Consider the following 54,920-nt stretch of genomic DNA (forward strand, 5'->3'; position numbering starts at 1 on the left):
TGCCGAAGCCGTGGTACGTATGCACACTTTGGCGCACGAGGAGTGCTACGGGCGCCAGTTATCACCGGAATTCTTCCAGGCCCGCAGGGCGAGTATTCCCGAACGGGTTGAACAGCGCCGACAATTCCTGGCAGGCACTGACCCGCGGCTCATTGCCCTGGACGACAGCAATGAAGTGGTGGGACTGGCCGACGCGGGCCCTGGCCTCGATGCGGACGGGCCCGAACAGTTGGAGGTGTATGCGATCTACATCCTCCGACGCACGTACGGCAGCGGCCTTGGCGCCGCGCTGCTGCACGCCGCCGTCGGCGATTCACCGGCGTACCTCTGGGTGCTCGAGGACAATCCCCGGGCGCGGGCCTTCTACCTCAAGCACGGCTTTCGGCCCGACGGTGAACGCAAACTGCTTCCGCCGGAATGGGAGGAACTGCCCGTGATCCGGATGGTCCGGCCGGTCAGGACGTAGGTTAGTCCGCAGCGTCATGCGGCTCCGAGCGCAGCAGGTCGCCGGGCTGGCACGCCAGCACCGGGCCACAAGCCCAACGGCCGTGGTAGCCTGCCGACGATGGCTTTGGACCCTGCCCTGCTCGACTGGCTGCTTGACTCCGACCCGGCTCTGCGCTGGCAGGTGGAGCGCGACCTTGCGGGCGCCCCGCTTGAGGAGTGGGGCGCGACCCGGGCGCGGCTTGCGACGGAAGGGTTCGCGGCGCGGCTGCTCGCGCTGCAGGATCCCGACGGGCAGTGGGCGGGCGGAGCGTTCTTCCCTGGCGACTTCGACTTCCATGGCCCCGAGGCAGCCGATGACGCGGGGCAGCCGTGGACCGCAACGACATGGACCCTCAACACTCTCCGCGACTGGGGCCTCGATGCGTCCGCGCTCGCCGGCACGGCCGAGCTCCTCGCTGCCAACAGCCGCTGGGAGTACGACAACCTGCCCTATTGGGGTGGCGAGGTGGACTGCTGCATCAACGCTTACACGCTCGCCAGCGGGGCGTGGCTCGGCGCGGATGTCACCGGGATTGCCCAATGGTTCCTGGACCATCAAATGGCCGACGGCGGCTGGAACTGCGAGTGGGTGGAAGGCTCCGCCCGTTCGTCGTTCCATTCCACGCTCAACTCCCTGAAGGGGCTGCTGTACTACGAGGCCGCGACCGGCGGAAGTGACGCGCTGCGCGCCGCACGCCGGGCCGGTGAGGAATACCTGTTGCAACGCCGGCTGCTCCGCACCCTGTCCACCGGCGAACTCGTCGGTCCGTGGGTGACGCATTTTGCTTACCCCTTCCGCTCCTTCTACAGCGCGCTCAACGCGGCGGACTACTTCCGGGCGGCCGCCCTGCACGACGGCTCCCGGCCCAACCCAGCCCTTCCGGCGGCGGCCCTGCACGACGGCGTCCGGCCCGACCCGCGGCTGGCTGACGCGATCGAGGTGATACGGGCCGCCCGCCGTCCTGACGGCACCTGGCTGCAGGAGCGACGCCACCCGGGACGGGTGTGGTTCGAGATCGACGTGGGCCCCGGCGAGCCGTCTAAGTGGCTGACCTTCATTGGCATCCGGGTGCTCCAGTGGTGGGACGGGACGGCCGGGGTCCCGTAGCTGCGGGCCTCAAGTGTCCGTTCGCGCCCCTCCCGGACGCCGGCGGACCCGGATGCAGGACCACCGGCCTATATCGCCCGGGAGTCCTGATGGGTACCGTGGCCTCATGCAGAAGATTTCGATCGAAGCCCTTGCCCGGCAGCAGCTCGCCGCGGCGCTTGCAGCGAACAACGGGCGTGCTGCCGACACCGTTTACGGCGGCCACGAAAAGGTGCTCCGCCAGACCGTCATGGCGCTCAAGGCCGGCACGCAGTTGAGCGAGCACCAGAACCCGGGCGACGCCACGGTGTTTGTGCTCCAGGGCAGCCTCCGCCTGCGCGCCGGCGACAACTCGTGGGACGGCAGGCCGGGTGACCTGCTGATCGTCCCGGACGGCCTGCACAGCCTGGAAGCGGAGGAAGACTCCACGTTCCTGTTTACCGTGGCGAAGGGCGCGAAGCAGGGCTGAGGCCTCCGCCGGCTCCGCGCGAGGGGGCCCGGCCGCGGCACGCCGTCGTAACCAAGTTCGGACACCCGCGCCGATGTAGGCAAGACTGTTTCCGTGAGCAACAAAACCCGGACAGCCCTCGCCGTTGCCGGCCTCAGCCTAGGCACGTCGTTGAACCCGCTGAACTCATCCATGATCGCCGTCGCCCTCGTGGTGCTGCGCGCGGATTTCGGGCTCGACGTCGCCACCGTCACCTGGGTGATCACCTCCTTCTACCTCACCTCTGCGGCGGGCCAGCCGCTGATGGGCCGGCTGGCGGACCGCTTCGGGCCGCGGCGCCTGTTCAGCTTCGGAATGGTCCTCGTCGCGGTTACCTGCGCGCTGGCTCCGTTCGCTCCCAACTTCGCCCTGCTCTGCGTTGCCAGGGCACTCATGGCCCTGGGCACGGCCACCGCGTACCCGAGCGCCGTCGTCATTGTCGGCGCACTGGACCGGACAACGAAGGTGAAGTCCACCCGGCCGCTCGGCCGGATCCAGATGGCCAACACCTCCGCGGCGGCGGTGGGCCCGGTGGTGGGCGGCCTGCTGGTGAGCCTGGTTGGCTGGCAGGCGCTGTTCCTGATCAACGTCCCGTTGTCCCTCGCGGCACTCATCGTTGTCCGGAAGTTCGCGCCGGTGGACGAGGACCGGGAACGCGGCAGCGCCTCGGAGCTGCTGCGCGACTCCGACATTCCCGGCATCCTGGGCTTCGTCGGATCGCTGACCTTGGTCATGATGGCGCTGCTGAACGTCCTGCCGGATGCACGCTGGTGGCTGCTGGCCGGCGGTACAGCGCTGGCCGCCCTTTTCGTCTGGCGTGAATTGAAGTTCAGCCCGCCGTTCCTGGACCTGCGGCTTCTCGGACGGAACCGGCCGCTGCTCCTGGTCTACCTGGGTTTTGCGGTGTTCAACGGCATCTACTATTTCGCCTTCTTTGGCCTGCCCCAACTGCTGCAGGAAGCGGGCGGTTACGATCCCGGCGTCGTGGGTCTCCTCATGCTGCCGCTGGCAGCGATGTCCGTGATCGCGACGCCGTTCGCGGTCCGCGCGATCGACCGCTTCCGGGTGCGGCGGGTCCTGATTGCCGGGGTGCTGTTCCTGGTGGTCGCCGCGGCAGCCATGTGGCTGCTGACCGCCTCCTTCGCCATCCCGCTGGTGCTGGGGCTGACGGCACTGATGGGCATTCCGTGGAGCGTGGTGAGCATCGCGTCCAGCCAGGGCATGTACATCTCCACCCAGCCGCAGGAGCGCGGCGTGGCGGCCGGCATCTTCCAGACCTGCCGGTACCTGGGGGCAATCACGGCAACGGTGATGATCGGCATCTTCTACGGCAGCGGCGTGAACCAGGCCAACTGGGGCCTCATGGTGCTCACCATGCTGGTGCTCGGCGCGGTGGCCTTCGGCGTGACACTGCTGTGGCGCGAACGGAAATGAGCCGTCGGGCGCAGCCCGAAATCACCTGAACAAGCGGCCCCATCAGGCGCGTGAAGGCTCCCAGCTGCACCCCGCTTCCTTGTTTCCACGGCTTATTGACACCCAAAATTGCCGGGAATAACCTCTGGCTTAAGAACGTCTCCTGCCCCGTTGTCGAGTAATCGGGGTCAGCTTGCGGGCCGCTTCTGCACACCCTGCGGGCACACGTTGCGGGCGGCCATGGACCGGGGGATTTCTAACTGGTCTCATTCAAACAAAGGAGCCGAAAATGGCTGAGGGAACTGGACTCCTCAGGCGGTTTTACGAAGAAGTGCTGGTGGGCGGAAATCTCGCCCTGATTGATGAATTTGTGCTGGACGACATTCAGGACCACGTGGAGCCGATGCCCGGGCAGCCGCAGGGAAAGGACGGCGTGAAGTTCTACACCAACGTCATCCGCACGGCGTTCCCCGACCTCAGCGTCACACTGGAGCCGGCGTTCGCAGACGGCAACCTGGAGGCCTCCCACGTGGTGATGTCCGGAACGCACAAGGGGGAGTTCCTGGGTATTCCGGCAAGCGGCAAGAGCGTGGCGTTCAGTAACACGGACATCATCCGGATTGAAGACGGAAAAGTGGCTGAACACTGGGGATCCTCCGACACGCTGAGCCTCATGCAGCAGATCGGGGCAGCGCCCGCCTGACCGGCGCCGCCCCGACGTTACGGCCCCGCCGTGGGTTAATGGCCGACGGCGGGAGTCACCACGTGCGTCGCCGTCCCGTGGCGGTGCCGCACCCTTACGCGCGCGTGGCTACGTCCGCTGCAGGCGCGTCTGAAGCCTTCGCTTCAGCTGCAACAGGCGCAACGTAGCCGGCCTCTTTCGGGCCGGGCGGGTAGGCGTGCCTGCGTCCGGTCACCATAATCACCAGCGCGGCGACGACAGGCACCGCAGCAGCCACCGGCACCATCAGCGGCCCCGCCGTGGTGAGGGCGGCTGCGCCATACAGCGCGCCGATGGTTATTCCCAGCTGGATGGTCAGCACGGTGAGGCCGTTGGCGGCTTCCCGGTACTCCTTACCGGCACGGAGGATGGCGGACTGGTTGTAGATGCCGATCGCGCCGAAGGCTGCTCCCCACACCGCCATGAGCACCAGGGCTCCGGGGACTGTCCTCCCACCCAGGGGAAGGAGGAGGAACGCGGCGGCGATGACCGCCGTCGTCATCAGCAGTGAACGGCGCGGCCGCATGTCCACCGTGATGCCGGCGATCCAGATGCCCACCAGTCCGGAGAACCCCAGGACGGTGAGGGAGAGGGTGATGCTGTAGTCGGGCAGGCCTGCCTCGCGGAGGAACGGCGCGATGAAGGTGAACAGCGCGAAGTGCGCCATGAGCATCAGCGGCCAGGCGATGGCCACCGATTTCACGCCGGGCTGGCCAATAGCCTTCCGCAGTGACGGCCGCGGCGCGTCCGGGAGCCGCCGCACGGCGGGCAGCAGCCACATGGCCAGGCCCGCGAGGATGACGCCGGTTCCCGCCAGCAGGAGGAAGGACGCGCGCCAGCCGATCAGCGCACCGAGCGCGGTTCCCAGCGGGGCGCCGATGGCCAGGCCCAGGCTGTTGCCGCTGAAGACGATGGCCATCGCCTTGCCCACCTTGTGGGCCGGGACAATGCGCGCCACGAAGGGCGCCATGGCGGTCCAGAGCAAGCCGTGGGCAATGCCGCCCACCAGCCTGGCGGCGAGGGCTGCGCCGAAGTCGGACACCAGGCCCACCAAGGCGTTGCTGACGGCGAACGTCAGCACAAGTGCCACCAGCAGTGTGTGCCGGGGGATGCGGGCCAGGAGCATGGCGACCGGGATCACCGTGGCCACGATGATGGCGGCGTACCCGGCGGTGAGATAGCCGGCCACGGGTTCGGACACGTTGAGGCCGGCGCTGATCTGGGGGAGCAGGCCGGAGGGCAACAGTTCGGTGGTGATGGCGGTGAAACCGATCATCGACAACACCAGCAGCGCCCCGAAAGGCATGCGGTCGCGTGCAGAAACGGAGGTCGCGGGAGGCACGGGTGAAGAGTCCTTTTCAGGGAGTGGGGAAGGAACACGGCGCCGGTTGCCGGTGTCCTCCACTCAAATTACCTGACTTATTGGACGTGAGGCAGGGTCTGTCAGAACCACCTTCGCGGGAACGCGCGGACTCCCTTGAAGGCGGCGTGTTCTCTGCGGGTCAGCCGATCCGCTCGGCCTGGTCCTGGAGGACTGACCGCCGGTAGGAGCTGGGCGTGAAACCCAGTGTCCTTTGGAAGTCGTTCGTCAGATGGGCATGATTGGTATAGCCGAGTTCGGCAGCGATCGCCGCGAGGTCTGCCGCCGGGTCCGTCCCGGACCGGTCAGCGGCCTCCTGCAGGCGGCGCCTCCGGATCAGCGCGGACGGGCTCAGGCCGATGTACTTCTTGGCCACCCGTTGCAGGGTTCGCGGCGATACAAACAGCCGCGCCGCAACGTCCTCAAGGCGGGTCACGTCGGTAGAGGTGCCGATAAGGTCCATCATCGCGTTGGCAAGAAGGCCCTCCTCGGAGACCTCCGGACCCTCCGCCACCAGCCAGCCGGTGAACGCCTCAACCGCGCGCTGCCGGCGTTCGTGTGGATCGGTTCCGCCCATCGTCTCCGACACGGAGGCATGAAGGTCCGCGAGCGGCAGCGGCAGTTGGGCATCCCGCAGCCTCCCCGGATCATCCGTGAAACGCGGCACGAGCGCGGGACGCAGGAGGGCCCCCACCGCCCAGCCCCGGCCCGTGAGATCGCGGTGTGACCGGCGGGTCGTTGGTCCGGCGAACTCCACAAGATCCTTCTGGACCACAAGGTTGGACGTCGGGAACGCAATCACGTGCTGGCGTGACGTGCGCCCCGGCTCAATGTCCCATTCGGGGATCCAAAACCACTGCACCAGGTCCGTGATGGACTCAGGTGCGGGCAGCCGGTGAAACGTGGGGAGCCGGGCCGGGTACAGGATTCCCTTGAACGAATCCACCATGGGCGGGCACTCCTATCCGGGCTGTCGCAATTCTCCAAGCCGCCGGGGCGGACCCGCGCGTACCGTGAGAGTCATGACTGATACTACAAGCCCCGAACTGACCGTGGCCGCGGACGGCAAGCACACAACTTCCGGCATCCCGCACGGCTTCACGAGCCTCACGCCGTTCCTTGCGATCACCTCGGCCAAGGAGGCGATCACCTTCTACCAGGACGTTTTCGGTGCGCGCACCGTCAATGTCACCGAGATGGGCGGCATTGTGGTCCACGCCGAACTCGACTTCGGCCAGGGGCGGCTCCAGATTGGTGAGCCCAACCCCGACTATCACCTCGTGTCCGCGCCGGACGGCGAGGACGACTGCTACTCCATCGGCTTCTACTGCGCCGATGCCGGCGCCCTCGTGGCGCGCGCCGAACGGTCCGGGGCCACCGTTCGGGAGCCCCTGTCCACCTTTGTGTCAGGGGACCGGTTCGCCAGCATCCGGGACCCGTACGGTGTGCGATGGTCCATCATGACCCGCGTCGAGGACCTCTCCGAAGAGGAGAGCACGCAGCGCGTCGCCGACTGGGCGGCCAAGCAAGGCTGAACCCACTCAGCCCTGGTTCCGCAGCGGTGAACACTCCGTTTTCCCACAATCCCCGCCAGCAACGGACTTTCCGGCAGCTGTTGTGGGTGCACGGCGGAGAGCCTACGCTGTGCGCACGGCCCCACTCCGGGGACCGCTTCCAGACAGGAAAGACCATGACCAAGTATCTTTTTGAAGCGAATTACGTGGGCGAGGGAATCAAGGGGCTCATGCGCGAAGGCGGTACCAAGCGGCGTGAGGCGCTGGTCCAGGCCCTCGATTCTGTTGGCGGATCGCTCGAGAGTTTCTACTACGCCTTCGGGGACACCGACGTCCTGGGCGTCTTTGATGTTCCGGACCAGGCCGGGGCAGCAGCCCTTTCGCTGATGATCAATTCCACGGGCACCGTCAACGTGCGCCTGAAGCCGCTCATGACGCCGGAAGACATCGACGAAGCAGCCAAGAAGACACCGGCGTACCGGGCGCCCGGGCAGTAACGCGGGACTAGACCGGGAAGCACGACGGCGGCATCCGCTTTGGTGCCGCCGCGCACTTCAGGTGTTCGTCACCTCAGGTGTACATCAGCGAGCCGGGTGTGGTGAGGAGTTCGCCGGTTTCCAGCCAGGTCTTCAGGCCGGAGAGGATCATCGGCCAGCCGCCGAAGAGCTGGTCGTTGGCGCCTTCGCGGAGCTGGTCGTGGGTGACCGTCAGGCGGCAGGAATCGCCCACGGGCTCGATCTCCCAGGTCACTCGGGAGGTGCCTTCGGCCTTGACGTCCTCGCCCCAAAGGGCGCGCATGCTTTGGACGAGCCGGCGCGGCGGGTCCACCTCCAGGTTCTCGCCCTCGCCCAGGAGGTCCCCGGATTTGGGGTTGCCCATCTCGAACCGGGACCCCGGCGTCCAGTCCGAGGTGATGACGGATCCGAACTGATACTTGCTGCGGATCCCGCCGTCCGTGATGGCCTCCCAGAGCTGTTCCGGAGTGGTCTTGATATAGATTTCGAAGATCTTTTCCATGGGACTTTCCAATCTGGTTTTGAGGTCGCTGAGGCCAGCGGCCCATGGTTCGGCATATTTGCTCACCCAGCGGTCGTGGACCAGCCGGATGGGCACCGGATTCAGGAAGTGGAGTTTCTCGCGCCCCCGGCGGCGGGTCACCACCAGGCCGGCGTCCTCCAAGATCCTGAGGTGCTTCATCACGCCGTAGCGCGTCATCTCGAAGCGGGCCTCGAGGGCGTGGAGGGTCTGCCCGTCGTTCCGGAAGAGTTCGTCCAGGAGGTCGCGGCGGGTGGCGTCGGCCAAGGCCTTGAATACGGCGTCCACAACGCCAGAATAGGTGACTGATTGGTCACATGTCTAGGGGAGGCGGGTTAAGGACAAAGACATAAGGGACGGCTACTGACCGCCCTTAAGCTTCCGAGCGCTTCGATGTAGTGGTCCACGCGCGGGTCCCTGGTGTAGTCCATGGCTGTGTTCGTGTCCTCAGCCGGCGGTGACCTGCTCGCGCAAGATCTGCTCGCGCAGGATGTCCGCGTGCCCGCAGTGCTGGGCGAGCTCCCGGAGCATATGCAGGTACACCCAGCGCAGCGGGAGCGGGCCGCGGCGGTTGCCGCGGAGCACGTCGTCGAGCTCCAGGACCGAGGTGGCGCGGAGGGAGGCTTCGCAAGCTTCGCGGTGGGCCTGCTGAACAGTTGCGATGGTGTCCCGGTCATCCAGGATGAATGACTCATCCGGGGTGGCCGGGATGCCGATCTCGGCGCGCGACCGGCAGGTGATGGCCTCGTCGAACCAGACCTTCTCCACGAAGGTGGCATGCTTCACCAGGCCCAGCAGCGTGGTCCGCGACGGCACCAGGGACCGCCGCGCCTGCTCCTCGGTCAGGCCGTCCAGACAGGCGTTAAGCATGCGGCGGTGTTCATTGAGGAAAGCCTCGAACTGGACGCGGGCCGGCTGGTTGATGACGTCTTCGGCGAAGGTGGCGGGGAGGGCAGGCATGTGTGAAGTATTGCAAGGCCGTCAAGGCGGGGCAACGGCACGGCTGCTCTCCCGGCCACTGGGCAGCCCGGCCACCGGGCAGCCCCGCGACGGGGGAGCCCGTCTATTGGACAGTGCGGCTACTGGGCCGAGCGCCGATGGCGCGCCAGGCGCACCAGCTGGCTGAAGGCGAAGACGAAAACGGCCTCGATCAGCACCATCAGTCCGAGCAGCAGCCACTGCCCCTGGGTGATGAACACGACGGCGCCGGTGAGGACCAGCACGGTTCCGAGGAACAGCGCATATACGGCGAACCCGAAGGCCACCTTGGCGCTCCGCACACCGGTGCGGAAGCCAAAGCCCATTGGCTGTCCGCCAGGGAGCCCCTCAACGCGGTCGGGGCCAGCGGGTTGGAGCTTGTCGAACTCTTCCCAGGGGTCCCGGTCCTGATCCTGATCGGTCATAACTCCATTATCCCGCGCATCCTGCCGCCCTATCCGCCAGCGCCGCTTCCATGCAAGCATGGGCCTCACCGAAACAGTGAGGGGACCTGATGAAATCCAATGAACTGCTGCTGGACGCCTTCGGCCGGATCCGCGAGACCGTGGAAGCAACCCTTGACGGGACGGACGACGCCGGCCTGGCCCGCCGTCCGGCGGGCACCGGAAACTCGATCGCCTGGCTGATCTGGCACCTTGGCCGGGTGGAAGACGCGCAGGTGGCCTCCGCGGCGGGCCTGGAACAGGTCTGGACCTCGCAGGGGTTTATGGGCCGCTTCAATCTGCCGCTTCGCGAGCATGACACCGCGTACGGCCATTCCAGCAAGCAGGTCGATTCGGTGAAGGCGCCGGCGGAGTTGCTGCTCGAATACTACGACGCCGTCCACCGGCAGACAGCGGATTTCCTGCAGACCCTCGGCGACGAGGACTTCGACCGCGTGGTGGACACCCGCTGGGACCCGCCGGTCACGCTCGGGGTGAGGCTGGTCAGCACCATCGCCGACTGCCTCCAGCACGTAGGTCAGGCAGCCTACGCGAAGGGCCTGAAACACTGACGGCTAGTGCTGAGGCCCAGGCCTTCCACCACTAGCCAGCCTCAAGAGAAAGAACCTGCCATGTGCCGACTATTCGGGCTGCACGCTGGTTCCCGGCCGGTCCGAGCCACGTTCTGGCTCCTGGACGCCCCGGACAGCCTCGCTGACCAGAGCCGGCGCGAGCCCGACGGCGCCGGCATAGGGACGTTCGACGCCGACGGCATGCCCCGCGTGGCCAAACAGCCGCTTGCCGCGTGGGAGGACCACGCTTTCGCCCGTGAGGCGCGGGACCTGCAGAGCACCACGTTCCTGGCCCACGTGCGGTATGCCAGCACGGGCGCACATACGCTGGCCAACACCCACCCGTTCGAGCAGGACGGGCGGCTGTTTGCCCATAACGGGGCCTTCGGTGATCTCGCTATGCTCGATCAGCGCTTGGGCGAGCTTGGCGTCGCGGACCTCGTGCTGGGCCAGACGGACAGCGAACGCCTGTTCGCGCTCATCACGGCCGAGAGCCGCAGGGCCGGAGGCGACGTCGGAGAAGGCATCACCGCTGCGATCAAGTGGGTCGCTGCGGAACTGCCGGTCTTCAGCCTGAACCTCATCGTGAGCACGGCTACGGACCTGTGGGCGCTCAGGTACCCGGCGGCGCACGAGTTGTACATTCTTCAGCGGGACCCTGCCGCTGCTCCGGCTCCGGCGGCCCCTCTGGACGCGCGGAGTAACCGGATCCGCTCCCGCAGCACGGAACTTGCCTATAACCCGCATGTCCTCTTCGCTACCGAACCGATGGACCATAACCCGGCCTGGCGTCCCATGGCATCCGGCGAACTGGTGCACGTCGATCCGTTCCTGGCGGTGACTGCCACTTTCCCCTTCCCGGACGCCCCCGCGCATCCGCTCACTCTCGCGGATCTCGAACCTCACGCGGCGGCGTCCCAGAAACCTTGACCACTGATCCGCCGAACCGCGCCTGGTCCGGGACTAACCCCGGCCGCCCGCCAACGCCTGCAGTTTCTCGAACGAATCAGTCCAGCCGCCGCGGTGCAGTTCCAGCCGTTCCTCCGTGAGGAACGGTCCCTGCGAGAGTGCCAGGCGCGTGCCGTCGTCGGCCGTTTGGAGTGAAAGGTCGACGACGGTGTCCCGGTCATCCGGCGTCGGTTCCTCCCAGCGGAAGGTGTACACGAGGCGAAAGGGAGGATCGATCTCGAGGAACTCTCCGGAGAGGTGGAACGGCTCGCCTTCCGGCGGCGCCATGCGGAACCGGTAGCGGCCGCCCTCAGCGAGGTTCAGTTCGGCTGACGGAATGGTGAAGCCGTGCGGGCCCCACCAGTTCACCAGTTCGGATGGCTCGGTCAGCATCCGGAAGATTTCCTCCGGGGGAGCAGGGAGCGTGCACTCCAGGTTCAGGACCAGTCCGGCGGTTTCCGCGTTCATCGTCCAACTCTGGCATCCCGCGGACACGGAAGAAAGACGCCAGCGAAAGAAGCGGACGCCGGCGGAAGACGCGGGCCTACTGGTTGTGCCTGGCCCACAACTGCAGCCACAGGAGAAGGCGCGTTTCGGGATCATCCAGAGCGATGCCGAAGAGGGCCTCCACCCGGGACAGGCGGTAGCGGACGGTGTTAACGTGCACGTCCAGTGCCTTGGCGGCCTCGATCGCGTTGCCGCCGCAGCCCAGGTAGGCATAGATGGTCTCTTCGAAGGACTTCTTATGGGTTTCGTCGTACTCAGTGATCCTGAGGGCGTGGCTCCCGGGGAGGTGGCCGGACGCCGTCAGGGACGAGGCGATCTGGCGCAGCTGCAGCCGCGAGCCCAGGGACTCGTCGTCCGCCACCACGTCATCCGAGCCGGCAGCTATGCGGCCCTCGACGACGTTGCGGACCAGTTCGGACAGGACCAGTTCCGCGTTAACCCTGGACTCGGTGAGCCGATCGATGGGGGCCGCCGTACCCAGCGCGGCGAGGACCGGGCGTGAAAGCAGCCGCCGCGCGTTCTGGACAATTTTGAGCAGCGCGCCGCGTTGAAAGGGCAGGGACGAGTCAGTGCTCTGCGGCAGGACGATGTACACGATGCCGTCCGCGAGCCCGCAGACTGCTGAGGGCAGCCGGATGGCGCAGGCGGTCCGGATGGTGTCGAACAGCCGAAGGCGTGACTGCAGCGTTTCGGCCGCTATGGCGTCCGCCGGCCAGACGCTGAGCGCGGCCACCCGGATGGAAGCTGCCGAAATGCCCAGCCGGATAGCGGCCAGTTCGGCGCGCTCCGGCTCGAACAGCAGCGGCTGGACCAGGTCCATCTGGCGGGTGAGGTTGGAGACATACGTGGTGCGCTTGTGCAGGATATGGAGCGCGGCAACATTGGCGGCTTCCCGCAGGATCCGGTCCGCGTCCTCGTTGTGGTGTTCGGCGCGTTCCAGGAGCCAGAGCGATCCCAGCACGGCGCCGCCGGCCCTGATGGCGATGGCCGTACGCCGGAGCCGGGGGTCCTCGGTCGCCACATCCAGCGCGTCGCTGGCGGCATGGACGCGCCGGTAGTCCTTGTCGGTCTGCACGGAATGCGGCACGTGCAGGCGAAGGATGGAGCTTCGCCGCGTCTCGTCGATGGGCTGGTCCGGGAGGGTGGAATAGGCCAGGATCGTCTGGTCCGGATCGGCGATCGCAATGGCACCGCCGGCCTGGGCCGCCACGGTGTTGGCCAGGTCGAACAGGTCCCCGGGGCGGATGTCCACCAGGGTGCGGCCTGACTGCCGGTGCGGGACGACGGCGGCGTCCATGATCTCCGCCAGCTGGTTCCACGGCACCGAGTCGGACGCGCGGAAGAGGGCCATCCCCGTTTCCCTGGCGGCTGCCCGGAGGGCGGCATCCGGCTTCCCGTTGGTCTTGTAGACGATGGCCACGTAGCCGGCGTCGCGGAGTTCCTGGACCTTGCCCCGCAGCCGCTTGCCGGACAGCGACAGGCCGATGGCCAGGGCAACAGCGCCGGGGAACCTGGCTGGCGCGGCCGTCGAGTCGTACAGCACCGAGCCCGCGATGACCTGATGGTCATCGGCCGGCATCTCCACGACGCTGACGATTTCCGATCCGGCCGAGAGCGCCACGTCCGCGAGTGTGGGCTGGGATTGGTTCTGCGCTCCGGGGAACACCCCTGCACCGTGACCAGGCATAACGGAGCTACTGACCGTATTGGCGGCGTCGGGGACTATGACGCACGTTGCTGGACACGGGCGGGCCGGAGCACGGTGGCCGTCAGCCAGGTGACGGCGCTGCACACCCCGGCACCCCAGGCGATGTCAGTCACGGCCACCAGGACGGGGAAGTCCTTCAGCACGGCGAGCGCGGTCAGGGCCCAGGTTGCATAGGTGAAGAAGCCGAACAGGGCGGCGCCGGTCACCCGTTGCCGCATGGTGGCGTCGGCGTCGTTGGGCCGGATACCGTAGTGCACGATCCCCACGACATAGATCAGGTAGAATACGACGGCGCCAGCGACGTTCACGCTGGGCGCGAGCAGGTCCCCGATCTGGCTTTCGTACTGCCTGTTCGCCACGGTGATGATCCAGGCAATGTCGATGACGGCGAACACGACGGCGGCCGCCGCGTAGGCGAGCAGCCATCTTTTGACTCGAACGTTCATGCTTGGCTCCTTGGCTGGGCGTAGAGGGTTTCGACGATGTGCCGGGTGCGTTCGGCAAAGGCCGGGCGCTTGAGCTTCATGGTGGGCGTCACTATACCGTTGGCCTCACTGAGGTCGGTGAGAAGCAGCACGAAGCGGCGCACCTGCTCGGACTGCGCGATCTTCGCGTTCGCGGCACTGACAGCGTTGCCGATCGCGGCGAGGAGCCGCGCGTCGTCGACCTGGACCGCGCCGCCGTCGTCCGGGATCCGCAAGCGGGCCAGGTCCGCTATGCCCTTGCGCGCTGCCCAGGCCGCGACGGATTCCGGATCCAGCAGCACGAGTCCGCCGAGGTACGGTTTGCCCTCTCAGCCTCAGGCCCGGCCCGGCCTTGGCCCCCGGGTCGGCGTCGCGGGCTTCGGCGAACCGTCCCCACGCCACCGCGGTGCGCTGCGCCGAAGACCACACCCGTCCCAGATGCTTCTTCGCCGCGGCGCCCGCAGCGGACGCCTGGATCTTCTGCAGAACGCGGGGAACCACCACCAGGAACGTGGGCCGCAGGACGCCCAGGGCGGGAACGACATCCCGGGGATCGGACAGGTGCGCGATGCGCATGCCGTTGGCCAGGCAGATCAGCTGCAGTCCGCGGGCCAGCACATGGGACATCGGCAGGAAGATGATGGTGTTGCCGCCTTCACGGACCACTTCGGTGTAGGCGGCCGCCACGTTGAGCACCTGCCCCACGAAATTGCCGTGGGTGATGAGGGCACCTTTCGGTGCGGCGGTGCTGCCGGAGGTGTAGACGATGGTGGCCACCGAGTCGAGGTCTGCCAGCAGGCGCCGCTCCTCGACGGCGGCATCGGAAATTCCGGCACCCCGGGCCACGAGCTCAGCCAGGTCCGCGCCCGGGCGGGCGTCCATCGTCCAGACACCCAGGCCCGGTCTTTCGGCTTGCTCCAATCCGTGCTCCAGCAGGGCCGTGTGCCCAGCGGTGCCGGCAATCGCGAGGCGCACTCCTGCGTCGCCGAGGATGGCGGTCACCTGGGGAGCTGCCGACGTCTCGTAGATGGGGACGACGACGGCGCCGGCGAACCAGGCTGCCATGTCGGCCAGCGCCCACTCGTACCGGGTGGGGGACATGATGGCCAGCGATTCGCCGGGCTGGAGTCCGACGGCGATGAGGCCCTTGGCGAGGGCCCGCACCTCCTCCACGAACTGCCGGGTGGTCACCCGCCGCCACGGTTCCGTGATCGCGGCTTCGGCGGCGCGTACCTCGAAGGCGACGTGGTCGGGGGAAGTCCGGAACCGCTGCATGAGCAGCCCGGTCGCGTTTCGGTGAACGGACGGCTCAACCAGCAGCGGGGTGGTGAACTCTCTCATTGGCTGTCTCTCTCGGAAAGTGCGCGGAGGTGGTCACGCATCAGGTGCTGGGCGACGTCGAGGAAATCCGCCACGGCGCTCTGCTGTGCGGCCGGCAGGGCCTGAAGGTGCCGGTCCGTGGCAGTCATCAGGGGCCGCATGAGGTCCATGATTCCTGTGGAGTATTCCGGTGTGGTGCTCACTCGGACCTGGCGACGGTCGTCGGCGCCGCGGTGCCGGGCCATGTAGCCCCGGCTCTCCAGCCGGTTCACGATGGCAGTGGTGGTGGCGGGCGTTGTTCCGAGGTCCTCCGCGAGCCTGCCCACGGTCACCGGTCCCGATCGCTCCAATGCCGACAATGCGCGGAAGTCAGTGAGGTTGATGCCCATACCCCGTGCGATCTCGCGCTCAGTTTCGTTGGCGAGGGCGAACAGGGTTTGCAGCGCCACCGCGGCCGGGTGATAGGTCGGTGCACTTGGGCCCTCACCTGCTTGCATTTGCATGTATCCACCCTACTTAATAAAGTTAGATGTTCAAACAGAATTGAATAGTAGGCTGGCTAGCGGATTCAGCCCCGGGTGCTCTTGTCGGATTTCGTGCCGGCGCCTGAAAGGAAGCTTGATGAAGGAATCGGACCGTAAAGCGCTCATTAGTCTCCCGGTGGTTGTGGTCATTGGAGCGTTGGTTGCCGTGGCCGGCAGCCAGGCCGGCGCAACACTTGGCGGTTTCCCCCTGTTCGCCCTCGGAGTCGGGGCTGCGTTCCTCATCCAGTGGGTGGCGTTCATCCCTGCCTTCAAGGGGCAGACAGAGAAGTTCTACGACCTCACCGGCGCCCTGACGTACATCTCCATCACCCTCCTCCTGGTCCTGCTCACCCCGGGCGTGGATGCGCGGGGGCTTCTGCTCGCGGCAATGGTGGTGGCGTGGGCCGCGCGGCTGGGAAGCTTCCTGTTCCGCCGAGTCAGCAGGCACGGCAAGGACGATCGCTTCGATGAGATCAAGCCCTCGTTCCTCCGGTTCCTGAACGCCTGGACCATTCAGGGGCTCTGGGTGGTCCTCACGGCAGCAGCTGCCTGGATTGCCATGACGAGCGCCACCCGTGTGGCACTCGACTGGTGGGCCCTCGCGGGCTTTGTGGTGTGGGCGGCCGGCTTCGGCATCGAGATAGTGGCGGACAACCAGAAGGGCCGGTTCAAGGCGGACCCTGCCAATGAGGGCAAGTTCATCTCCACCGGGTTGTGGTCGAAATCCCGCCACCCCAATTATTTCGGCGAGATCGTGCTCTGGATCGGCGTGCTCCTCATCGCCATACCGGTGCTGGAAGGCTGGCAGTGGGTGGCCTTGCTCTCTCCGGTGTTCGTGGCGCTGCTGCTCATCAAAGCCAGCGGCATACCGCTCCTGGAGAAGAAGGCCGATTCGAAATGGGGCGGCCAGGCCGATTACGAGGCGTACAAGAAGAACACCCCGGTCCTGATCCCCAAGATTTAGAACGAGAAGCGGTAAAAAAGACGGCGCCGCGCATCCGCTTTGGTATCTGCTACCAAACTTAGTACCCATAATTTGTCGTTGTCTCCATAGTGGCACGGACTTCCGCTTCGTACGCTGAACCACAACGTATGCACAAAGGGGAAAGGCCGTCATTGAAAATCAGCGAGGCCAGGCAGCTCGTCCAGGTCAAAGCCCCCGTACTGTCCCGACGACGCCGAGTGCTGGCCAACGCTTTTAATGTGGAGGAGTACCGGAAAGCGGCACGCAGGGTCCTGCCGGCCGGGATTTTCGATTACCTCGACGGCGGTTCCGAGGACGAGGTGACGCTCCGACGGAACCGTGCCGTCTTCGATTCCTGGGCGCTGATGCCCAGCTGGGGCCCGGTCTCGGGACCGGACACCAGCACCACGCTGCTGGGAAAGAGCAGTGCCCTCCCGCTCACCCTGACGCCCACCGGGGCAACCCGCCTGTTTCATCCCGACGGCGAACTGGCCGTCGCCGCTGCCGCAGACCGGGCAGGCATCCCCTACGGGCTGGCCGGGCTGAGCACCGTGTCCATGGAAGCCATTGCGGAGAGCCACCCGTCCCTCGACCGCTGGTTCAACTTCGGGCTCACCTCCGACGCTAAAGCGCTGAAGGACAAACTGGCGCGCTGCGAAGCTGCCGGATTCACCACCCTGATTGTCGGCGTCGACACCCGCGCCCTGGGTGCCAGGGAACGGGACCTCCACAACGGCTTCACCGCGCCGCCGGCGCTGACACTCTCAACCATCGCGGACATCGCCCGGCGGCCGTCCTGGTGGATCAACTTCCTGACGGCGGACGGCATCAGCTTTCCCAACTTGGATCCGCGCAGCGCAGCGGCCACCTCCGTGGTCACCCCGTCCATGTGGCAGCACATCCTGGGCCACTCGGATGCCACCAGCGGGTGGAAGGAACTGGAGGCCCTGCGCCAGGCGTGGCACGGCAAGATCGTGCTCAAGGGCTGCGTCAACCCGGCCGACGTCGACAAGGCAGCCCGGATCGGCCTGGACGCCGTCCAGCTCAGCAACCACGGCGGACGCCAGCTCGACCACATGCTCAGCCCCATGGACGTCCTGCAGGAATCGCGGCAGCGCGTGGGCGATGCGATCGAGATCTATGTGGACTCGGGCATCCGCCGGGGGAGCGACGTCCTCAAGGCGCTCGCGCTGGGCGCGGATGCCTGCTCCATCGGCCGGGCCTACCTGTACGGGCTGGTGGCGGCGGGCTCGCCGGGTGTCGGGCGGATCATCGAGATCTTCTCGGACGAACTCCGGCGTACCATGACGTTAGTAGGCGTTTCCAGCATTTCCGAGGTGAAAGATCGGGGCGGGGAAATTCTCCGGGACATCCGTCATTCCGGGGAAATCCTTGAAACAACAGCGTCAGGCACCAAGCACTAAACGAGTTCCGAACAAGTACACAGTGCACTTCTCCCGCAGCGTAGCGGGAGCCACCACCATCCCTGAACAGCTAAGGAAGCCATGCGCACCCGATACCTGATCCCCGTCCTCACCATCGCCACGGCGCTCACGCTCTCCGGCTGCGTCGACAACAGCGCACCACCCGCCACCGGCGGCGCTTCCGGCAGCGCCGAGGCCATCGACGTGAAAAAGAATGATTCCGTTGCCGCGATGCTGCCGGAGAAGATCAAGAACGCCGGCGTGCTGAACGTGGGCATGGCCAACAACTACCCGCCCAACGAGTTCAAGGATGACAACGGCGCCCCGGCAGGCTGGTCCGTGGACCTCACCAACGCCCTGGGCAAGGTGATGGGCCTGAAGGTCAACTTCGACATCGGCACGTTCGACAACATCCTTCCCGCCGTGCGCGCGGGCAAGGATGACATGGGCATGTCCTCCTTCACGGACACGCTGGAACGCGAAAAGCAGGTGGACTTCGTGAACTACTACTCCGCCGGCATCCAGTGGGCGGCCCCCAAGGGCAAGACCGTGGACCCCAACAACGCCTGCGGGCTGAAGGTGGCCGTGCAGGCAACCACGTATGAGGACACCCACGAGGTGCCCGCCAAGTCGAAGGCCTGCACCGATGCCGGCAAGCCCGCCATCACCATCTTCAAGTACGACGCGCAGGACCAGGCCACCAATGCCCTGGTGGTGGGACAGGTGGACGCCATGAGTGCCGATTCGCCCGTGACCCTCTACGCGATCTCCAAGACCAAGGACAAGCTGCAGACCGCCGGCGACGCCTTCGAAGTGGCGCCGTACGGCATCCCCGTGGCCAAGGGCAGCGAATTTACGCCGGCCCTCCAGAAGGCGCTCCAGACGCTGATCGACGACGGCACCTACACCAAGATCCTGTCCAAGTGGGGAGTGGAAGCCGGCGGAGTCAAGACGGCGGAGCTCAACGTGGCAGCCAAGGGGTGATACAGCATGAGCGAGCCGGAATCCGGCCGGATGATTGAGGCGGACCCCGGCAGGAACGGGGACCCCGGCAGGACGCCGGAACCGGGCATGAAGGACTCCGCCAGGAAGCAGCGGGCCGGCAGGGCAGTGGACGACGACGGCGCGCCGCCGGAAGCGATCGTGGCCATCCCGCTGCGCCACCCCTGGCGGAACGTGGTGGCAGTGCTCCTCATCCTCGGGCTGGCGGTCTTTGTGCTGGATGCCGCCCAGCGCCCGGACTACGGCTGGGCGGACGTGGGCAAATACATCTTCGACCGCCGGATCAGCCAGGCCGCGTGGGTGACGTTGTGGCTGACCATCTACGCGATGATCGGCGCGATCGTGATCGGCCTGCTGCTGGCCATCATGCGGCTTTCGCCCAACCCTGTGCTGAAGAGCATCGCCTGGCTGTACATCTGGATTTTCCGCGGCACCCCGGTGTACGTGCAGCTGGTTTTCTGGGGCATCGTGGCGCTCATCTATCCGGTGTTCACGCTGGGCATCCCGTTCATGGACCCGTGGGTCACCATCCCGAATGAGGTGTTCACCAACCTCTTCATCACCGCGGTGATCGGCCTGGCCCTCAACGAGGCCGCCTACATGTCCGAGATTGTGCGGGCCGGCCTGCTGTCAGTGGACGAGGGGCAGGCGGAGGCGTCGACGGCGCTGGCCATGTCCTGGGGTCAGACGATGCGGTTTGTGGTGGTCCCGCAGGCGATGAAGATCATCATTCCGCCCACCGGCAACGAGGTGATCTCGATGCTCAAGACCACCTCGCTGGTGGCGGCGATTCCATTGAGCGTTGACCTCTACGGCGTGTCCCGGGGTATCTCCGCGGTGACGTTCACGCCGGTGCCGCTGCTGATTGTGGCGTCCCTCTGGTACCTGCTCTTCACCTCGGTGCTGATGGTGGGCCAGCACTTCATTGAAAAGCGGTTCTCGCGCGGAACCGGACGGGCCAAGACGGGCAAGGAAGGCACGACGGCGGAACCGACGGCGGCTCCCGGCGGACCGGGCGGTCCCGGCGCCCCGGGCGTTCCCGGCGGACCGCTGGGCAATGACTTTGGAGGAAAAGGATGACGGACGCGCCGATGGTGCTCGCGGAGAAGGTCTCCAAGAATTTCGGCACCAATAAGGTGCTGCGCGGAATCAACCTCCAGGTCAACCCGGGGGAGGTTCTCTGCATGGTGGGGCCCAGCGGTTCGGGCAAATCCACGTTCCTGCGCTGCATCAACCACCTGGAACGGGTCGACGGCGGCCGGCTGTCGGTGGACGGCCAACTGGTGGGCTACCGCCAGAAGGGGGACAAGCTCTACGAACTGAAACTCAAGGAAGCAGCCTTCCAGCGCCAGGAAATCGGGATGGTGTTCCAGCGGTTCAACCTGTTTCCGCACCTGACCGCGGTGGAGAACATCACCTTGGCCCCCATGCGGGTGAAGGGGATCTCAAAGGCCAAAGCCACCGCCCGGGCCATGGAACTGCTGGAGCGCGTGGGCCTGGGGGACAAGGGGGATGCGTATCCGGCGCACCTGTCCGGCGGGCAGCAGCAGCGCGTGGCCATCGCCCGCGCACTGGCCATGGACCCGAAGCTGATGTTGTTCGACGAGCCCACCAGTGCCCTGGACCCGGAACTCGTGGGCGAGGTGCTGGACGTCATGAAAGAGCTGGCCAAGAGCGGCATGACCATGATCGTGGTGACGCACGAGATGGGCTTTGCCCGCGAGGTGGCGGACACCCTGGTGTTCATGGATGAAGGCGTGGTGGTGGAGGCCGGGCCGCCCCGGCAGGTCCTCAGCGATCCGCAGCACGAGAGGACCAAGGCGTTCCTTTCGAAGGTCCTCTGACGCCTGCCCGCCAGGGACGCCTGCTCAGGCTTCGGTCAGCTGCCCTGCCACCGGCGTCACCCGGATCCGGGCGATGCGGAGCCTGTCCATGGCGAGCACCGTCAGCACGTGGCCCGGCACCTCCACCCGGTCCCCGACGACGGGCAGGCGGCCCAGCCGGGAGATGACGAAACCGGCCACTGTCTCGTAGCGGCCCTCCGGCAGTGAGATGCCGGTGGCAGCCGCAAACTCCTGCAGGATCAGGCCGCCGTCCACGTCGATGGATCCGTTGGCCACGGTGACGCGGTCCTCGTGGTCGGCCCCGGTGTCGTACTCGTCGTAGATTTCGCCCACCAGCTCCTCCACCAGGTCTTCCAGCGTGACGATGCCGTCCGTGCCGCCGTATTCGTCCACTACCAGCGCTATGTGGTGGCCCAGCCGGCGCATCCGGGACAGCGTCGGCAGCACGCGGTTGGTTCCCGGCAGCGGGAGGAGCTCGCGGACGATGTCCTTCACTATTCCCTGGTCCTGCTGTTCGTCCCGGGGCATCAGGTCGCGGATGTGGACGAAGCCCAGGACGTCATCCGGGGTCCTGCCGATCACGGGGAACCGCGAGTACGGGCCGTCCCGCACCATGTTGCGGGCGTCGGCGATGGTCATGGTGCCGTCGATGAATGTCACCTCGGTGCGGGGGCGCATGACCTCCTGCAGGGTGCGGTCGCCTGCGCCGAACACGTCGGTCAGGATGTGCCGGCTGCTTTCTTCCAGCAGGTCGCTCTCCGCCACCATGTCCCAGAGCTCCTCGGAGCTGATGCCCTCCCGTTTGGCGTGCGGGTCACCGCCAAAGAGCCTGACCACGGCGTCGGTGGAAACGGACAGCAGCCAGATGACGGGCCGCATGATTTCGGACAGGACCACCAGCGGCGGGGCCAGGACCTTGGTGAAGCCCACGGCGCTCTGCATGGCCAGTCTTTTGGGCACCAGCTCGCCCAGCACCAGGGACAGGTAGGCCACCAGCAGGGTCATGCCGATAAAGGCCACCGGCTCGGCTGCGGCGCCGAGCCCCGCGCCTTTCAGGATGGGTTCGATATCGGGTGAAATGGTGGACGCGCCGTAGGCGGCCGAGAAGAAGCCGGAGAGCGTCACGCCGATCTGCACGGTGGAGAGGAAGCGGTTGGGGTTGCGGGCCAGCGCGGCGGCGCGGGCCCCGCGTTTGCCCGACTTTTCGATCCGGCGCACCTGGCTTTCCCGGAGGGACACCAGCGCCATTTCGGTGCCGGCAAAGACGCCTCCCAGCAGCACAAAGAAGAGAACCAAGGCGAAGTTGACCAACGTGCCGCTGTCCATGACCTGACACTACCGAATGCGGCCACCAACCGGTCACGTCGCCAGCGTCAGCAGCTTCCCGTCCGTCACGGCCTGGCGGGACAGCGTTTTGTAGCCCGCCTGCTCGAACAGCACCGTGATCGTGTCCTCTTCATGCCGCATCACCAGGCCCGGCCCCCATTCCTTGTGCCGGACGGCGGCCTGGAGCGGGAAAGGGTCACCGCCCGCTGCGGCCGCGGCGGCGTCGTCGTAATCCTCTTCGTAGGCGGAACCGTCGGTGCAGGTATCGCAGTTGCCGCAGGGCTCGGGGAGGTCCTCGCCGAAGTAGCCCAGCAGGAACTGGCGGCGGCAGGCGTCCGTCTCGGCGTAGCCGCGCATCATCTCGATGCGGGAACGGTCCACGCGCTGGCGTGCTTCGGCGTGTTCGACGGCGCGTTCCACCACCTTGGGCAGCTTGGCGCCCGCTTTCAGCCGGATGCCGCGCTTGCCGGTGCGGACGGCGCGGGTTTCCTGGAGCTGGTTCAGCAGTCCGGTGAGCTTGCGCGGCGAGAAACCGGTCTGCTCGGCGAGGGCCTTCTGCTTCACCGGTCCGCCGGCGGCGCGCAGTGCCTGGAGGACGGCCCGGAGCGACTCCTCGTCCGGGGTGTGGGTGCCGAAGAACGTGCGCAGGCCCAGGTCCTCGGAGCGGTAGTGCAGGACGTCGGAGGCTTGCTGGCCGTCGCGCCCGGAGCGGCCGATCTCCTGGTAGTAGCTGTCCAGCGAATCGGGGATGTCCGCGTGGATGACGAAGCGGACGTTGGGTTTGTCGATGCCCATGCCGAAGGCGGTGGTGGCCACAACGACGTCGAGCTCGTCGTCGAGGAACTGCTGGTGGACGCTGTCCCGCTCGCTCTGCTTCCGGCCTGCGTGGTACGCCTCGGCGCGCAGGCCCAGGGCGGTGAGTTCCGCAGCGTAGGCCTCGGTGTCCTTGCGGGTGGCGGCGTACAGAAGGCCGGGGCCCTTCAGCTCGGCCACCTGCCGGGTCACGGCGCGGCGCTTGTCCTTGTCCTTGTGGTGGCGGATGACTTCCAGCCGGATGTTGGGCCGGTCGAAGCCGTGCACCAGGACCAGCGGGTCCACCATGTGCAGGCGCTGCTGGATTTCCTCGCGCACCGGCGGAGAGGCGGTGGCGGTGAGGCCGACGACGGGCGGGTTGCCCAGCTGCGCGCGGACCTCGCCGAGGCGCAGGTAGTCGGGGCGGAAGTCGTGGCCCCAGGAGGAGACGCAGTGGGCTTCGTCCACCACGAACAGCGGGACGTCCAGGGCCGCGAGCCGTTCCACGGTCTCGGTCTTGGCGAGCTGTTCCGGGGCGAGGAAGACAAACACGGCGTCGCCGTTCTCGGCGGCTTCCCAGGCGGCGTTGTTTTCGGCGTCGCTGTGGCCGGAGTTGATGGCGACGCCGGCCTGCCCGCCGAGGGTTTCCAGCAGGCCGTCCAGCTGGTCCTCCTGCAGGGCGATCAGCGGGGAAACTACGACGGCGGGACCGCGGGTTGCGCTGTTTCGGTGCAGCTGGAGCGCGGCCACCTGGTAGATGGCGGACTTGCCGTAGCCGGTGGGCATCACGGCGAGGACGTCCCGGCCGGCGATGAGGGCGCGCATTCCGGCGAGCTGGCCGGCGCGGAGATGAGGGAGTCCGAAGGTGCCGGCCGCGAGCTGGCGGATGCCGGCGTCGGACGCTGGCTCATTCCCTGCGCGGTTACTAAGTGTTTGGTCAACAGTCACGGTGTGCTCCCGGACGACGGTGCAGTGGCCGGGTGTCTTCAGCCGTGCCTCCAGCCTAGCGTTCCGGACGCCGATCCGGCTGGGGTTGCAACACACAATTTCGCCGTCGCTGAATTGTCGCCATAAGGGCCTCAGCTTCGGGGTCCGCTCCGTTGGAGGCACTACTGCGTCGTTGACAATGGCGGCACCCGGTGGAAGCGTGCATGGCATGTCCCCCAAAGAGAATGCCACCGCCCCGGGCCGCCTCACCATCAAGCTGGAAACCGCCTCGTTGGCGGTCAGGCTGCTCGGGTTGGGATCCGGAACGCAGCAGTGGCAGTTCGTCGCCAGGGTCAACGGGCAACCGGTTTTCACCAGTGCCACGTTCGCGGCCCCCTACAGTTGGGGCGGCCTCCCCATGGGCAAGACGATATCGCCGCAGGAGGAGTGGGCCCCCGGGATGACGCAGGCGCTCGATGAACTCAAGCGTGAGATCCAGGACGACGGATGGGTCGAGGTCGCCCGGGGTCAACAGTCGTGGGACGTCGGGTACCAAAAGGCCTGATCGCTGCGGGCGGAGGCTGGGGTCCAGTTCGCTATTGGAGCGTTTAAGGCGCATGCTGCAATAGGATCGGCCGTGATAGTGACGCTGAAAACGTCTCCGTATCCTGGCGGGCCTCAGGTAGCACCGAGGCCACGTGAACGCCGGTCCGGGCTCCTTTGGAGCCGTCAAGCAGCCGGCGGTTTCGATGGGCGGGCCACCACGCTGCAATGTCCCGAAGGACGATGGCAGTGGACGCAGCTCGCTTCCCGGGCCCGCGGCCGGATAGTGACGTGATCCCTGAGGCAAAGACGCCCCGAAGTTCAACGTTCCGGGCGTTGGAAGCGTTTTTTTACGCGAGCCCGGCTGCTATGCGAGCCCGGCTGCGATTTCCCCTTAAGCTGCGATTTCCCCTTAAAAGGGAAAGCCCCTCGGAAGGGGCCTTCGACGAATAGGACAGTTGTGCTTGGTGTTGGTCTGTGTTGATGTACTCCTCCTCCCCAGACGCTGTGTGCGCCTATGCCGGTTTCAGTGTTAACAGACATTAATAGTTTCTCGGCGGCCCGTCCAGCGACACGCCATTTCCGGCCGGAATTGCACCACAGGCCACTTTCCACCGAAGCCGCCTCCACAGGGTCCACAGATTTCCAGGTCGCAGCGATTGACGGCGCGCGGTCCTCCTCGGGCCGGCCCGGGTCGCGGCAAGCGCGTCGGCCAGCCGGCCGGCCCCTCCTGCACGCATGCCGTCCGTGAGGGGCACGGTGCCGGCTTCGCTGGTGCAGTTCAGCAGCGCTGCGGTGACCTCGGCGATCAGGGCCGGGAATCGGCTGGACCGGTAGCCGCCATGGGTGGGGTCTTCTGAGTGCCTCAGCGCGCCGGTGACGAGCACGGCGGCCTGCGTCCTGCGTTCCATACCGAGCTTCATCAGCACGGACGAGACCAGATTCTTCACGGTCTTTTCCGCCAGGGACATCTCCTGGCTGATCTGGCGGTTGCTCAGCCCTCTCCCCAGACCGATGGCGGCATTCATTTCCTGCCTGGACAGACTCAGGAGGCTCCGATCCGGGCGGTCCGGCCTGAGCCAGGGGAAGGGGGACAAAAGCGCTGGCTGGAACCGGCGGCTGTATGCGGTGTGCCCGTCCAGGGCCCGGCGGATCAGCCGGAGCTGCTCCGGGTTGTCATCCTGCTGCGACAAGCACCCCCAGGCGCCGGACAGGATGGAATCAATCAGCACCGTTTCGTCGATCTCCTCAGTCATCAACACGCACCGGATCGACGGATCTGTTGCGGCGACGGCCCGGCACACGCCAGCACCGGAACCGTCGGGAAGATCATCGTCAAGTATGACCAGATCCGGGCGCAGGGCGGGGATCCGCCGTACCGCCTCACACGCGGACCCTGACTCACCAACGACAGTGCACCCATTCGACTCCAACAGGTGGCGCAGGCCCCGCCTCACAACCTCCTGGCCGTTGAGGATGTATATGCTCTGCCTGGCCAAGGTGTACTTCGGCCGGGGTTCCTGGGCAGCCATCATTTCCGGTCCGTTCCTTCGCCTTGGAGACCGAAAAGGCGCTGCTACTATCCCTGACGCCGACCCCACGACTGCGAAGACGAACCCCACCGGATCCCCATCCGGTGCCCGGACGTTCATGCATGCACGCCCGGACCCCCACCCTAGACCTAATAGCCTCCAGCCGACAGTGCCCTAAGCCCCGGATCCGCATACACGCCGTAGGCCGTGCCCCCCCCCCCCCCCCCCCCCCCCCCCCCGCGAAGCATGGACGTGGGGAAGACCGCCTGTCGCCTGCTCAGGGCCGCGGGTTCAGACGGCGGGCTGGCGCCTGCCGCTGAAGGCAATTCTGAGGGCCGCGGGTTCAGGCGGCTCCGCCGGCTGACCACCACGCGGCCTGCCAGCACAGCCCCGGCCAGGGTGCCGACGGCCATGATGGAGCCCAGCAGGCCGAACTCGCCCGGTCCGACGTGGAATTCGGTGCTTGCCGCGGCTTGAGGTGACAGCCGGCACCAGCTCGGAGGTGCGGATCCGGAACGGGGAGAAGAGGACGGCGGCGAAGCTGGCGGCGTTGAGCAGGGCAACGTAGGCGTGCCAGAGCTGGGCGGTGCCGGTGACCACCAGCAGTCCGATGGCCAGGCCGGTGAGGCCCCATGGCCAGCTGGGTCCAGAGCAGAATGACGCGTTTACGGTACCGGTCGGCCAGGACGCCGCCGTAGGGGCCGAACAACAGCATGGGCAGGAACTGCAGGCCGGTGGTGATGCACACTGCGCCCCCTGAGTGGTTGGTGAGGACTGTCAGCACCAGCCAGTCCTGCGCCACCCGCTGCATCCAGGTCCCGATGTTGAAGACCAATGCGCCGCCGGCCCAGATCCGGTAGTTGCGGTTTTCCAGGGCGCGGAACATGGCACTCATTTGCCGCTCATTTCCTGCATGATGTGGGCGGCGCGGCTGAGGATGGTGCGGTCTTCCTCGCTGAGTCCGGCCACGCGCTGGACTCGACGGCGGTATCCTCTGCACCAATGGCAATTATTACGCCGGAAACTTTGAAACGGCCGGGCCAGATCAAGACCAGATCAAGACTGGCCCAGTATTGGCCCAAGATTCGTCAACCTCAACGATTTATCCATTTCAGGGAAATACCCTCATAAAGACGATTTTGCACGGGTAAAACAGATGCCCGGCAACGTTGCGGGCCCGGTTTTCGGGCCTTCATTCAATGGGGAAAAATGTCCGACTTTCAAACGCTTCTGGGTCCCGCGCCTTCCGATCCGGCGGCAAAACCGCCTCGCCAACCACGTGCTTCCACGTTCGTTGTTGGCGGCTCCACCGCACTTTTCATGCTTATGGGGGCGTTGAGCAGCGGACTCGGGGGAGCGCTGATCTTCCTGGCCATCTCGCTTGCCCTGACCGGTCTCTACGTCCTCCTGACGGGCCGCCGCTCCTGGGCGTGGCTTCCAGCCCGGCGGAAGGCAGGGGCAACCGCCCTTGCCGTTTCGTTTGCCCTGTTTATCGGCGGCGGACTGACGGTCCCGCCTCCGGCGTCTGCCGATCTCAAGGCGGCCTCCGCGGACAGCACGGCCAGCGCCGAGTCAGCGATGGCGGGCGCCGCCACGTCGGCCAGCCCGACGCCGTCGTCCACTCCAACCGCCCAGGAGACGGGCGAACCCCTGGATCCTGACAGTCCTTATGTCCTGGCGCAGGGCGTCAGCGCAACGGCTCCGAAGTCCCAGCCCGCCTTTGCCACCAAGGCGATCGACCTGCTGGCCACCCTTCCGATCAAGGGCCGCGCACCGAAGACCGGGTATGACCGCGCCCTGTTCGGGCAGGCGTGGGCGGACGTTGACCGGAACGGCTGCGACACCCGGAACGACATCCTCAAACGCGACCTGACGGGCATCACCTACACGAACAGCGTCCCCTGCAAGGTGCAGTCCGGAACGCTGGCGGATCCCTACACGGGCACCAGCATCAGCTTCCTGCGGGGGAGTGCGACCAGCAGCAAGGTCCAGGTCGACCATGTTGTGGCCCTCAGCGATGCCTGGCAGAAGGGCGCGCAGCAGCTGACCACGGAACAGCGGACGGCCTTCGCCAATGATCCGCTGAACCTGCAGGCCACCGACGGTCCCACCAACATCAAAAAGGGCGACGGCGACGCCGCCACCTGGCTGCCGCCGAACAAGGGCTTCCGGTGCGAATACGTCGCCCGGCAGATTTCCGTGAAGGCAACGTACAGCCTGTGGGTCACCCAGGCGGAGCACGACGCGATGGCACGGATCCTGGCCGACTGCTCGGGCCAGCTGGCGCCGACGAATGAACAGGCGCCCGCCGCTGCGGCGCCTGAGCCGGCTCCGGCACCCGCCGTTGCTGAGCCTGCGCCTTTTGTGGCAGTCCCTGCCCCGGCAGCGCCCGCTCCCGCTGTGGTTGCGCCGGCTCCCGCTCCTGTTGCTCCGGCTCCTGTCGTCCAGGCTCCCGCTCCCGTTGCGCCCGCCCCTGCTGCCGCGTACTACGCCAACTGTGCGGCGGCGAAAGCCGCAGGTGCCGCTCCCATTTACGCGGGGCAGGCAGGCTACCGGGCCGCCCTGGACCGCGATTCTGACGGCGTGGCCTGCGAAAGCTAGCCAAACCCAATCACTCCACAGTTCCAAACTTTCCTAGGGGGAAAAATGAAGAAGATGTTGACACTGGCAGTGCTAACCGGCCTCATGCTGACCGGATGCGGCGGCAAGCAGGCGGCAACCTCTGCGACCGCTGTCGCAGAGGTTGCAGACGCTGTCACGGTTCCCAGCGTGATGGGCCTGACCCTGGATAAAGCCACGGATCAGCTGGAAAACCTCGGACTCAAGGTCAAGGCGGACGACACCGTCGACGGCAAAATGATCATGTCCAAGAAGAACTGGCAGGTGACGTCCCAGGACCCCGCGGAGGGTGCGAAGGTGGCGAAGGACTCCACCGTGCACCTCGGCGTCAAGAACCTTGAGAAGGAGGCGGCGGACAAGGCCGCCGCGGATAAGGCAGCTGCCGAGAAGGCGGCGGCAGCAAAGGCTGCTGCGGACAAGGTTGCGGCTGACAAAGCAGCGGCCGACAAGGCGACAGCTGACAAGGCGACAGCAGACAAGGCTGCAGCCGATGCGGCTGCGGCTGCCGCGAAGTTGGCAGCCGAGCAAGCTGCGGCTCAAAAGGCAGCCCCGCAGGTGCCGGTAGCTCCCGCGGCGCCCGTAGCTCCCGCTGCCCCGGCAGTCCAGGCGCCGGCCGCCGCCTACTACGCCAACTGCACCGCAGTAAAAGCCGCAGGAGCCGCGCCGCTGTATGCGGGGCAGCCGGGCTACAGCACCAGCCTTGACCGCGACCGAGACGGAGTGGCCTGCGAGAAATAGTCGCCGCTTCCCGCAGCAGCCGTTCTGCCGTGGATGCCTTCTTTCGCTGGAAGGTACCCGCGGCAGACGGCTTTAAGGACAGAGGTTCTCTTAATCCCCCGGACCCAGCCCTAGCCTTTACGCTAGCTTGCGTCCGGATTCGCACGCCTCACATGCCGGTGGTGCAACTCGTAGCTGTCGAACACATCGGCGGACGTGGTTCCAACGTGGCCGAATTTGCCGCGCAGGACGTCCGCGAGCCCGTCCAGTGCCGCGTGGAGCATCCGCCCGGCGAACTGGAGTTCAGCGCTTTCGCTCTGCTGGGCCTGGGATGCCAGCTCCTGAGCGTAGGCCACCGTGGCGGGCAGGGAGCCGCGCTGCTCAATTTCACGGAAGTAGTAGGTCTCATGGAACGCGAGCAGGTCGATGCTCACCGACGCCACGTTTCCGGCAATCGACTCCAAGAGCCCGGCAGCGTGGCCGGGGTCCAGCGCCAGGACACCCGCCGGGCCTGCAGCCTCCCTGAACAGGGTCAGCTGGTGGGCAAGCGCGCGGCGGCGGTTCAGGGCCGGGAACGTCTGCAGAATCCAGGTGACCGTTGCTGTCAGCAGCCCGAAGCCGGTGACGGCCTGGAGGGCAACAACCAGCCGGAGCACCGGATGAGCTGCCACGATGTCGCCAAACCCCACGGTGGAAAGCGTGACCAGGGAAATATAGAGGGCTTCGGCAAAGTCGGCCCGTAGCGGAACCCCGGCTCCGTAGATAAATCCGTCCGTCAGATGGGGCAGGTAGAGCAGCGCCCAGCCGATGGCCGCCAGACCCGCCCAGGCGCCTATGACGGCGGCCATCGCCAGGGGCGCTGCAATAAAGGAGCCCCGGCCCCGCAGTTTCCTGGACACCAGCCAGAATCCGCGCATGATCGCCCGGCCCAGGGGACCGGAACCGTGCGGGTACAGGAGGGTACGAAAGACGTCGACCAGCATCAGCAGAACCAGCCCGGCACCCAAAACCGTCCAGAGCGTGTCCTCGAAGTCCATGCCTCATCTTAGAAGCGGTTCGACATAGAGTCGTGTGCATGTTTGAACTTGTTGTCCCGGACGCATCCTTCTACCCGTCGTTTGCCGAGTCCCACTGCGAGTGGGGCGGCGCCCATCAGGACGGTGCCGGGCTGCTGCCGGACGATGACGTCACCACCGCGGAGGGGTTCGCTGCCTGGGTCCGAAGGCTGGCGGGTGCTGAACGGGTCGCCGAATCGGGCGGCATTGTTCCCTGCACCTATCGCTGGATCACGGAGGGCCCGCGGTACGTGGGAGCGATTGCCTTCCGCCACTACCTCACCCCGGCCCTCCTGAACTCAGGCGGCCACATCGGATACGGCGTCCGGCCGTCCGATCGCGGGCGAGGGGCGGCGTCCTGGGCGCTCCGTGAAATGTGTGCCCGTGTGGCAGCGCAGGGCGAGCCTGATCGCGTTCTTCTGACCTGCGATGACACCAATGCAGCGTCGGCCAGGACCATCGAGCGCTGCGGAGGCCTGCTCGAGGATGTGAGGATGGGCGGGAACGGACGGAATTTCCGGCGCTACTGGATCGACGTGGCGCGCATTTAAGCCAGACGGGCGTGGTGCGTTTCCAGCTAAAGCATCCGCGCCAGGGAACGCCCCACGGTCCGGCCGGTGAAGAGGCAGCCGCCCAGGAACGTGCCTTCCAGTGCGTTGTAGCCGTGGGCCCCGCCGCCGAACCCCGCTGCCTCACCCGCAGCGTAGAGGCCGGGGATGCGCGCGCCGTCCTGCGAAAACGCCTGGCCGCTGAGGTCCGTCTGGATGCCGCCCAGGGTCTTGCGGGTAACAACATGGAGCCGCACGGCAATCAACGGGCCGGCCGCCGGGTCCAGGATCCGGTGCGGTTTGACCGTGCGGAACAGGCGGTCGCCCAGGAAGCGGCGGCTGTTGTGGATGCCCAGGATCTGCGTGTCCTTGGAGTAGGGGTTGCGGATCTCGGCGTCCCGTTCCTCGATCTGCCGGCGCAGCCCGGAGTAGTCCAGCAGCGGCTCCGAAGTGAGGCCGTTCATGCCGCGGACCAGATCCGCCAGGTTGTCCGCCACCACAAAGTCAGCGCCGTGCTTCTTGAACGCTTCGATGGGGGCCGCGGCGCCGCTGCCCAGACGGGACCGGAGCAACAGCTTCAGGTCCCGGTTGGTGATGTCCGGGTTCTGCTCGGAGCCGGAGAGGGCGAACTCCTTTTCGATGATCCGCTGGTTCAGGATGAACCAGGAGTGGCTGTACTGCTGGATGTCCGGGGTGGTCCGCAGCAGCCGCAGGGTTCCCAGGGTGTCGTAGCCGGGCAGCCCGGGGGAGGGAAGCCGCCGGCCCAGCGCGTCGAACCACAGCGACGACGGCCCCGGCAGGATCCGGATGGCATGGTCCGGCCAGACGGGGGTCCAGTTCTGGATGCCCTCGGTGTAGTGCCACATGCGGTCACGGTTCACCAGCCTGACGCCTGCTTGGTCGGCGATGTTCAGCATCCGCCCGTCCACGTGCCGGGGCACCCCGGTAATCATCTTCGCGGGCGGCGTCCCCAGCCGTTGGGGCCACCACCGGCGCACCTGCCCGTGATCGGCGCCGATGCCGCCGCTCGCAATCACCACGGCCTGCGCACGCAGCTCAAACTCGCCAATAGCGTCCCGGTTCGAGGCAACGCCGCGCGGCGAAGCGTCCGGTGCCAGCACGGTACCGCGCACCCCGGTGACCGTGCCGCCGTCGAACGTTAACCCGTCCACCCGGTGCCGGAAGTGGAACTTGACGCTGCCCGCGGAAGCGGCCGCCCGGGCCTTGTCTGCGAAAGGTTCGGAGACGCCGGTGCCCGTTCCCCATGGGACGTGGAAGCGGGGGACCGAGTTGCCGTGGCCGCCGGCCCTGCCGTCGCCGCGTTCGGCCCAGCCCACCAGCGGCGTGAACTTGATGCCGTGCTCCTTCAGCCAGGAGCGTTTCTCGCCGGCGGCGAACTCGACGTACGCGCGGCCCCACTGCTGCGCCCACTCGTCCTCCGGAAGTGGGCCGTCCAGCCGGTCCCACTGGGCCGAGCCCTGCCAGTCCTGCCAGGCCAGCTCGAAGGAATCCTTCACGCCCAGGCGCCGCTGCATGGGGGTGTCCACCAGGAACAGCCCGCCGAGGGACCAGAAGGCCTGGCCGCCCAGGTTGGCGGCGTTCTCCTGGTCCAGGATCGCCACGCGCTTGCCGGCCCTGACCAGCTCGTTGCTGGCCACCAGCCCGGCCAGTCCGCCGCCGATGATGATGACGTCCGCGTCCATCAGATAACCGCCCTGGTTGAAGGTAAGTGAGAGTTCAGCATCAACCTACCGGACCGTTCGTCGTAAAGTCCCTACCGCTTGGCGCGCCAATAGTACGTTTGCTGATGATTTGGGCACATGATTGCTGGAGGCAACCGGCCGTGGGGGGTCTTTAGCCTCTGGATCGATCTGACATCGACGTCTTCGACACGCAAGGGAAGCAAACATGGGCTGGCTTGACCGTGACCGCACCATCGCCCCGCCGGGATTCAACCGCTGGCTGGTACCGCCCGCGGCGCTCGCCGTCCACCTCTGCATCGGCCAGGCCTATGCCACCAGCGTCTACAAGACGGCGCTGGTCAAGCATTTCGGGGCCAGCCTGACGGAGATCGGCGTGATCTTCTCCATCGCCATCGTGATGCTGGGGCTCTCGGCCGCGGTCATGGGCACCTGGGTGGACAGGAACGGCCCCCGCAAGGCGATGTTCACCTCGGCCATGTTCTGGGCCAGCGGGTTCCTGATCGGCTCGCTCGGCATCTTCACCCACCAGCTCTGGCTCGTGTACGTCGGCTACGGCGTAGTGGGCGGAATCGGCCTGGGCATCGGCTACATCTCGCCCGTGTCCACCCTGATCAAGTGGTTCCCGGACCGGCCGGGCCTGGCCACCGGCATGGCCATCATGGGCTTCGGCGGCGGCGCGTTGATCGCCAGCCCCGTCTCCACCGCGCTGCTCAAGCTGTACGATCCCAACTCCGGCGCCAAGGGCTGGGTGGCCACCGGCGATTCGGTCGGCAAGCTCTTCCTGACCCTCGCCATCGTCTATCTCGCCTACATGCTCTTCGGCGCCTTCACCATCCGGGTCCCGGCCGACGGCTGGCGGCCGGCGGGATTCGACCCCGCCAAGGTGAAGGCCGCCAAGCTGGTCACCACCGAGAACGTATCTGCCAGGAACGCCATCAAGACCCGGCAGTTCTGGCTGGTGTGGGTGGCGCTGTTCTGCAACGTCACCGCGGGCATCGGCATCCTGGAGCAGGCGGCGCCCATGATCCAGGACTTCTTCCGACAGTCCGACGGCGTGTCCCTGGTCAGTGCCGGCGTCGCCGCCGGCTTTGTGGGGCTGCTTTCCATCGGCAACATGGCAGGGCGCTTCGCCTGGTCCGCCACCTCGGACCTCACCGGCCGCAAGCGCATCTACATGGTGTACCTGGGCGTGGGGGCGGTGCTCTACACGGTGCTGGCGCTGGCCGGCTCCAGCACCACCGTGCTGTATGTGGCGCTGGCGTTCTTCATCATTTCGTTCTACGGCGGAGGTTTTGCCACGGCGCCGGCCTACCTGCGGGACCTCTTCGGCACCTTCCAAGTGGGCGCCATCCACGGCCGGCTGCTGACCGCCTGGTCCGCCGCCGGGGTGGCCGGGCCGCTGATTGTCAACGCGTTCCTGGATGCGCAGGGCAAGCCCGGACAGCTGAACGCGGCGTCCTACCAGCCGGCGCTGCTGACCATGGTGGCGCTGCTGGTGGTGGGCTTCGCCGCCAACCTGCTGGTCAAACCGGTGGACGCACGGTTCCACGAACCCCGCTCCGACCGCCGTCGGCCCGAACCTGCCTTGGAGGCTTGAGATGAACACCCAAAACACCGGCGGCGCGCAGGCGCCCGTCAAAGCTGTCACCGGCATGCTGGTCCTGGCGTGGGCGCTGGTGGGGATTCCGCTGCTCTTCGGAGTTTTCGTCACGCTGACCGGCGTCGCGGCGCTGTTCGGGTGAGGGATTAGGGAACCCTCGGGGCGTTGTTTCCGGAATGACGTCAAGGGGGAGCGTTGTGGGCAGTGGATCACCGCCGAATGGAAGGGCCCTGCCGCGCTGGGCCGTAACCGCCGTCGTCGTTTATCTCTCGGTGACGTTCGCCGTTGTGGTGGCTGCGCTGCTTAGCAGAGTCCTTGCGCTGGGCCTGGATCCCGGGTTCAAAGAGGGCCTGCTGCTGGCCATGGTGGTTCTGACACTGCCCGTTTCGTTTGCGTATTTCATCGTCGGGACTTTTGGCTCCGGGAGTGGATTGGGCCTGACTACGGTCCTCTACTACGCCGGATACCTTCTCCTTGCGCTGGTCAACGCGGGGGTGTTCCGATGGATTGTCCTCAGCGTCCGCAGGCACACACCGGTCCCCGCTCCCGGAACGCCCGGCCCCTCGCCTCAGTACCCGAAGGCGAAATTGCGCGGGATAACCCCGGACGTCACAAAGCTCTGGTGGGCGGTGCCGCTGGCAGTTTTGCTGAGCCTGCCGCAGTGGATGGTGGCGGGTTTTGCCTGGTGCGGGGTCAGCGGGTGCAGCGGCGGAGGCTTCGGGGTGGCCACCGGGAGCGAGTGGATCGCGGTCATCCTGAGCGCGGTCAACGGCGTCATCCTGGCAGTGGCTGTGTTCGCAGTGCGCTGGCTGTATCCCACAGGGAAGCGTGCCCTCATTGCCCTGGCGGCCGGAACGCTCTTTGGCCTGCTGGGCGCCGCAGTCACCCACGGGTAGCCGGCCTCGGCTGAACCGCTGCCGGCTCAGGGATTAGTACCGATCTGCACGGAATCCTATGCGAAATCGGTATCGCTGTGAGTTGGATTGAACCGCGTTCGCTATGCAATCCTGAATGGGCTGCGTCACAACTGACGCGCCGTAAAGCCACTCTCATCTCACGCTCGATAGGTGAACCATGTCCACAGTCCATACCGGCCTGTGGGGCAGCAGCATCATGATGACCATGCTGCAGGCATCATGGCGGCAACGGGCCTCAGCATCCTGCTGACGTCGGTGTTCCCGAAAGCGGACATGCTGGCATTCGGCTGGCGCTATGCCTTCGGTGCTGACGGACGACGACGAGAGCGTGGCGTCGGTCCGCTAACAGGTGGGCAGCACTCATCTTGGTAACGCGCCGCCGTCGGCGTAAAACGGGGTGCCGGTGTCGCCGTCGGCGAAATGCACTTGCTGTGAAAGCGCCGTGTGCCCGGCGTTCACAAACACTTCGACGATGCTCCTATAGTCGTCAAACCACCGCCAAGGTCTGCCATGGATCCCGGGGTAAAGAAACCGCCTTGACCCAGGTTCCGGTCTGGAGGGTGGTCATGTAGAGCTGAGAGTCCTTGATGTCAGAATTTGGCACCGTTTCAGACCCAGATGAAGGGTCCAGCGCCTTTGCGCTGGACCCTTCATCTGCAAATGTTTGTTGCACTACAGCGGATCGGTGTCTCCGGTCTTTTTCCGGATAACAAGCTCGCTCTGATCGGCCTCGGCTATTGAGTCGCGGATTGCATTTTTCACTGCGCGATATATAACGCCATAAAGGCAGTACAGAAATATTGCAGTGAAAATTATAACCAAGAACGTCAGTAGGGTTTGATCCACTATTAAAGTGCTCCATATATTGGTTGTGATGACTTCCTCAGCACGTCGCCTTGGTTTGAGTAACCAACGCTAAGTGCGCCGAAACCTGCCGAGACAGACACTACACTGCCGCCACGGTTGGCCTCATAAGCGAAGGCGATACCAACTTGAGCCGGACCACCAACTGTGCAATTCGCCGCGTTCAGAGTCGACGTTACGTACCCATTATCTGTCAAATTCGCGAATCCAGAGGTTCCGTCGTGGATGTTCCAGATTGGCGCCTTTGATGAAACACCTGCATCTCTGAGGGTGGCGCGGTTGGTGACGGAACCATCCCACATGCCGGTGTTGGCCGCCAGATTTCCATGCCTGACGCAGTCGGGGTAGCTGAACTGAAGTGACGCGATGTCTTCCGGAGCCGCTTGGCCCACGAAGTCGTCCCTCCAGTCCCACTGGCCATAGACCTTCAGTTGGCGACTGCCTTGCGCCAGCGGCACGTATGTGACGTAGACATCGAAGGCATCTGAAGGAAAGGCGGCCAGAGTCAATCCCGAGTGCTTGCCGTCCAGGACCGCTTGCGCGTGCTCCGAGGTCACTTCTCCTTCGCCGTTGATGGAGACGCGCGTCCCCTGTCCCGTGAGCCTCTTCGAGAGACGATCAAGCCCCACAATGTCCCGAGGTTTCTTTGCTACGTACTGGTCGAGTTGTGCCTCGATTTCGGCGTTAGAAAGCGTCCTTTTTTCGTCTGCACTAGCGGGTTGAGCTGCAAGTCCCGCAAGAAGAGCGGCGCATGCGACTGTAGCCAACTTTTTACTTAGTTTCCCCAATTTTTCCCCCATATAAAAATACTTGAACACTACAAGGCTAAATGCTATGTGCGGCAGGGTGCAAGCTGAATCGACCATTGGAATTCAAGGATTATTAGTCGCAGATAGAAAGCGGGATAAAGAAAAATCAATGATCCTATCCGGAAGTGTTGCAAAATTGCCAGTCAAAGCTAGCTGAGCCACTCGGTGTTCTTCCCGTTCATGCAGGTTCCCCTACTGTTGGGGAGGGTGGGGGACCAAGGATTGATGACGAGGAACGGCTGGGTGGTGGTGCCCAACGCCAAGATCTATTGGGAGGCCACCGGGGAACCAGATGGAATCCCAGTGCTCTGGCTTCACGGGGGTCCGGGCAGTTCTCTGGGTCGGCGTGGTTACCGCAAACGCCACGACCCTAGCCGATTCCTAATTATCGGTTTGGACCAACGCGGTTGCGGCAATAGCACTCCCATCGTTCAAGACGACCTGGACCATCTCTCGGAGAACACGACCCCAGCCTTGATCGAAGACATCGAGGCCGTAAGGCAGCATCTGGGCATACAGAAGCGGATCGTCACGGCGGATCTTGGGGCAGCACACTTGCACTCGCCTATGCGTTGCAGCATCCCAGCAGGGTCCTCGGTATTGCACTGGTCGCAGTAACGACAAGTAGCCGTGAAGAGATCCAGTGGATAACAGAAGATGTTGGACACATCTTTCCCGAAGCGTGGGCTGACTTTGCAGAGGCGGCCGGCGCGGAACCAGGAGAACGCGTGATCGATGCCTACGCGCGCCGGCTTGCAGGCCAGGATCGCCAAGACGCCCGCCGTGCTGCCCTGTCCTGGGATCGGTGGGAGTCCACGCACGTTTCGCTGGACCCAAGCCGGCTTCCTGGCCCGATGTTTGAAGACGAGCAAGAACGCATGACGTTCTCAGTCCTCGTGACGCACTACTGGGCCAACGACGGATTCCTCGTCGAAGGACAAGCGATCATTCCTCGAATTCACGAACTCAACGGCATCCCCGCTTACCTCATCCATGGCCGGCGGGATGTCAGCGGACCTGTCGTTACCGCATGCCGTCTGCACCGGGGCTGGGATTCAAGCCGGCTCATCGTCATTGAGGACGAAGGTCACGGAGGTCCGTCCTCCATGGCTGCTCTCACACAGGCGGTCCAGGACATCGCTGCGTTGCTCTGAGGTCCTCTCGTTCTGGGTTCCCAGCTAGCCACCGGCGGTAGTCGGCGGCCAAGGCGTCGTTGCGGAGGAGGCCGCGTTCCAGGAGGGAAATTTTGGAGGGCCATTGGCCGAGCTCTCGTGCGACCCTAGCAATCGTGCAGCCGAGCGCGATGCGCGTTTGGCGTAGATCTGAATTGTCTGGAGTCGCTTGCGGGTTGGTGAGCTGGCGGTAGATTTCCCGTGCTGCGTAGCGTTTGAGGCAGCGCATGATGTCCCCGTTTGCTCTTGCCCTCTGCGGGGCGTTTGGTCACGTAGTCCTTGGTCCGTTGGCATGAGGCCATGCGGACCAGAACTACCGAATGCAAAGCGTGGTTGGCATTGCGGTCTGCCGGTCAAGCGTTTAATCAAAATGAGCCTGCCGCCATCCCGGAGCGACGCGGGCTGCCCCCGAAAGGAACAAAAAATGTTTGCTAAAACGCTTGATCAATCTGCCCAAGGACGCTAAGTTCATGGTGATCAAACGCTTTAGCAGAATGGACATCAGCGCAGATGAAACGCTCAGTCTTCTTCCAGCCCACCGATGGATGGGTTGGTGACCTCATCCCCTTCGAGAAGGACGGAGAGTTCTGGCTCTTCTACCTCCACGAAGTACGCTCGGACCCGAAACCCGGCACGTCATGGAACCTCGTCACCACCAAGGACCTCACGCAGTTCGAGGACCACGGCGTTGCCCTGCAACACGGCACCGAGGACGATCTGGACTTCAATGCCTACACGGGCAGCGTCGTCGTCGATGAAACCGGCATCCACCACCTGTTCTACACAGGGCAAAACCCGCGCAACCTGGGAGCGGACGGGGCGCCCCTTCAGCTGGTCATGCACGCCACGAGCACCGACGGAATGCAGACCTGGACCAAACATCCCGAACTCACCTTCGGCGCACCCGACGGCTTCGAGTCCGGGGACTGGCGGGATCCCTTCGTGTTCCGGGATGAAAGCAACGGCCGGTGGAAAATGCTGCTGGCGGCCCGGCACTCCACCGGACCGGAACGGCGCCGCGGCGTCATCGCCCAGTGCGTCTCCACCGACCTGATGAATTGGGAGTATGCCGAGCCGTTCTGGGATCCACGCCGCTACATCACGCACGAATGCCCGGACGTCTTCGTCTGGGGCGACTGGTGGTACATGGTCTACTCCGAGTTCTCCGAATCCTTTACCACCCGGTACCGCATGGCCAAGAGCCCCGACGGGCCCTGGACCGTCCCGGATCTGGACAGCATCGACGGCCGGGCTTTCTACGCCTCAAAGTCTGCCGAACGGGACGGCCGCCGCTTCTTCTTCGGGTGGATCGCCAGCAAGGAGGGCAACACCGACGACGGCCCCTGGCAGTGGGCCGGCACCATGTCCGTTCTGGAAGCCCGCCAAAACCCGGACGGGTCGCTCGCCTTCGGCTTCGCCGACGAACTCGTGGACAGCTTCTGGGACGACGTCGCCGTTTCACTGACAGGCGGGCTGCCTATACGGCTGGACGCGCCAGACGGCTACACCGCCGTCATCTCCGACGAAGAACTGCCCAGCCAGTTCTATGCCAAGGCTGTGCTGGACATCGGCCCCGGCACCACCGAATGCGGGATGCTGCTGCGCGCCAGCCAGGATGGGGACCACTCGTACATTCTGCGGCTGGAACCGAAACGCGGCCGGCTCGTCTTCGACCGCTGGCCCCGGGCCATCACCGGCGACGCCCAATGGCACGTGTCCGGAGACATTCCGTTCGACATCGAACTGGAACGCCCCTGCAGCCTCGCCCCCGGCCCACACACCCTGGAGGTGATCGTCGACGGCGACCTGTGCGTCGCCGTCGTCGACCGTCAGGTGGCCCTCAGCACCCGGATCTACGACCTGCCCGCCGGACGGATCGGCCTTTTCGCCGGCGAAGGATCCGCCACCGTCACCGAACTTGAGATCCGTAAGCGCACCGACAACTGAACATCCCACTCCAACCTCTGTTCCAATCAAGGGAGATTGCCGCAATGAAGAAACTATTCCGTGCTGCCGCCGTCGCAGCTGCCGCCGCCCTGGCGTTGTCAGCCTGCGGCGGAGTAGGAGCCTCCAGCGACCCGGCCAACGTCAGCCCCACCGGGGAGATCAAACCCCGTGAAATTTCGTGGCTGCTGTCACGTCCGGCCGACGGTGCAGTCATCAACATCATGAAGAAGCTCGCTGACGACTATGCCAAGGACCACCCGGGCTTCGCACTGAACCTCATTACCACCCCGGACCGACCCTCCTACATCCAGAAGCTGGAGACCCTGGCTGCGGCCAACAAGCTCCCTGAGCTCTTCGACACGGACGCCACGCCCTTCGCCCAGCAGTTGGCAAAGCAGGGCAAAATGGTCGACGCGGAGAAGCTCCTGAAGTCACTGGACATCTACGACGACTACCGCCCCGGGGCCCTGGACTACCAGCGCTTTGACGACGGCTCCTTGTACATGATCCCGTTCCAGTTCGAGCTGGAGTACTTCTGGTACAACAAGAAGCTGTTGGAAAAGGCCGGCGTTACGGTGCCGAAGTCCCTCGATGACATCCCGGCAATGTGCACCGCGCTGCGCACTGCGGGAATCACGCCGATCGCCATTGACGGACAGGACCAGTGGCCGCTGGAACGCTACGTGGCCTATCAGCCGTTCCGGGAAGCCGGTCCCGAGTTCGTCCAGAAGCTGAAGAAGGGCGAGGCGAAGTTCTCCGATCCTGCCGGCCAGAAGACAGTCCAATGGATGGCCGAGCTGGGCAAGGCCAAGTGCTTCCAGGATGGCTTCTCCGCCCAGGGCTACTCCGACGCGCAGAACCAGTTCACCTCCGGCCAGGCGGCGATGTATAACATCGGCACCTGGGAGCTGCCCAGCCTGGCCACCGACAAACTGAACTCCGCGGTCCGGGACGACGTGGACTTCTTCACCCTGCCGACGACGGACGGTTCGGTGACGTCGGCCAACGAGTTCGTCTCCCCGTCCGGCATCGGAATGGCCGTCAACTCCAAGACCTACGATCCGCTGGTGAGTGACTTCCTGAAGTTTGCCCTGGCGAAGTACCCTGCCGAGTACGCGGCCACCGGTGCCCTCTCACCCACCACGAATGTGAAGACGACGGTCCCGGCCAACGCCACCCCGCTGTACAAGAAGGCCCTGGAGACGGCGGACACCCTCGGGGCAAAGCAGGCCATGCCGTGGGACACCCAGCTGGACCCCACCACCAACGGCAGGCTCCAGCAGGAACTCGTGCTCCTGGTGCAGGGCAACATCACGCCTGAGCAATTCACCAGCACCATGGACAACACCATCAAGCAGAACGCCCCCAAGTTCTTCAAGTAAACCGCAGCGGCGGGGGATCGGAAGGTCCCCCGCCCGAAAGGCCCAGCCATGCTTCCCAACAGGTCAAGGACCTCAGTCCTGGTTTTCCTGCTTCCACCGTTGCTGCTCTACTGCGCAGCCGTACTCTTCCCGATTCTTCAATCGTTGTTCCTCAGCTTCTTTTCCTGGAACGGCATCAGCGACATGGAATTCGTCGGGCTGGATAACTACGTCCGGATGCTCACCGCCGATGACATCTTCTGGCGCTCGTTCTTCAACGCGCTCCTCTACCTGGCCATCTGCCTGGTCCTGCAGCTCGGCGGCGCACTGGCCGTCGCCAGCCTGCTCACGTCGCTTCGCCGGGGACGGGAGCTCATCAAGACCCTCTACCTGCTGCCCGCCGTGATCTCCACGGTGGCCATCGCGTTCCTCTTTGTACGCATCTACTCCATTGACCCCGTCGGACTGCTCAACCAGCTCCTGCATTGGATCGGGCTCGGCAACCTGGAACGCGCATGGCTGTCCGACGTCAACACGGTGCTCGCTGCGGTCTCCGCCCCAGAGGGCTGGCGGTTCACCGGGCTGTACATGCTCATTATCTACGCAGCGCTGATAGCCGTGCCCAAGGAGCTGGAAGAAGCTGCGGTTCTGGACGGCGCCTCAAAATGGACGCTCTTCACGAGGATCCGCTTCCCGTACATCCGGCCGGTGTGGATTACGACGACGATCATGGCCACCACCTACGGCCTGCGCGGCTTCGACATCCCCTACCTCATGACCAACGGCGGTCCCGGCCAGTCCTCCGAACTGCTCACCACCTACATGTACAAAACAGCATTCACCAGCACCGACTTCGGGTACGCCAGCACCATCTCCGTGTTCATCGTGATCGAGTGCCTGGTCGCCGTCGGCCTCATCCTGTTTATGCTCAAGCGGAAGGCAGACTCATGATCACCCAGACAGCGCCGGCTACTCCACCCACCGCCGTCGTGCCCCCTGCACCCGCCATCACAAGGCGACGCCGGAAGCCCAGCCTGTACCGGACCCTGTCGCGGGTGCTGATCATGCTGATTGTGATCGTTCAGGTTTACCCGCTCGCGTGGCTGTTCCTGACCAGCCTGCGCACCGAGCACGACTTTGCCACCGGCGACCCGTTCGCCCTGCCGAGCTCGCTGACGTGGGAGAACTACGCGCGGGCGTTCGAAACGGGCGATCTCGGCCGGTACATCCTGAACAGCTTCATCGTCACCATGGGTGCCAACGTCCTGATTGTCCTGTTTGGCATGATGGCCGCCTACGCCATCCAGGTCCTTGGCTTCCGGCTGAGCAGGTTTGTCCGCGGGCTGTTCCTGATCGGAATCATCGTTCCCGTCCAGATCGCCCTGGTGCCGCTGTTCATCGATTACTCAACAGTGAACCTGCTGGACACCTACCAGTCGATGATTATCCCCCTGGCCGGCTTCGCGCTGCCCATGTCCATCTACCTGTTCTCATCATTCTTCGAGTACATCCCGCGGGAAACCTACGAAGCCGCCTCCCTTGACGGCGCGGGCCCGTACCGGATCTTCGGACTGATTACGCTGCCGCTGTCGCTGAATACAGTGGTCACCGTGGTGCTGGTCAACAGCATCTTCATCTGGAATGACTTCATCTTTGCCAACACGTTCGTCCTCTCCGAGGACCTGAAAACAATCCCCCTGGGCCTGCAGAACTACATCGGCGCCATGGGCAAAGTGGACTGGACCGCCACCTTCGCCGCTGTGTGCGTCACCATCACGCCCCTGCTCCTGGTCTTCCTTGTACTGAACAAGGCCATGATCCAGGGCTTGGAAGGCGGGGCGACGAAGGGATGACGGCCATGGCTGATGGATATACTCCTGATGGAGGACAGATGATTTCGCAGGAGAAAAACTCAGGCAACGCGGCCACCCCCGATGTTCCTGTGAGGAAAAGCCGTGCCCAGCCTGTGACTCTCCGCGAAGTAGCTGAAGCAGCCGGTGTGTCCACTGCCACGGTGTCGCTGGTGATCAACAAGAAGAAGAACGCCCGCATTGCAGAGCAGACGCGTCAGCGCGTCAAGGACGCGATCCGGCAGCTCGGGTACCGCCCCAACGCGATGGCCAAGACGCTGGTCAGCGGCACCTCACGGTTCATCGGGCTCGTCGCAGACGGTGTCGCGACAACCCCGTTCGCGGGTCAGATCATCCATGGGGCGCAGGACGAAGCCTGGAAACACGGCTACGCGCTACTGATCGCCAACACCGAGGGAAACCGCGATCTGGAAACGGATGCGATCGCCATGATGCTGGAGTACAAGGTGCGCGGCATCCTGTACTCCACATGGTTTCACCGCCCCACTGTCGTCCCGGAAACACTTCGCGAGGCGGACTTCGTCCTGGTCAACTGCTTCTCGCCGGAGCCCGGCGCTGCCCGTGCTGTTGTACCCGACGAAGAGCAAGGTGGGAAGTCCGCGACGGAAATCCTGCTCCGCGGCGGCCACCGGCGCATCGCCTTCATCAACGCCACCACTCCCGCGCCTGCCAGGGACGGACGGCTCCAAGGTTACAAGGATGCGCTGGAGGCTGCCGGAATTCCCTTCGACCCGGAGTTGGTGCTGGAAGCTTATCCGGATCAGGAAGGCGGATACGGCGCTACCGAAGAGTTGCTCAAGCGCAACGTGGCCGCTGTGTTCTGCTACAACGACCGGATGGCCATGGGACTTTACGACGGCCTGCGGGAGAACGGGCTCTCCATTCCAGATGACATGGCTGTTGTGGGTTTCGACAACCAGGAGGTTATCGCGGCCCACCTTAGGCCTCCGCTGTCCACGGTGTCCCTGCCCCACTACGAACTCGGGGCGGCAGGAGTGCGCATGCTGCTGGGCCTGGACGAGGCCTCCAACGACGCTGCGGTGAAGATCATGTGCCCCGTCGTTGAACGGGCGTCCGTGGCGGTGCACTCACCGGCGTAGGTTGCCGGGCGCCTGGGGGAGCGCCGGCCGGAAGAGAAGTACGACGGCGGCACCCGGTTGGGCCGGCGCCGTCGCCTCGGTCCGGGCGCGCTACGTTTGCCGGGCGGCCAGGACTTCCTTGATCCGGGTCAGGTAGGGCCTCATTTGGGTTTCCCACCAGTGGTCGGGGTCTTCCGCGAGCACTTCGTTCGCAGGGAGTTCAATGACGGTTCCAAGAGTGAGAGTGCATCCGGTTGAGGTCGGTTCAAGGCGATAGGTCGAGCGGCTAGTCATCTCGCCCGGCGATATGGGCCTCGTAGTTGCCCACCACGGGCTCTCTTCACCGATGACCTCGATGATGGAAACCGAACCGTCGCGGCCGATGAAGCACTGCTGTTCCCCGACGCCAACAGGTGTCCCCGGGACGGTGAAGGCCCGCTGTGCGTTGGAGAGCAACACGGCGCTCTCGGCCGGCCGGATCAGCGACCAAACAGTGTGGGCATCGTGTTCGTAGGATTCCGAGATGTGCGCGCTGTAGGTCTTGGTGTGTCCGGCCGCGGCAGCGGCCTCCGCATTCTTTGCGGACTGCACCGCCCGCTTGGGCCGGCGATTGACCACGGCGGAAGCGATGAGCAGAGTCACCAACATGGCGGTTGCGGTCAGGATGATGCCCAGCCCTAGCTCCGGCCTGCCGTAGTAGCTGATCACTGAGGCAACCACGGCGATGGCCAGGTAGCCGGCAGTGAAGAGGATGGTGTGGAGGACTTTGACGAGCGTGATCACTTGGTCATTATGAACTGCGTCCGCCGTTGGCTGTGAGAGGCCGCTACCGCGCGGCGGAGTCCGGCACCGAACCCGCCGGAGCCGCCGAACCCGCCGGACCCCAGGAGGCGAGGAGGGCGAGGCCCGCGGCCACCGCGGTGCTCAGTACCACTGCTCCCAGCCAGAGCGAGACGGGCCAGCGGATCGCGTCCGTTACCGCGAACGCCACGAGCTGTCCCGTCCACAGGACAGCCGCGATTCCTCCCGTGACGGCCGGCAGCCGCCTGCGCAGCCAGGTCTCCGGAAGCCGGGCCAGCAGCAGGTCAGCCGCGACGGCGGCAGTGGTGGCGCCTGCGGCTCCAGCAATGGAATACGTGCGGAATCCCAGCATCGCGACGGGCAGCCACGCTGCAGCGGCCACCAGCATGGTGACAACCCCGCGGGCCGGACGCTGCGCCACGGAAAGCATGAAGAGGAAGGGGGCGATGATCAGCAAGGTGGTCAGCAGGTAGCTGGCCAGGGTGACGACTACCGGCAGCTCCGACTGGACGCGCCCGGGGCTGCCGACCGGCGTCGGAACAAAGAGGGCCGTTGGCCCCGGCCGGACGAAGGCGGAGACGTAGATGAGGAAGAACGCTCCCAGCCCGGTCATCAGTACGACGGCGAACAGTGCCGCCGGGGTCAGGGCCGGGGAATCGTCGGGGCTGGCCGAATGACTGGCCCGGGCGCTGCGGACCGCAGTGCCGAGGATGAGGAAGAGGCTGAAGCCCAGCAGCAGGTGGGTGGGGCTGACCAGGGCGTCCAGCGAGACCTCGATGCCCAGGACCTCGTGCCACAGCAGGTCCAGGCCGCCGGCTGTGGCAAAGAGGATGAGCCCCACTACGGTTCCCCGGTAGCCGGGCGGGATGGCCTGCACCAGCGGTTGCCCCGGCTCCCGGTTCCGGAAGATCACGACGGCGGTCCACGCCGCCGTCGCCAGCATGCCGGAGTAGAGGGCAGCGTGCCACGGGGTGAAGAACGTCTCCAGGCTGGGCAGGTTCAGGTGTGCCCAGCCGTCCAGGAAGACGGCCAGCACCAGCCACAGGCCCAGGAGTTCGGTGACCAGGTCGCGGCGTCCGTGGGTCCTGGTATTGCGTGCAGTTTCGAGCATCGTTGGCCGCTTCCGGGAGCTGTTCAGTGAGGGGATGGCGCCTAAACCTGTGATGTCCTGTCAGCGGCAGGCCGCTTCCACAGCGCGGTAGCGAGGACAACTACCCAGAGCAGGAATGCCCCGATGCTGATCCGCTCGCTGATGCCCAGCACGAGGTTGGGCCCCGGGGCCGCCATGAATGCCACCATGCCCATGACCGCAGAAGACGCGAGCGAGACGATCGAATAGGCGCGCATCCGGCCGTGGAACCCCGCAGCCACGAAACACATTGCCGCGACCATAAGGGCGAGCTGAATGTTGGTGACGAGGATATGCATGGGAACGGAAGCATCGTCCCCCAGTGTCAGCGGGTAGAGGGCGCCCATGATGTTCCAGAGCCCGTACCCGATGAGCATGCCGCCGCCGATGCGCAGGGCGCGGTTGCCGCGTACGGAGTTCCAGACGCCCACCCCGAACGCGGTAAACAGCACAGTGTAGAGCCACGTGAAGGGCACCAGGACGTCCCGGCCGGGGGAGCCGACGGCGAAGAGCTCGCTCACCATCTGTTCCGTGCGGCGGTACCCGTCCCACGTAGACGCGGCCACGACGTCTGTGGCAACCACGTAGAGCAGCGAAGACAGCGCTCCTGCGGCGAGAAGGGCCTTGCGAGTGACGTCATTGCGGCGGTCTCCCTGCAGTGCAATCCGCCTGCGCTGCGGGAGTCGGCGCTTGTCGATTGACATGTCCGGATGTCCTCAGAGACCGCGGTCCGGCAAAGGCTCGGTGCAGGGGCCCGCGGGCATCCGCCCCAGCGCCTATCTGCTTTAAGCTTTGGCCCGGTTGACACAGGTTGATAGGGCCGAACGGCCTTGCCCTTCGCCCCTAAGTACCGCCACATGCACCGGGGTGGCTGGGATAGGCTCCCTTGGGACCTGAACAGGCATTGCTTGGGACCGCAACAAGCATCAACTGCAAAGGGTGGGCAATACTTTGGATCTGCTGGGCGGCATGGGCCGCGACGAACTCCGCAACTTTTCCTGGGCTGCGGCCATAGTCTTCGCGCTGGTGGCCGGTGTCTGGCGTTGGCGCAGGCTTCATTGGACGGCGCTTGGAGCTGTTTTGCTCTTCGCGGCCCTCAACGCGGGTGCAGGGATCTACGTCCTGAATAGTTTCCGTGATTCGCGCTGGTCGGCGGGGGGAGAACCGCCGTTGAGCGCTCCGTCGTTTTCCGAGACGCCTATCGTGGGGCAGTACCTTGGCCCCCTGGACTCCACTCTGCAGGGAGTGGTTGGTGGGGTGAACGATTTCGTGGCATTCACGCAGGCACTTCCCGTAGCGCTGGACTTCCTTGCCGTGTCCGGCTGGGCCCTGCTGCTCTCGTTCCCGCTTGCCATTCTGGCCGCCGTCATCAGTTTTGCCATGGCGAGGCGCCGGTCGGCGGAGTTCGAAAAATACCGTGCCACCGTTGACCTGCTCAAAGTTGAGCTTGAGCAGGTCAAGCGGCAGATCTCTGCAGCGGAGGGTGGCGGCCACGGCACACCTGTATCCTGACAATGTAGGTTGAAGGGCGCCAGTGGCCATCGACCAAGCTCAGTTCGTGGCCGGATGACGGCCGGAATCCTGGGCCGTGGCCTTGGACGTCGTGGAATCACCGCCGCAATCGTCAGTCGCCGATCGGCTCCTCTGACGCTTGGAATGGATCTTTATCACTACCGACACGCCAGCTCCCGTGGGAATCCCGACGTCGGTCCTCAACCACTCGCGCGCAGCTGCGGTGGATGAGCGTGCTCCCGTGACCTGGTCCGAGGCCGGTGAAAGCATGACCGCGCGATGGCGTTCAGCAAACGGCAGACCGGCGCCGACGCGCGTCGAAGTGGTCTCCGACTCCCTCACGGCCGATGATGCGAACCGGATGGCGTCACAGGGGATTGCGATGCTCTGGCATGGTGACTTCCACAACGCACGGCAGATCCTCAACGCCATAGACCGGCGGATAAGCGCCGGAAAGAAGGACGTATCAGCAACTCCGGCCGATGGGTTCTATCGGCATCGCCAGTCCCGCTCGCACCGTGCACGTATTCTCGGCCTGCTGCTGATACCCCTTGATCCGGGCCCGGTGGTGCCGCTGCGCCGCGCACCGGACATCCGGCAGGCCGCCGCCGAAGCGTATGGGGACATCGGCGAATCTTCCGTTGTGTCCCTGCATGAGCTGGTCGGGGCCATTGGCGCCCACGAGTGGCGACGGAATGGCGTCCACGTCGATGCCCTGCAGGGCCGCATCCACCCGCACTATGGCACGTTCTTCCCCACCCGGAGCGAGTATGTGGATCTCGTCGCCGCCGCTGCGCTGCCCGCTGACACACTGGCGTTCGACGTCGGAACCGGCACCGGGGTGCTCGCTGCCGTCCTCGCCCGCCGTGGCGTCCGCCGCGTGGTGGCGACGGACAATGAACCGCGTGCCATCGCCTGCGCCGCTGAGAATTTCCGGAACCTCGGTGTCCAGGACCGTGCCGAGGCCGTCCTGGCCGACATGTTCCCGCCCGGACGGGCACCGCTCATCGTGTGCAACCCGCCCTGGATTCCGGCCACGCCGCATTCCAGCCTGGACAGCGCCGTCTACGACCCCGGGAGCAGGATGCTGTTCCGCTTCCTGAACGGTCTCATCGACCATCTGGAGCCGGGCGGTGAGGGCTGGCTTGTCCTCTCCGACCTGGCCGAGCACCTTGGCCTGCGGACGCGTGACGATCTGCTGACCGCCATCACGGCGGCTGGACTGAAGGTGGTGGAACGGCTGGACACCAAGCCGACGCATCCGAAGGCATCGGACCGCGACGATCCTCTGTTCGAGGCGCGCACGGCCGAGGTCACGTCGCTGTGGCGGCTTGTTCGCCGATAGTCACAACCTTCCGCCGTCGGGATTCACGACGGCGGTCAGTCCGCGGCGCCCGGTCCGTCCAACAGCGCGCTGGTGCTGCTCTGGGGCACCACCACGTGGACGGCGTTGCGCTGGACAGTGAAGTCGGTGGGCGTGGTATATTCCGGTTCAACGAGGAACGGTCGTTCACGCTCGCTCGTGCTTATCGCCCTAAAGTGCTGCATATTTCCCCCAATGTTGTCCGGCACCCTTATTGCCTTGCTGGGCGTTCATTCAAGGGCGTGGTCATCCGGAAGCCGAATGCGGCCCATAGGTTCTGATCGCTAGCCTCCGCTATGTATTCGGCCCGGAGCTCTAGCAATTCACCAATTCGGGCGAGGTACAAGACCGCCCTTTCCCCATTCGAATTAGCAGGCGGTACCACAGCAGCTGCTTCGTCGAAGAGTCCGACTATCAGAGGTGCGTCGGACGCTATGAATATCGCCCGGCGCAAATGCGCGACGTGGCGGAGAGTGACCGTGACGTTGCCCTCGTGAAACGCCACCAAAGGCCTGTTTCCCCGCGTATGGATGGTGGTGCCTGCTCTATTTCCGTTGACGTCCTCGGCGCCTGTGATGAGGTCGGTCCCTTCCCACGCCGTAGATCGGGCACCGGAAATGAGGAGGGTACCGATTCCTGCTTGCCGCGCGTTGAGACGAGCCAGCGGACTCTCCTCGGAGAAATGATGGACACGGCCGAAGCCTGGAGCCGGAAACAGGAGCCCTGAAAGGCTTTCGCGAAGCTTGCGCGCCCGGCTGACGGTGGTTCCCGGCATCGCCGACTGTCCAGAGTTGCGAAGTTCCAAGGTGGCTGAGCGATCCCGCCCAGCGTCGTAATTTGCGGAGGCGGACCGTGCTTCGACAGATGGCGTTCCCCGAAGCGTCAATCCCGCTTCAGCGGGCGACGCCGAAGTTATAGAGCGCGTCAGCGGAACGGATCGTTCGCCGTCGCGCCTTGGGCGGGTGAAGTCCAGCGTGGCCGTCGGCCGCACGTTGTACCCCCAACGCCCAGGGTCATCACTGTTCTGGTCGAAGGTTGCGTCCGGTTGTTTCGGCTTCCTGCGTCGGGAGATGTATGTGATCTCTGGGCGGGGAGTCAGGCGTCGGCTGTCCAATTCAGAGACTCAATCTATAGTCGGCGGCCACGCCGGCAAGTCCATTTTGATAACCCTGACCCACCGCCCGAAACTTCCATCCGTCGCTGTGACGATACAGCTCCCCAAACATCATGGCCTTGATCGGGGTTTGGCTGCCGCCCGGGATGTCGAACCTCAGGAGTTCACGGTTTCTCTCATCGGCAAGCCGAACGTAAGAGTTCTTCACCGCGCTGAAGTTGCCTGGTCCGCGTACGTCGGGATCGACGTAGACCACGAAGACAATCTTCCGCACTGTGTCAGGAACTTGGTCCAGATGGACATCGATTTGTTCTACGTCCTCTGTGCCGGCGAATTCCACGCCACCCGCGGGGCACGAGAGTTGATTGAAGAACACAAGATGATCATCAGATAGGGCTTTTCCGTCATGGCCGCACATGATTGCTATAGGTACCAGCTCGGATTGCGGTCCCCGACTCGGGGTAACAGTCCAGCCGAAACCCACGAGGACGGTTCGGAGGTCGGGGTTCTCGGCCGTCAACGACGCGTTGCTGCCGGAAATCATTGATGGCAACTAATTTCCTTCCAGATGAAGAGAACCCAGATCGAATTTATCCTGAAGGAACCGACCATGAATTGCGAGTTCCGTTGCTGCGCCGCTTCGGACCTGATCATTGAGGTTCATCGCAGTTGCATGCAGTGTCGATAGCTGCGCAAATAGGACGAGGGACGCGGGAGAATCGTCCTGACGGGCCGATTCCGGAAGCATCAAATACGTGTGCAACGATGTCGGGAGGTAGTCGCTGACGACAGCCCCGAGCAATACCCACTGTTCTGTGGACCCGCCGGACACCTGCATGTGCTTTATCAATGCCATGACTAGGTCGTCAATCTGACGGAACTGGGAGTAGGCGACGGTCGGCAGTTTTCCGGCGCTGAGGCGCAGGTCAGCGCGAAGCGCGCTCAGCGCACTTTTGATTAGGGCTAGGTCATCGGTGCTTTCGACTTCGGCGATAGGTCGCTGTTCGGCAAGGGCTTGGTGAGTGTAACCATTGCCGAACAGCGAACCCAGAAACTTACCGACCATTTCGTTGGCGTGCGTCGCGCATCACTTGCCCTCTTGCTGACGAACCCGTTCGAGATAAGGGCGGGCGCGCTCCAGACCGGACTCGAGGGCCAAGACCGTTCCCTCCATGCTCTTGTTCGCCTGTGAGCGGAAGGTGTCGATTGCATCCATCGTCTGGAAGACGTTGTCGAAGGCCCTCTGGAGGGTTTCCACACTGACACCGGAGCTGGCAGCCTGTTGGTGAATTCTGCCGGTCTGATCCTTCAACATTTCGCTGGTTTTTAGGATCATGTTGTTAGTTGTGGCGTTAATGGCATCGATCTGGTCAAGCACCATCTTCTGATTGGCAAGCGCTTGGGCTACGATCACTGCCGTTCGAAGGGCCGAAATCGTTGTAGTGCGTGCGCGCTCAACACCCTTGATGAGCTCAGTGTTGTTCTTGCGGATCATGTCGATGGCCAAATACCCCTGCACGGAAACCGCGAGTTGCGTGAGGATGTCTTGGTGCCGCTGACGGATGGGAAAGAGGACGTCCGAATCAAGCTTGTTAGCCTCCTCGATGTGCCCATCGAGTTTCATCGAGTCGATCTTTTCGACTGTTGCAGCATCCAGCGCTTTGGCAAAAACGGCATACTCGCTCAGGCCCTGCATGGTGTCCCAAAGCTGGGTCTTTTCTTGGGCGAGACTCGCGTTGTCTTTCAGAAGCTCGTCTTGGCCCGCCATAAGCGACTTGATGATTTTGTCCAGCTGCTTTTGGGCTGATTCATATTTCTGGAAGTACTTGGCCAGCTTGTTGCCCCCGGGAAGAACACCGAGGATCTTGCGGCCAACGCTCAGATCGGCACGGTTAGGGGTGAGATCTTCTACAGTCGATCGCAGCTCGCCGAGAGTAGAAGCAACGTAAACTTGGGCGCTATTTCCTGACCTTTTGGCACCCGCAACCGACGTCGAGGAACGCTCGAGAAGACGGCTCGAAGTGTTCGACGAAGCCACCAGCTGCTGTCCTGCAAGCCTATTAATCCCGTCTATCTTACTAGTGTATTCGGGGCTGTGAGGGTTCAGAGCGGCGACTTCGGCTATGAAAGTTCTAGCCTGCTGGTTGATCTCCGCCTGGCGCTCGGCTGGCACGGGAACCATACCTGGTGCTGCGTCTTCATGGACGATCTCCGGAGCTTCGGGAGCCTTCAGGAGGAGAGGCGAATCGGACGCACTCGGTGGCGTCAGCTGAATACTCATAGTCGAATCCTTCGCGTAGGGGTGTTATCCGAGATGGACGCCGATGTCACCGGCGACACCGGGTGAGTCCGGCCATTTTCTGCTCCTTCAGGTGGTTTCCTGGGGCGTGGTTCATGGAAGTGCGAGACTTCCATGAACCACGCGTCTAACTAGTCCAGCGCGATACCGAAGTCAGAGGCAATGCCGCGAAGCCCCGTGGCATATCCCTGGCCCACAGCCCGGAATTTCCAGTCTCCGTTGTGGCGGTAAATTTCAGCGAAGATCATGCAGGTTTCCGCTGCTGCGTCTTCGGTCAAGTCGTACCGGACAATTTCGTTATCGGTGTCTTCGTTGACGACCCTACAGAAGGCGTCTCTGACCTGCCCGAAGTTCTGCCGGCGAGCTTCCGCCTGATCAATCGACACGACAATGACAATCTTTTCGATCTCAACAGAAACGGCAGCCAAGTCGATGAGTATCTGTTCGTCGTCGCCCTCGCCCTCTCCGGTGCGGTTGTCACCCTGGTGAATGACCGAACCGTCCGAGGAGGACAACTGGTTGTAAAAAATGAAGTCATCGTTCGATCGAACTTTGCCGGAGGCGGTTAGAAGGAGCGCCGAAGCATCGAGGTCGAATTGTTCACCGGCTGTCGTACGCGGATCCCATCCCAATCCGATCATTGCCTTACGAAGTTGGGGATCGGCTTTGCTGAGGGACAGATTACTTCCCTTGCTTAAGGTCAAGCTTGCCAAGGTTGTCTCCTTAGATGTGTGGGTTTGATTTTAGAGAACGCTTGCTGCGTGCTGGATAACGTCATGAGCTGTCTTGCCATTAGCCGGAGCGCCTATCGCCTGGAAGCTCCATGCGCCTCCGACACGGGACAGTTTCGCCATCACCATTGCCGTGTAAGGACCTGATTCTCCCAGTCGATAGTTGGCAACTTCGGGGCTGCCCGGCACAGAGTCATCAATGACCCGGCAGAACGCGTTCTGAACCATATCGAACGTCTGTTGGCTGTAGCTAGTAATGACAAAAACGATGTGTCGCACCGCAGCCGAGACTGACGGCAAGCTCACTTTGATTGTTTCGTCGTCGCCATCGCCGTCGCCGGTGAGGTTGTCACCGGTGTGCTGGATGGACCCATCTTGGCTGCTCAACTGGTTGAAGAACACAATATCCAGCGGCTGTCGGTTGGCGTCGAAAAGAATCGCTGAAGCATCCAGATCAATCTCGACCGTTTTTGCCGCGCCGAAAAACCCGCGCTTTGGAGGAATAGCTGAATCCCAACCCAAGCCTAGGCGAATGTAAGTCAATGATTCGCCGTTTTGTTTCGTCAAGGACAGCGTCTGCCCTTTTTTCAGACTCAACCCCATTGTTTTACTCCCCTCGTATGTCTATTTACTAATCGTTGAAACCGGTTGTGGCGATTCAGCCTCGACAGTGGACCGTCTGTTACGAATGACTGAACCCGCGAATGCGGCGCCGATGAAGACGACGCCGATGAGCCCGGTGACGACCTCATTTACCGGCACCGTAATTGTGACTAACAGGATGACGGCAAGTGCGCCGATTGCCCAGTGGGCGCCATGGTCGAGATACTCGAATTCGTCGAGAGTTCCCTGCCTCACGAGGTACACGGTCAGCGAGCGGACGAACATAGCTCCAATGAGTCCCAGGCCGAGGGCGATGATGATCGGATCAGACGTGATAGCAAACGCGCCGATGACGCCGTCAAAGGAGAAGGAGGCGTCAATAACCTCCAAGTACAGGAAGAGCATGAAGGCTGCTTTGCCCGCGAGCTTGGCTGCGCCGCTCGGTCCAGCATGGATGGCAGAAGAGGCATCATCGAAATCAACGTCGCCATCTTCGTCCACATCGAATAGGTTGCCCAGGCCATTTACCAAGAGATACGTGACCATTCCCATGAGTCCGGACAGCAGAACGATGCCTTGGTGTTCACCCGAAAACCAGCCCGCAACTGCCAGGGCAACTAGGCCGACAACCATGGAGGCGCCCTCTAGCCTGCCAATTCTAGCTAACGGAATTTCCAGCGCCTTGATCCACTTGATGTCACGATCATCGAAGATAAAATCCAGAAAAAGCATAAGCAGAAATAGTCCACCGAAGGCTGCGATCTGAGGGTGGGCCTCATGAAGCAAATATCCGTAGGTTCCGGGAGTATGAGGATCCCCCTTCTGAAGTGCCAGGTTGACCGCTTCGACGGGGTTCAGCTTGGCCGTAATCCCGACGATCAGGAGTGGGAAGAGGATGCGCATCCCGAACACAGCAATCACGATGCCGACGGACAGGAACATCTTTTGCCAGAACGGGTTCATGCGTTCAAGAATGCGCGCGTTCACCACCGCGTTATCGAAGCTGAGACTAATTTCGAGGATGCCAAGGATGAGGCAAAGTATCAGCGCCTGCGGACCACCGTAGAAGATGGCAATTAGCAAAGCGGCCGCGGTTACTCCGAACGACCATCCGAAAGTTTTTAGAATCACTATTAATCCAACTCCTGTAAAGCGGGTCCGGCCGCCGGCAAGCGGTATGACTTC

At 64.5% G+C, this 54,920-nt stretch carries 57 protein-coding genes and 2 pseudogenes (1 of these 59 cut by a window edge); 30 read left to right on the forward strand and 29 right to left on the reverse strand.

From position 1 onward, the window contains the following. The 5 genes from AC1MDG_RS04775 to AC1MDG_RS04795 form a co-directional block, all read left to right on the forward strand. Positions 1–466: the 3' portion of an N-acetyltransferase family protein gene (locus AC1MDG_RS04775; RefSeq protein WP_479807880.1), read on the forward strand. Its footprint begins 35 nt before the window's first position; only the last 466 of its 501 coding nucleotides appear in the window; the start codon falls outside the window, past its left edge; the stop codon is at positions 464–466. A 99-nt stretch (positions 467–565) separates the two neighbouring features. Continuing rightward, positions 566–1,594 (forward strand): squalene cyclase, encoded by a 1,029-nt coding sequence (locus AC1MDG_RS04780; RefSeq protein WP_479807881.1) that lies wholly within the window; start codon positions 566–568, stop codon positions 1,592–1,594. Between the two features lie 106 nt (positions 1,595–1,700). Then, positions 1,701–2,042, forward strand: a complete 342-nt coding sequence (locus AC1MDG_RS04785; protein WP_011690791.1) for a cupin domain-containing protein — start codon at positions 1,701–1,703, stop codon at positions 2,040–2,042. A gap of 93 nt (positions 2,043–2,135) precedes the next feature. Beyond that, entirely contained in the window at positions 2,136–3,494 is a 1,359-nt protein-coding gene (locus AC1MDG_RS04790) for an MFS transporter (RefSeq protein WP_479807882.1), read from the forward strand. Positions 3,495–3,762: 268 nt separating this feature from the next. After that, entirely contained in the window at positions 3,763–4,176 is a 414-nt protein-coding gene (locus AC1MDG_RS04795) for an ester cyclase (protein WP_479807883.1), read from the forward strand. A gap of 94 nt (positions 4,177–4,270) precedes the next feature. Here the strand turns inward: AC1MDG_RS04795 and AC1MDG_RS04800 are convergent, their stop codons facing one another. Together AC1MDG_RS04800 and AC1MDG_RS04805 are read right to left on the reverse strand one after the other, a co-directional pair. Further along, complete coding sequence (locus AC1MDG_RS04800) at positions 4,271–5,536, reverse strand: MFS transporter (protein WP_479807884.1); 1,266 nt, start codon at positions 5,534–5,536, stop codon at positions 4,271–4,273. Positions 5,537–5,696: 160 nt separating this feature from the next. Further along, positions 5,697–6,503 carry a helix-turn-helix transcriptional regulator gene (locus tag AC1MDG_RS04805; RefSeq protein ID WP_479807885.1) on the reverse strand — a complete coding sequence of 269 codons (807 nt, stop codon included), beginning with the start codon at positions 6,501–6,503 and terminating at the stop codon, positions 5,697–5,699. Positions 6,504–6,576: 73 nt separating this feature from the next. On the opposite strand from AC1MDG_RS04805, the gene AC1MDG_RS04810 reads away from it, so the two are divergent. Both AC1MDG_RS04810 and AC1MDG_RS04815 read left to right on the forward strand, forming a co-directional pair. Further along, complete coding sequence (locus tag AC1MDG_RS04810; RefSeq protein WP_479807886.1) at positions 6,577–7,089, forward strand: VOC family protein; 513 nt, start codon at positions 6,577–6,579, stop codon at positions 7,087–7,089. Between the two features lie 155 nt (positions 7,090–7,244). Next, the gene (locus AC1MDG_RS04815) at positions 7,245–7,565 is read left to right on the forward strand and encodes a GYD domain-containing protein (RefSeq protein ID WP_479807887.1); all 321 of its coding nucleotides are present in this window, start codon (positions 7,245–7,247) and stop codon (positions 7,563–7,565) included. A 73-nt stretch (positions 7,566–7,638) separates the two neighbouring features. Here AC1MDG_RS04815 and AC1MDG_RS04820 read toward each other — a convergent pair whose 3' ends face one another. From AC1MDG_RS04820 to AC1MDG_RS04830, 3 genes are all read right to left on the reverse strand, one after another. Further along, positions 7,639–8,391, reverse strand: coding sequence for an ArsR/SmtB family transcription factor (locus tag AC1MDG_RS04820; RefSeq protein ID WP_479807888.1), 753 nt, complete (start codon positions 8,389–8,391; stop codon positions 7,639–7,641). Positions 8,392–8,550: 159 nt separating this feature from the next. After that, a complete protein-coding gene (locus tag AC1MDG_RS04825) occupies positions 8,551–9,063 on the reverse strand; it encodes a DinB family protein (RefSeq protein ID WP_479807889.1) in 513 nt (170 codons plus the stop codon). Between the two features lie 119 nt (positions 9,064–9,182). Continuing rightward, positions 9,183–9,506, reverse strand: a complete 324-nt coding sequence (locus tag AC1MDG_RS04830) for a hypothetical protein (protein ID WP_479807890.1) — start codon at positions 9,504–9,506, stop codon at positions 9,183–9,185. An 89-nt stretch (positions 9,507–9,595) separates the two neighbouring features. Here AC1MDG_RS04830 and AC1MDG_RS04835 point away from each other — a divergent pair, with 89 nt between their 5' ends. Together AC1MDG_RS04835 and AC1MDG_RS04840 are read left to right on the forward strand one after the other, a co-directional pair. Continuing rightward, entirely contained in the window at positions 9,596–10,096 is a 501-nt protein-coding gene (locus tag AC1MDG_RS04835) for a mycothiol transferase (RefSeq protein WP_479807891.1), read from the forward strand. 60 nt (positions 10,097–10,156) lie between these two features. After that, entirely contained in the window at positions 10,157–11,026 is an 870-nt protein-coding gene (locus tag AC1MDG_RS04840) for a class II glutamine amidotransferase (protein WP_479807892.1), read from the forward strand. Positions 11,027–11,059: 33 nt separating this feature from the next. Here AC1MDG_RS04840 and AC1MDG_RS04845 read toward each other — a convergent pair whose 3' ends face one another. From AC1MDG_RS04845 to AC1MDG_RS04870, 6 genes are all read right to left on the reverse strand, one after another. Continuing rightward, positions 11,060–11,512 carry an SRPBCC family protein gene (locus tag AC1MDG_RS04845; RefSeq protein ID WP_479807893.1) on the reverse strand — a complete coding sequence of 151 codons (453 nt, stop codon included), beginning with the start codon at positions 11,510–11,512 and terminating at the stop codon, positions 11,060–11,062. Between the two features lie 76 nt (positions 11,513–11,588). Further along, complete coding sequence (locus tag AC1MDG_RS04850) at positions 11,589–13,238, reverse strand: PucR family transcriptional regulator (protein WP_479807894.1); 1,650 nt, start codon at positions 13,236–13,238, stop codon at positions 11,589–11,591. 35 nt (positions 13,239–13,273) lie between these two features. After that, positions 13,274–13,705, reverse strand: a complete 432-nt coding sequence (locus AC1MDG_RS04855) for a DUF2177 family protein (protein WP_479807895.1) — start codon at positions 13,703–13,705, stop codon at positions 13,274–13,276. Beyond that, the gene (locus tag AC1MDG_RS04860; protein ID WP_479807896.1) at positions 13,702–13,836 is read right to left on the reverse strand and encodes a hypothetical protein; all 135 of its coding nucleotides are present in this window, start codon (positions 13,834–13,836) and stop codon (positions 13,702–13,704) included. Before AC1MDG_RS04860 ends, AC1MDG_RS04855 begins: the two co-directional genes overlap by 4 nt. After that, on the reverse strand, positions 13,811–15,064 hold the full coding sequence (locus tag AC1MDG_RS04865; RefSeq protein WP_479807897.1) for an AMP-binding protein: 1,254 nt from the start codon (positions 15,062–15,064) through the stop codon (positions 13,811–13,813). Before AC1MDG_RS04865 ends, AC1MDG_RS04860 begins: the two co-directional genes overlap by 26 nt. Next, positions 15,061–15,546, reverse strand: coding sequence for a MarR family winged helix-turn-helix transcriptional regulator (locus tag AC1MDG_RS04870; protein ID WP_479807898.1), 486 nt, complete (start codon positions 15,544–15,546; stop codon positions 15,061–15,063). The genes AC1MDG_RS04865 and AC1MDG_RS04870 overlap by 4 nt, the downstream gene beginning before the upstream one ends. A gap of 118 nt (positions 15,547–15,664) precedes the next feature. Between AC1MDG_RS04870 and AC1MDG_RS04875 the strand changes: the two genes are divergently transcribed. From AC1MDG_RS04875 to AC1MDG_RS04895, 5 genes are all read left to right on the forward strand, one after another. After that, positions 15,665–16,531 (forward strand): DUF1295 domain-containing protein, encoded by an 867-nt coding sequence (locus tag AC1MDG_RS04875; protein ID WP_479807899.1) that lies wholly within the window; start codon positions 15,665–15,667, stop codon positions 16,529–16,531. 152 nt (positions 16,532–16,683) lie between these two features. Next, a complete protein-coding gene (locus AC1MDG_RS04880; RefSeq protein WP_479807900.1) occupies positions 16,684–17,955 on the forward strand; it encodes an alpha-hydroxy acid oxidase in 1,272 nt (423 codons plus the stop codon). An 81-nt stretch (positions 17,956–18,036) separates the two neighbouring features. Beyond that, complete coding sequence (locus tag AC1MDG_RS04885; RefSeq protein WP_479807901.1) at positions 18,037–18,939, forward strand: ABC transporter substrate-binding protein; 903 nt, start codon at positions 18,037–18,039, stop codon at positions 18,937–18,939. 6 nt (positions 18,940–18,945) lie between these two features. Then, positions 18,946–20,037, forward strand: coding sequence for an amino acid ABC transporter permease (locus AC1MDG_RS04890; protein WP_479807902.1), 1,092 nt, complete (start codon positions 18,946–18,948; stop codon positions 20,035–20,037). Then, a complete protein-coding gene (locus tag AC1MDG_RS04895; protein ID WP_479807903.1) occupies positions 20,034–20,801 on the forward strand; it encodes an amino acid ABC transporter ATP-binding protein in 768 nt (255 codons plus the stop codon). The genes AC1MDG_RS04890 and AC1MDG_RS04895 overlap by 4 nt, the downstream gene beginning before the upstream one ends. A 24-nt stretch (positions 20,802–20,825) precedes the next feature. On the opposite strand, the gene AC1MDG_RS04900 is transcribed toward AC1MDG_RS04895, so the two are convergent. Together AC1MDG_RS04900 and AC1MDG_RS04905 are read right to left on the reverse strand one after the other, a co-directional pair. Then, positions 20,826–22,127, reverse strand: coding sequence for a hemolysin family protein (locus tag AC1MDG_RS04900; RefSeq protein WP_479807904.1), 1,302 nt, complete (start codon positions 22,125–22,127; stop codon positions 20,826–20,828). 33 nt (positions 22,128–22,160) lie between these two features. After that, positions 22,161–23,867 (reverse strand): RecQ family ATP-dependent DNA helicase, encoded by a 1,707-nt coding sequence (locus AC1MDG_RS04905; protein ID WP_479807905.1) that lies wholly within the window; start codon positions 23,865–23,867, stop codon positions 22,161–22,163. A gap of 208 nt (positions 23,868–24,075) precedes the next feature. Between AC1MDG_RS04905 and AC1MDG_RS04910 the strand changes: the two genes are divergently transcribed. Beyond that, positions 24,076–24,411: a hypothetical protein gene (locus tag AC1MDG_RS04910; protein ID WP_479807906.1), complete on the forward strand. Its 336-nt coding sequence runs from the start codon at positions 24,076–24,078 to the stop codon at positions 24,409–24,411. Between the two features lie 520 nt (positions 24,412–24,931). Here AC1MDG_RS04910 and AC1MDG_RS04915 read toward each other — a convergent pair. Continuing rightward, on the reverse strand, positions 24,932–26,041 hold the full coding sequence (locus AC1MDG_RS04915) for a response regulator (RefSeq protein ID WP_479807907.1): 1,110 nt from the start codon (positions 26,039–26,041) through the stop codon (positions 24,932–24,934). A gap of 251 nt (positions 26,042–26,292) precedes the next feature. Next, positions 26,293–26,816 (reverse strand): annotated as a pseudogene (locus tag AC1MDG_RS04920) (MFS transporter); the annotation flags it as partial. Positions 26,817–27,130: 314 nt separating this feature from the next. On the opposite strand from AC1MDG_RS04920, the gene AC1MDG_RS04925 reads away from it, so the two are divergent. Next, entirely contained in the window at positions 27,131–28,522 is a 1,392-nt protein-coding gene (locus AC1MDG_RS04925; protein ID WP_479807908.1) for a GmrSD restriction endonuclease domain-containing protein, read from the forward strand. 45 nt (positions 28,523–28,567) lie between these two features. Next, positions 28,568–29,278 (forward strand): excalibur calcium-binding domain-containing protein, encoded by a 711-nt coding sequence (locus tag AC1MDG_RS04930; protein WP_479807909.1) that lies wholly within the window; start codon positions 28,568–28,570, stop codon positions 29,276–29,278. Positions 29,279–29,400: 122 nt separating this feature from the next. On the opposite strand, the gene AC1MDG_RS04935 is transcribed toward AC1MDG_RS04930, so the two are convergent. After that, positions 29,401–30,294, reverse strand: a complete 894-nt coding sequence (locus tag AC1MDG_RS04935; protein WP_479807910.1) for a potassium channel family protein — start codon at positions 30,292–30,294, stop codon at positions 29,401–29,403. A 38-nt stretch (positions 30,295–30,332) separates the two neighbouring features. Between AC1MDG_RS04935 and AC1MDG_RS04940 the strand changes: the two genes are divergently transcribed. Next, entirely contained in the window at positions 30,333–30,863 is a 531-nt protein-coding gene (locus AC1MDG_RS04940) for a GNAT family N-acetyltransferase (protein ID WP_479807911.1), read from the forward strand. 26 nt (positions 30,864–30,889) lie between these two features. Here the strand turns inward: AC1MDG_RS04940 and AC1MDG_RS04945 are convergent, their stop codons facing one another. Continuing rightward, positions 30,890–32,563 carry an FAD-binding dehydrogenase gene (locus AC1MDG_RS04945; protein ID WP_479807912.1) on the reverse strand — a complete coding sequence of 558 codons (1,674 nt, stop codon included), beginning with the start codon at positions 32,561–32,563 and terminating at the stop codon, positions 30,890–30,892. 205 nt (positions 32,564–32,768) lie between these two features. Here AC1MDG_RS04945 and AC1MDG_RS04950 point away from each other — a divergent pair, with 205 nt between their 5' ends. Genes AC1MDG_RS04950 through AC1MDG_RS04960 form a run of 3 tightly spaced genes read left to right on the forward strand, consistent with a single transcriptional unit; the run spans position 32,769 to position 35,059 of the window. Beyond that, the gene (locus AC1MDG_RS04950; protein ID WP_479807913.1) at positions 32,769–34,160 is read left to right on the forward strand and encodes an OFA family MFS transporter; all 1,392 of its coding nucleotides are present in this window, start codon (positions 32,769–32,771) and stop codon (positions 34,158–34,160) included. Between the two features lies 1 nt (position 34,161). After that, entirely contained in the window at positions 34,162–34,305 is a 144-nt protein-coding gene (locus tag AC1MDG_RS04955) for an MFS transporter small subunit (protein ID WP_479807914.1), read from the forward strand. Between the two features lie 55 nt (positions 34,306–34,360). Next, positions 34,361–35,059, forward strand: a complete 699-nt coding sequence (locus tag AC1MDG_RS04960; protein WP_479807915.1) for a hypothetical protein — start codon at positions 34,361–34,363, stop codon at positions 35,057–35,059. A gap of 381 nt (positions 35,060–35,440) precedes the next feature. Here AC1MDG_RS04960 and AC1MDG_RS04965 read toward each other — a convergent pair whose 3' ends face one another. Further along, complete coding sequence (locus AC1MDG_RS04965) at positions 35,441–35,545, reverse strand: hypothetical protein (protein WP_479807916.1); 105 nt, start codon at positions 35,543–35,545, stop codon at positions 35,441–35,443. A 383-nt stretch (positions 35,546–35,928) separates the two neighbouring features. After that, complete coding sequence (locus tag AC1MDG_RS04970) at positions 35,929–36,810, reverse strand: hypothetical protein (RefSeq protein WP_479807917.1); 882 nt, start codon at positions 36,808–36,810, stop codon at positions 35,929–35,931. 168 nt (positions 36,811–36,978) lie between these two features. On the opposite strand from AC1MDG_RS04970, the gene AC1MDG_RS04975 reads away from it, so the two are divergent. The 7 genes from AC1MDG_RS04975 to AC1MDG_RS05005 all read left to right on the forward strand — a co-directional run bounded on the left by AC1MDG_RS04975 (position 36,979) and on the right by AC1MDG_RS05005 (position 44,204). After that, positions 36,979–37,371 (forward strand): alpha/beta fold hydrolase, encoded by a 393-nt coding sequence (locus AC1MDG_RS04975; RefSeq protein ID WP_479807918.1) that lies wholly within the window; start codon positions 36,979–36,981, stop codon positions 37,369–37,371. Then, positions 37,326–37,907: an alpha/beta hydrolase family protein gene (locus tag AC1MDG_RS04980; RefSeq protein ID WP_479807919.1), complete on the forward strand. Its 582-nt coding sequence runs from the start codon at positions 37,326–37,328 to the stop codon at positions 37,905–37,907. The genes AC1MDG_RS04975 and AC1MDG_RS04980 overlap by 46 nt, the downstream gene beginning before the upstream one ends. 528 nt (positions 37,908–38,435) lie before the next feature. Continuing rightward, the gene (locus tag AC1MDG_RS04985; protein ID WP_479807920.1) at positions 38,436–39,872 is read left to right on the forward strand and encodes a glycoside hydrolase; all 1,437 of its coding nucleotides are present in this window, start codon (positions 38,436–38,438) and stop codon (positions 39,870–39,872) included. A gap of 44 nt (positions 39,873–39,916) precedes the next feature. Continuing rightward, positions 39,917–41,254, forward strand: a complete 1,338-nt coding sequence (locus AC1MDG_RS04990; protein ID WP_479807921.1) for an ABC transporter substrate-binding protein — start codon at positions 39,917–39,919, stop codon at positions 41,252–41,254. A 48-nt stretch (positions 41,255–41,302) separates the two neighbouring features. Next, complete coding sequence (locus tag AC1MDG_RS04995; RefSeq protein WP_479807922.1) at positions 41,303–42,184, forward strand: carbohydrate ABC transporter permease; 882 nt, start codon at positions 41,303–41,305, stop codon at positions 42,182–42,184. Continuing rightward, the gene (locus AC1MDG_RS05000; protein WP_479807923.1) at positions 42,181–43,086 is read left to right on the forward strand and encodes a carbohydrate ABC transporter permease; all 906 of its coding nucleotides are present in this window, start codon (positions 42,181–42,183) and stop codon (positions 43,084–43,086) included. The genes AC1MDG_RS04995 and AC1MDG_RS05000 overlap by 4 nt, the downstream gene beginning before the upstream one ends. A 38-nt stretch (positions 43,087–43,124) precedes the next feature. Continuing rightward, on the forward strand, positions 43,125–44,204 hold the full coding sequence (locus AC1MDG_RS05005; protein ID WP_479807924.1) for a LacI family DNA-binding transcriptional regulator: 1,080 nt from the start codon (positions 43,125–43,127) through the stop codon (positions 44,202–44,204). A gap of 90 nt (positions 44,205–44,294) precedes the next feature. Here the strand turns inward: AC1MDG_RS05005 and AC1MDG_RS05010 are convergent, their stop codons facing one another. The 3 genes from AC1MDG_RS05010 to AC1MDG_RS05020 are packed head-to-tail and all read right to left on the reverse strand — an operon-like array spanning position 44,295 to position 46,817. Further along, positions 44,295–44,966, reverse strand: coding sequence for a hypothetical protein (locus AC1MDG_RS05010; protein WP_479807925.1), 672 nt, complete (start codon positions 44,964–44,966; stop codon positions 44,295–44,297). 43 nt (positions 44,967–45,009) lie between these two features. Next, positions 45,010–46,095, reverse strand: a complete 1,086-nt coding sequence (locus tag AC1MDG_RS05015; protein WP_479807926.1) for a hypothetical protein — start codon at positions 46,093–46,095, stop codon at positions 45,010–45,012. 41 nt (positions 46,096–46,136) lie between these two features. Beyond that, positions 46,137–46,817 (reverse strand): DUF998 domain-containing protein, encoded by a 681-nt coding sequence (locus AC1MDG_RS05020; RefSeq protein WP_479807927.1) that lies wholly within the window; start codon positions 46,815–46,817, stop codon positions 46,137–46,139. A 235-nt stretch (positions 46,818–47,052) separates the two neighbouring features. Between AC1MDG_RS05020 and AC1MDG_RS05025 the strand changes: the two genes are divergently transcribed. Together AC1MDG_RS05025 and AC1MDG_RS05030 are read left to right on the forward strand one after the other, a co-directional pair. Next, positions 47,053–47,625 carry a hypothetical protein gene (locus tag AC1MDG_RS05025; protein WP_479807928.1) on the forward strand — a complete coding sequence of 191 codons (573 nt, stop codon included), beginning with the start codon at positions 47,053–47,055 and terminating at the stop codon, positions 47,623–47,625. Between the two features lie 268 nt (positions 47,626–47,893). Then, positions 47,894–48,970 (forward strand): methyltransferase, encoded by a 1,077-nt coding sequence (locus tag AC1MDG_RS05030; RefSeq protein WP_479809022.1) that lies wholly within the window; start codon positions 47,894–47,896, stop codon positions 48,968–48,970. Positions 48,971–49,005: 35 nt separating this feature from the next. Here the strand turns inward: AC1MDG_RS05030 and AC1MDG_RS05035 are convergent. From AC1MDG_RS05035 to AC1MDG_RS05065, 7 genes and pseudogenes are all read right to left on the reverse strand, one after another. Next, a pseudogene (locus AC1MDG_RS05035) lies at positions 49,006–49,104 on the reverse strand (diacylglycerol kinase); the annotation flags it as partial. A gap of 999 nt (positions 49,105–50,103) precedes the next feature. Further along, positions 50,104–50,646: a TerD family protein gene (locus AC1MDG_RS05040; RefSeq protein ID WP_479809023.1), complete on the reverse strand. Its 543-nt coding sequence runs from the start codon at positions 50,644–50,646 to the stop codon at positions 50,104–50,106. A 9-nt stretch (positions 50,647–50,655) separates the two neighbouring features. Further along, entirely contained in the window at positions 50,656–51,168 is a 513-nt protein-coding gene (locus tag AC1MDG_RS05045; RefSeq protein WP_479807929.1) for a hypothetical protein, read from the reverse strand. Between the two features lie 21 nt (positions 51,169–51,189). Further along, entirely contained in the window at positions 51,190–52,383 is a 1,194-nt protein-coding gene (locus AC1MDG_RS05050; protein WP_479807930.1) for a toxic anion resistance protein, read from the reverse strand. Positions 52,384–52,532: 149 nt separating this feature from the next. Further along, positions 52,533–53,114 (reverse strand): TerD family protein, encoded by a 582-nt coding sequence (locus AC1MDG_RS05055; RefSeq protein WP_479807931.1) that lies wholly within the window; start codon positions 53,112–53,114, stop codon positions 52,533–52,535. Between the two features lie 30 nt (positions 53,115–53,144). Further along, positions 53,145–53,735, reverse strand: a complete 591-nt coding sequence (locus AC1MDG_RS05060) for a TerD family protein (RefSeq protein WP_479807932.1) — start codon at positions 53,733–53,735, stop codon at positions 53,145–53,147. A 21-nt stretch (positions 53,736–53,756) separates the two neighbouring features. Next, positions 53,757–54,866, reverse strand: coding sequence for a DUF475 domain-containing protein (locus AC1MDG_RS05065; RefSeq protein WP_479807933.1), 1,110 nt, complete (start codon positions 54,864–54,866; stop codon positions 53,757–53,759). Between the last annotated feature and the right edge of the window lie 54 nt (positions 54,867–54,920).

Source organism: Arthrobacter sp. AIWTK1 (assembly GCF_056680535.1).

What these genes read in the sequence shown, in the direction of transcription:
- AC1MDG_RS04780 (WP_479807881.1), top strand. Translation starts at nt 566, where the DNA reads ATGGCTTTGGACCCTGCCCTGCTCGACTGGCTGCTTGACTCCGACCCG.
- AC1MDG_RS04785 (WP_011690791.1), top strand. Translation starts at nt 1,701, where the DNA reads ATGCAGAAGATTTCGATCGAAGCCCTTGCCCGGCAGCAGCTCGCCGCG.
- AC1MDG_RS04795 (WP_479807883.1), top strand. Translation starts at nt 3,763, where the DNA reads ATGGCTGAGGGAACTGGACTCCTCAGGCGGTTTTACGAAGAAGTGCTG.
- AC1MDG_RS04805 (WP_479807885.1), bottom strand. Translation starts at nt 6,503, where the DNA reads ATGGTGGATTCGTTCAAGGGAATCCTGTACCCGGCCCGGCTCCCCACG.
- AC1MDG_RS04810 (WP_479807886.1), top strand. Translation starts at nt 6,577, where the DNA reads ATGACTGATACTACAAGCCCCGAACTGACCGTGGCCGCGGACGGCAAG.
- AC1MDG_RS04815 (WP_479807887.1), top strand. Translation starts at nt 7,245, where the DNA reads ATGACCAAGTATCTTTTTGAAGCGAATTACGTGGGCGAGGGAATCAAG.
- AC1MDG_RS04825 (WP_479807889.1), bottom strand. Translation starts at nt 9,063, where the DNA reads ATGCCTGCCCTCCCCGCCACCTTCGCCGAAGACGTCATCAACCAGCCG.
- AC1MDG_RS04830 (WP_479807890.1), bottom strand. Translation starts at nt 9,506, where the DNA reads ATGACCGATCAGGATCAGGACCGGGACCCCTGGGAAGAGTTCGACAAG.
- AC1MDG_RS04835 (WP_479807891.1), top strand. Translation starts at nt 9,596, where the DNA reads ATGAAATCCAATGAACTGCTGCTGGACGCCTTCGGCCGGATCCGCGAG.
- AC1MDG_RS04840 (WP_479807892.1), top strand. Translation starts at nt 10,157, where the DNA reads ATGTGCCGACTATTCGGGCTGCACGCTGGTTCCCGGCCGGTCCGAGCC.
- AC1MDG_RS04845 (WP_479807893.1), bottom strand. Translation starts at nt 11,512, where the DNA reads ATGAACGCGGAAACCGCCGGACTGGTCCTGAACCTGGAGTGCACGCTC.
- AC1MDG_RS04850 (WP_479807894.1), bottom strand. Translation starts at nt 13,238, where the DNA reads ATGCCTGGTCACGGTGCAGGGGTGTTCCCCGGAGCGCAGAACCAATCC.
- AC1MDG_RS04855 (WP_479807895.1), bottom strand. Translation starts at nt 13,705, where the DNA reads ATGAACGTTCGAGTCAAAAGATGGCTGCTCGCCTACGCGGCGGCCGCC.
- AC1MDG_RS04865 (WP_479807897.1), bottom strand. Translation starts at nt 15,064, where the DNA reads ATGAGAGAGTTCACCACCCCGCTGCTGGTTGAGCCGTCCGTTCACCGA.
- AC1MDG_RS04870 (WP_479807898.1), bottom strand. Translation starts at nt 15,546, where the DNA reads ATGCAAATGCAAGCAGGTGAGGGCCCAAGTGCACCGACCTATCACCCG.
- AC1MDG_RS04875 (WP_479807899.1), top strand. Translation starts at nt 15,665, where the DNA reads ATGAAGGAATCGGACCGTAAAGCGCTCATTAGTCTCCCGGTGGTTGTG.
- AC1MDG_RS04885 (WP_479807901.1), top strand. Translation starts at nt 18,037, where the DNA reads ATGCGCACCCGATACCTGATCCCCGTCCTCACCATCGCCACGGCGCTC.
- AC1MDG_RS04890 (WP_479807902.1), top strand. Translation starts at nt 18,946, where the DNA reads ATGAGCGAGCCGGAATCCGGCCGGATGATTGAGGCGGACCCCGGCAGG.
- AC1MDG_RS04895 (WP_479807903.1), top strand. Translation starts at nt 20,034, where the DNA reads ATGACGGACGCGCCGATGGTGCTCGCGGAGAAGGTCTCCAAGAATTTC.
- AC1MDG_RS04900 (WP_479807904.1), bottom strand. Translation starts at nt 22,127, where the DNA reads ATGGACAGCGGCACGTTGGTCAACTTCGCCTTGGTTCTCTTCTTTGTG.
- AC1MDG_RS04910 (WP_479807906.1), top strand. Translation starts at nt 24,076, where the DNA reads ATGTCCCCCAAAGAGAATGCCACCGCCCCGGGCCGCCTCACCATCAAG.
- AC1MDG_RS04915 (WP_479807907.1), bottom strand. Translation starts at nt 26,041, where the DNA reads ATGAACGTCCGGGCACCGGATGGGGATCCGGTGGGGTTCGTCTTCGCA.
- AC1MDG_RS04925 (WP_479807908.1), top strand. Translation starts at nt 27,131, where the DNA reads ATGTCCGACTTTCAAACGCTTCTGGGTCCCGCGCCTTCCGATCCGGCG.
- AC1MDG_RS04930 (WP_479807909.1), top strand. Translation starts at nt 28,568, where the DNA reads ATGAAGAAGATGTTGACACTGGCAGTGCTAACCGGCCTCATGCTGACC.
- AC1MDG_RS04935 (WP_479807910.1), bottom strand. Translation starts at nt 30,294, where the DNA reads ATGGACTTCGAGGACACGCTCTGGACGGTTTTGGGTGCCGGGCTGGTT.
- AC1MDG_RS04940 (WP_479807911.1), top strand. Translation starts at nt 30,333, where the DNA reads ATGTTTGAACTTGTTGTCCCGGACGCATCCTTCTACCCGTCGTTTGCC.
- AC1MDG_RS04945 (WP_479807912.1), bottom strand. Translation starts at nt 32,563, where the DNA reads ATGGACGCGGACGTCATCATCATCGGCGGCGGACTGGCCGGGCTGGTG.
- AC1MDG_RS04950 (WP_479807913.1), top strand. Translation starts at nt 32,769, where the DNA reads ATGGGCTGGCTTGACCGTGACCGCACCATCGCCCCGCCGGGATTCAAC.
- AC1MDG_RS04955 (WP_479807914.1), top strand. Translation starts at nt 34,162, where the DNA reads ATGAACACCCAAAACACCGGCGGCGCGCAGGCGCCCGTCAAAGCTGTC.
- AC1MDG_RS04970 (WP_479807917.1), bottom strand. Translation starts at nt 36,810, where the DNA reads ATGGTCGATTCAGCTTGCACCCTGCCGCACATAGCATTTAGCCTTGTA.
- AC1MDG_RS04975 (WP_479807918.1), top strand. Translation starts at nt 36,979, where the DNA reads ATGACGAGGAACGGCTGGGTGGTGGTGCCCAACGCCAAGATCTATTGG.
- AC1MDG_RS04985 (WP_479807920.1), top strand. Translation starts at nt 38,436, where the DNA reads ATGAAACGCTCAGTCTTCTTCCAGCCCACCGATGGATGGGTTGGTGAC.
- AC1MDG_RS04990 (WP_479807921.1), top strand. Translation starts at nt 39,917, where the DNA reads ATGAAGAAACTATTCCGTGCTGCCGCCGTCGCAGCTGCCGCCGCCCTG.
- AC1MDG_RS04995 (WP_479807922.1), top strand. Translation starts at nt 41,303, where the DNA reads ATGCTTCCCAACAGGTCAAGGACCTCAGTCCTGGTTTTCCTGCTTCCA.
- AC1MDG_RS05000 (WP_479807923.1), top strand. Translation starts at nt 42,181, where the DNA reads ATGATCACCCAGACAGCGCCGGCTACTCCACCCACCGCCGTCGTGCCC.
- AC1MDG_RS05005 (WP_479807924.1), top strand. Translation starts at nt 43,125, where the DNA reads ATGATTTCGCAGGAGAAAAACTCAGGCAACGCGGCCACCCCCGATGTT.
- AC1MDG_RS05015 (WP_479807926.1), bottom strand. Translation starts at nt 46,095, where the DNA reads ATGCTCGAAACTGCACGCAATACCAGGACCCACGGACGCCGCGACCTG.
- AC1MDG_RS05020 (WP_479807927.1), bottom strand. Translation starts at nt 46,817, where the DNA reads ATGTCAATCGACAAGCGCCGACTCCCGCAGCGCAGGCGGATTGCACTG.
- AC1MDG_RS05030 (WP_479809022.1), top strand. Translation starts at nt 47,894, where the DNA reads ATGACCGCGCGATGGCGTTCAGCAAACGGCAGACCGGCGCCGACGCGC.
- AC1MDG_RS05040 (WP_479809023.1), bottom strand. Translation starts at nt 50,646, where the DNA reads ATGATTTCCGGCAGCAACGCGTCGTTGACGGCCGAGAACCCCGACCTC.
- AC1MDG_RS05045 (WP_479807929.1), bottom strand. Translation starts at nt 51,168, where the DNA reads ATGGTCGGTAAGTTTCTGGGTTCGCTGTTCGGCAATGGTTACACTCAC.
- AC1MDG_RS05050 (WP_479807930.1), bottom strand. Translation starts at nt 52,383, where the DNA reads ATGAGTATTCAGCTGACGCCACCGAGTGCGTCCGATTCGCCTCTCCTC.
- AC1MDG_RS05060 (WP_479807932.1), bottom strand. Translation starts at nt 53,735, where the DNA reads ATGGGGTTGAGTCTGAAAAAAGGGCAGACGCTGTCCTTGACGAAACAA.